The 56,382-nt window shown below is 61.6% G+C and carries 54 protein-coding genes, 1 tRNA gene and 1 pseudogene (1 of these 56 only partly in view); 23 read left to right on the top strand and 33 right to left on the bottom strand.

Features of this window, described 5'->3' with window-relative positions:
* From CYR32_RS17285 to CYR32_RS17235, 11 genes are all read right to left on the bottom strand, one after another.
* Nucleotides 1–582, bottom strand: partial view of a nickel/cobalt transporter gene (locus CYR32_RS17285; RefSeq protein ID WP_241523854.1) — the 5' portion only. Its footprint begins 270 nt before the window's first position; 582 of the gene's 852 nt are visible here — the first part of the coding sequence; the start codon lies at nt 580–582; the stop codon falls past the left edge of the window.
* Between the two features lie 14 nt (nt 583–596).
* Nucleotides 597–2,372, bottom strand: a complete 1,776-nt coding sequence (locus CYR32_RS17280) for an ABC transporter permease subunit (protein WP_101826396.1) — start codon at nt 2,370–2,372, stop codon at nt 597–599.
* A 3-nt stretch (nt 2,373–2,375) separates the two neighbouring features.
* A complete protein-coding gene (locus tag CYR32_RS17275; protein ID WP_241523853.1) occupies nt 2,376–3,854 on the bottom strand; it encodes an ABC transporter substrate-binding protein in 1,479 nt (492 codons plus the stop codon).
* A 69-nt stretch (nt 3,855–3,923) separates the two neighbouring features.
* Nucleotides 3,924–4,694: an ABC transporter ATP-binding protein gene (locus tag CYR32_RS17270; RefSeq protein ID WP_241523852.1), complete on the bottom strand. Its 771-nt coding sequence runs from the start codon at nt 4,692–4,694 to the stop codon at nt 3,924–3,926.
* The gene (locus tag CYR32_RS17265; RefSeq protein ID WP_101826393.1) at nt 4,694–5,515 is read right to left on the bottom strand and encodes an ATP-binding cassette domain-containing protein; all 822 of its coding nucleotides are present in this window, start codon (nt 5,513–5,515) and stop codon (nt 4,694–4,696) included. The genes CYR32_RS17270 and CYR32_RS17265 overlap by 1 nt, the downstream gene beginning before the upstream one ends.
* Before the next feature lie 129 nt (nt 5,516–5,644).
* Complete coding sequence (locus tag CYR32_RS17260) at nt 5,645–6,655, bottom strand: nickel/cobalt transporter (protein WP_101826392.1); 1,011 nt, start codon at nt 6,653–6,655, stop codon at nt 5,645–5,647.
* Nucleotides 6,646–7,272, bottom strand: a complete 627-nt coding sequence (locus CYR32_RS17255) for a DUF1007 family protein (protein WP_101826391.1) — start codon at nt 7,270–7,272, stop codon at nt 6,646–6,648. The genes CYR32_RS17260 and CYR32_RS17255 overlap by 10 nt, the downstream gene beginning before the upstream one ends.
* 361 nt (nt 7,273–7,633) lie before the next feature.
* Nucleotides 7,634–8,113: an Hcp family type VI secretion system effector gene (locus tag CYR32_RS17250; RefSeq protein ID WP_101826390.1), complete on the bottom strand. Its 480-nt coding sequence runs from the start codon at nt 8,111–8,113 to the stop codon at nt 7,634–7,636.
* A 228-nt stretch (nt 8,114–8,341) separates the two neighbouring features.
* Nucleotides 8,342–9,034: a hypothetical protein gene (locus tag CYR32_RS17245; RefSeq protein WP_101826389.1), complete on the bottom strand. Its 693-nt coding sequence runs from the start codon at nt 9,032–9,034 to the stop codon at nt 8,342–8,344.
* Nucleotides 9,035–9,547: 513 nt separating this feature from the next.
* A complete protein-coding gene (locus CYR32_RS17240; RefSeq protein ID WP_165698269.1) occupies nt 9,548–10,423 on the bottom strand; it encodes a glyoxalase in 876 nt (291 codons plus the stop codon).
* Nucleotides 10,424–10,534: 111 nt separating this feature from the next.
* Nucleotides 10,535–11,356 (bottom strand): alpha/beta fold hydrolase, encoded by an 822-nt coding sequence (locus CYR32_RS17235; RefSeq protein WP_101826388.1) that lies wholly within the window; start codon nt 11,354–11,356, stop codon nt 10,535–10,537.
* A 250-nt stretch (nt 11,357–11,606) separates the two neighbouring features.
* Between CYR32_RS17235 and CYR32_RS17230 the strand changes: the two genes are divergently transcribed.
* Together CYR32_RS17230 and CYR32_RS17225 are read left to right on the top strand one after the other, a co-directional pair.
* A complete protein-coding gene (locus CYR32_RS17230) occupies nt 11,607–11,987 on the top strand; it encodes a response regulator transcription factor (RefSeq protein ID WP_101826387.1) in 381 nt (126 codons plus the stop codon).
* A gap of 43 nt (nt 11,988–12,030) precedes the next feature.
* The gene (locus CYR32_RS17225; protein WP_101826386.1) at nt 12,031–17,595 is read left to right on the top strand and encodes a trifunctional serine/threonine-protein kinase/ATP-binding protein/sensor histidine kinase; all 5,565 of its coding nucleotides are present in this window, start codon (nt 12,031–12,033) and stop codon (nt 17,593–17,595) included.
* 36 nt (nt 17,596–17,631) lie between these two features.
* On the opposite strand, the gene CYR32_RS17220 is transcribed toward CYR32_RS17225, so the two are convergent.
* The 3 genes from CYR32_RS17220 to CYR32_RS17210 form a co-directional block, all read right to left on the bottom strand.
* Nucleotides 17,632–18,039 carry a hypothetical protein gene (locus CYR32_RS17220; protein ID WP_101826385.1) on the bottom strand — a complete coding sequence of 136 codons (408 nt, stop codon included), beginning with the start codon at nt 18,037–18,039 and terminating at the stop codon, nt 17,632–17,634.
* Nucleotides 18,040–18,077: 38 nt separating this feature from the next.
* Entirely contained in the window at nt 18,078–18,698 is a 621-nt protein-coding gene (locus tag CYR32_RS17215; protein ID WP_101826384.1) for a response regulator transcription factor, read from the bottom strand.
* 182 nt (nt 18,699–18,880) lie between these two features.
* Entirely contained in the window at nt 18,881–19,765 is an 885-nt protein-coding gene (locus CYR32_RS17210; RefSeq protein ID WP_101826399.1) for a LysR family transcriptional regulator, read from the bottom strand.
* A gap of 122 nt (nt 19,766–19,887) precedes the next feature.
* On the opposite strand from CYR32_RS17210, the gene CYR32_RS17205 reads away from it, so the two are divergent.
* On the top strand, nt 19,888–20,607 hold the full coding sequence (locus CYR32_RS17205) for a pirin family protein (protein WP_101826383.1): 720 nt from the start codon (nt 19,888–19,890) through the stop codon (nt 20,605–20,607).
* Nucleotides 20,608–20,665: 58 nt separating this feature from the next.
* Here CYR32_RS17205 and CYR32_RS17200 read toward each other — a convergent pair whose 3' ends face one another.
* Complete coding sequence (locus tag CYR32_RS17200; RefSeq protein ID WP_101826382.1) at nt 20,666–21,586, bottom strand: LysR substrate-binding domain-containing protein; 921 nt, start codon at nt 21,584–21,586, stop codon at nt 20,666–20,668.
* 289 nt (nt 21,587–21,875) lie between these two features.
* On the opposite strand from CYR32_RS17200, the gene CYR32_RS17195 reads away from it, so the two are divergent.
* The 9 genes from CYR32_RS17195 to CYR32_RS17155 all read left to right on the top strand — a co-directional run bounded on the left by CYR32_RS17195 (nt 21,876) and on the right by CYR32_RS17155 (nt 29,697).
* A complete protein-coding gene (locus CYR32_RS17195; RefSeq protein WP_101826381.1) occupies nt 21,876–23,207 on the top strand; it encodes an MFS transporter in 1,332 nt (443 codons plus the stop codon).
* Nucleotides 23,208–23,238: 31 nt separating this feature from the next.
* A complete protein-coding gene (locus tag CYR32_RS17190; RefSeq protein WP_101826380.1) occupies nt 23,239–23,988 on the top strand; it encodes an SDR family NAD(P)-dependent oxidoreductase in 750 nt (249 codons plus the stop codon).
* Between the two features lie 13 nt (nt 23,989–24,001).
* Nucleotides 24,002–24,871: a transketolase gene (locus CYR32_RS17185; RefSeq protein WP_101826379.1), complete on the top strand. Its 870-nt coding sequence runs from the start codon at nt 24,002–24,004 to the stop codon at nt 24,869–24,871.
* Entirely contained in the window at nt 24,868–25,869 is a 1,002-nt protein-coding gene (locus tag CYR32_RS17180) for a transketolase family protein (protein WP_101826378.1), read from the top strand. Before CYR32_RS17185 ends, CYR32_RS17180 begins: the two co-directional genes overlap by 4 nt.
* 163 nt (nt 25,870–26,032) lie before the next feature.
* Entirely contained in the window at nt 26,033–26,263 is a 231-nt protein-coding gene (gene vapB, locus CYR32_RS17175) for a type II toxin-antitoxin system VapB family antitoxin (protein ID WP_101826377.1), read from the top strand.
* Nucleotides 26,260–26,679, top strand: a complete 420-nt coding sequence (locus CYR32_RS17170) for a type II toxin-antitoxin system VapC family toxin (protein WP_101826376.1) — start codon at nt 26,260–26,262, stop codon at nt 26,677–26,679. The genes vapB and CYR32_RS17170 overlap by 4 nt, the downstream gene beginning before the upstream one ends.
* A 143-nt stretch (nt 26,680–26,822) precedes the next feature.
* Nucleotides 26,823–28,211 carry an aldehyde dehydrogenase family protein gene (locus CYR32_RS17165; protein ID WP_101826375.1) on the top strand — a complete coding sequence of 463 codons (1,389 nt, stop codon included), beginning with the start codon at nt 26,823–26,825 and terminating at the stop codon, nt 28,209–28,211.
* Between the two features lie 105 nt (nt 28,212–28,316).
* The gene (locus tag CYR32_RS17160; protein ID WP_101826374.1) at nt 28,317–28,544 is read left to right on the top strand and encodes a tautomerase family protein; all 228 of its coding nucleotides are present in this window, start codon (nt 28,317–28,319) and stop codon (nt 28,542–28,544) included.
* 106 nt (nt 28,545–28,650) lie between these two features.
* The gene (locus CYR32_RS17155; protein ID WP_101826373.1) at nt 28,651–29,697 is read left to right on the top strand and encodes an NAD(P)-dependent alcohol dehydrogenase; all 1,047 of its coding nucleotides are present in this window, start codon (nt 28,651–28,653) and stop codon (nt 29,695–29,697) included.
* 45 nt (nt 29,698–29,742) lie between these two features.
* Here the strand turns inward: CYR32_RS17155 and CYR32_RS17150 are convergent, their stop codons facing one another.
* Together CYR32_RS17150 and CYR32_RS17145 are read right to left on the bottom strand one after the other, a co-directional pair.
* Nucleotides 29,743–31,140, bottom strand: a complete 1,398-nt coding sequence (locus CYR32_RS17150) for a sugar porter family MFS transporter (RefSeq protein ID WP_165698268.1) — start codon at nt 31,138–31,140, stop codon at nt 29,743–29,745.
* A gap of 73 nt (nt 31,141–31,213) precedes the next feature.
* Nucleotides 31,214–32,146, bottom strand: a complete 933-nt coding sequence (locus CYR32_RS17145; RefSeq protein ID WP_101826371.1) for an ROK family protein — start codon at nt 32,144–32,146, stop codon at nt 31,214–31,216.
* 352 nt (nt 32,147–32,498) lie between these two features.
* On the opposite strand from CYR32_RS17145, the gene CYR32_RS17140 reads away from it, so the two are divergent.
* Nucleotides 32,499–32,822, top strand: coding sequence for a hypothetical protein (locus tag CYR32_RS17140; RefSeq protein WP_101826370.1), 324 nt, complete (start codon nt 32,499–32,501; stop codon nt 32,820–32,822).
* A gap of 47 nt (nt 32,823–32,869) precedes the next feature.
* Here CYR32_RS17140 and CYR32_RS17135 read toward each other — a convergent pair whose 3' ends face one another.
* Nucleotides 32,870–33,604 (bottom strand): GntR family transcriptional regulator, encoded by a 735-nt coding sequence (locus tag CYR32_RS17135; protein WP_101826369.1) that lies wholly within the window; start codon nt 33,602–33,604, stop codon nt 32,870–32,872.
* 219 nt (nt 33,605–33,823) lie between these two features.
* Between CYR32_RS17135 and CYR32_RS17130 the strand changes: the two genes are divergently transcribed.
* Nucleotides 33,824–35,440 (top strand): alpha-glucoside-specific PTS transporter subunit IIBC, encoded by a 1,617-nt coding sequence (locus CYR32_RS17130; protein ID WP_165698267.1) that lies wholly within the window; start codon nt 33,824–33,826, stop codon nt 35,438–35,440.
* On the top strand, nt 35,437–36,759 hold the full coding sequence (locus tag CYR32_RS17125; protein WP_101826367.1) for a 6-phospho-alpha-glucosidase: 1,323 nt from the start codon (nt 35,437–35,439) through the stop codon (nt 36,757–36,759). The genes CYR32_RS17130 and CYR32_RS17125 overlap by 4 nt, the downstream gene beginning before the upstream one ends.
* 175 nt (nt 36,760–36,934) lie before the next feature.
* Here the strand turns inward: CYR32_RS17125 and tehB are convergent, their stop codons facing one another.
* The 6 genes from tehB to CYR32_RS17090 form a co-directional block, all read right to left on the bottom strand.
* Nucleotides 36,935–37,807 (bottom strand): SAM-dependent methyltransferase TehB, encoded by an 873-nt coding sequence (gene tehB / locus CYR32_RS17120; RefSeq protein WP_101826366.1) that lies wholly within the window; start codon nt 37,805–37,807, stop codon nt 36,935–36,937.
* A gap of 413 nt (nt 37,808–38,220) precedes the next feature.
* Nucleotides 38,221–38,301, bottom strand: a tRNA-Glu gene (locus CYR32_RS17110).
* 127 nt (nt 38,302–38,428) lie between these two features.
* Nucleotides 38,429–38,641 carry a transcription antiterminator/RNA stability regulator CspE gene (gene cspE / locus CYR32_RS17105; protein ID WP_101826364.1) on the bottom strand — a complete coding sequence of 71 codons (213 nt, stop codon included), beginning with the start codon at nt 38,639–38,641 and terminating at the stop codon, nt 38,429–38,431.
* 522 nt (nt 38,642–39,163) lie between these two features.
* The gene (gene lysM, locus CYR32_RS17100) at nt 39,164–39,604 is read right to left on the bottom strand and encodes a peptidoglycan-binding protein LysM (protein ID WP_101826363.1); all 441 of its coding nucleotides are present in this window, start codon (nt 39,602–39,604) and stop codon (nt 39,164–39,166) included.
* A 114-nt stretch (nt 39,605–39,718) separates the two neighbouring features.
* A complete protein-coding gene (locus tag CYR32_RS17095; protein ID WP_101826362.1) occupies nt 39,719–41,035 on the bottom strand; it encodes a CitMHS family transporter in 1,317 nt (438 codons plus the stop codon).
* 346 nt (nt 41,036–41,381) lie between these two features.
* Nucleotides 41,382–42,134, bottom strand: a complete 753-nt coding sequence (locus CYR32_RS17090) for an SDR family NAD(P)-dependent oxidoreductase (protein WP_101826361.1) — start codon at nt 42,132–42,134, stop codon at nt 41,382–41,384.
* Between the two features lie 124 nt (nt 42,135–42,258).
* Between CYR32_RS17090 and CYR32_RS17085 the strand changes: the two genes are divergently transcribed.
* Together CYR32_RS17085 and CYR32_RS17080 are read left to right on the top strand one after the other, a co-directional pair.
* The gene (locus CYR32_RS17085; protein ID WP_101826360.1) at nt 42,259–43,164 is read left to right on the top strand and encodes a LysR family transcriptional regulator; all 906 of its coding nucleotides are present in this window, start codon (nt 42,259–42,261) and stop codon (nt 43,162–43,164) included.
* Nucleotides 43,165–43,264: 100 nt separating this feature from the next.
* Nucleotides 43,265–43,969 (top strand): DJ-1/PfpI family protein, encoded by a 705-nt coding sequence (locus CYR32_RS17080; RefSeq protein WP_101826359.1) that lies wholly within the window; start codon nt 43,265–43,267, stop codon nt 43,967–43,969.
* A 16-nt stretch (nt 43,970–43,985) separates the two neighbouring features.
* Here the strand turns inward: CYR32_RS17080 and CYR32_RS17075 are convergent, their stop codons facing one another.
* From CYR32_RS17075 to CYR32_RS17065, 3 genes are all read right to left on the bottom strand, one after another.
* Nucleotides 43,986–44,279: an AzlD family protein gene (locus tag CYR32_RS17075; protein ID WP_101826358.1), complete on the bottom strand. Its 294-nt coding sequence runs from the start codon at nt 44,277–44,279 to the stop codon at nt 43,986–43,988.
* On the bottom strand, nt 44,276–45,013 hold the full coding sequence (locus tag CYR32_RS17070; protein WP_101826357.1) for an AzlC family ABC transporter permease: 738 nt from the start codon (nt 45,011–45,013) through the stop codon (nt 44,276–44,278). Before CYR32_RS17070 ends, CYR32_RS17075 begins: the two co-directional genes overlap by 4 nt.
* Nucleotides 45,014–45,223: 210 nt before the next feature.
* Nucleotides 45,224–45,964: an NADPH-dependent oxidoreductase gene (locus CYR32_RS17065; protein WP_101826356.1), complete on the bottom strand. Its 741-nt coding sequence runs from the start codon at nt 45,962–45,964 to the stop codon at nt 45,224–45,226.
* Between the two features lie 164 nt (nt 45,965–46,128).
* Between CYR32_RS17065 and CYR32_RS17060 the strand changes: the two genes are divergently transcribed.
* Nucleotides 46,129–46,656 (top strand): GNAT family N-acetyltransferase, encoded by a 528-nt coding sequence (locus CYR32_RS17060; RefSeq protein WP_101826355.1) that lies wholly within the window; start codon nt 46,129–46,131, stop codon nt 46,654–46,656.
* 32 nt (nt 46,657–46,688) lie between these two features.
* Here CYR32_RS17060 and CYR32_RS17055 read toward each other — a convergent pair whose 3' ends face one another.
* From CYR32_RS17055 to CYR32_RS17045, 3 genes are read right to left on the bottom strand one after another with little or no spacing between them, the layout of a single operon-like run.
* The gene (locus CYR32_RS17055) at nt 46,689–48,014 is read right to left on the bottom strand and encodes a c-type cytochrome (protein WP_101826354.1); all 1,326 of its coding nucleotides are present in this window, start codon (nt 48,012–48,014) and stop codon (nt 46,689–46,691) included.
* Between the two features lies 1 nt (nt 48,015).
* Entirely contained in the window at nt 48,016–49,788 is a 1,773-nt protein-coding gene (locus tag CYR32_RS17050; RefSeq protein WP_101826353.1) for a GMC family oxidoreductase, read from the bottom strand.
* 36 nt (nt 49,789–49,824) lie between these two features.
* The gene (locus CYR32_RS17045) at nt 49,825–50,541 is read right to left on the bottom strand and encodes a gluconate 2-dehydrogenase subunit 3 family protein (RefSeq protein ID WP_101826352.1); all 717 of its coding nucleotides are present in this window, start codon (nt 50,539–50,541) and stop codon (nt 49,825–49,827) included.
* A gap of 436 nt (nt 50,542–50,977) precedes the next feature.
* Between CYR32_RS17045 and CYR32_RS17040 the strand changes: the two genes are divergently transcribed.
* Both CYR32_RS17040 and CYR32_RS17035 read left to right on the top strand, forming a co-directional pair.
* On the top strand, nt 50,978–52,027 hold the full coding sequence (locus tag CYR32_RS17040) for a Gfo/Idh/MocA family protein (protein ID WP_101826351.1): 1,050 nt from the start codon (nt 50,978–50,980) through the stop codon (nt 52,025–52,027).
* Between the two features lie 105 nt (nt 52,028–52,132).
* Nucleotides 52,133–53,152, top strand: a complete 1,020-nt coding sequence (locus CYR32_RS17035; protein ID WP_101826350.1) for a LacI family DNA-binding transcriptional regulator — start codon at nt 52,133–52,135, stop codon at nt 53,150–53,152.
* A 98-nt stretch (nt 53,153–53,250) separates the two neighbouring features.
* On the opposite strand, the gene CYR32_RS17030 is transcribed toward CYR32_RS17035, so the two are convergent.
* Entirely contained in the window at nt 53,251–53,463 is a 213-nt protein-coding gene (locus tag CYR32_RS17030; protein WP_101826349.1) for a hypothetical protein, read from the bottom strand.
* Entirely contained in the window at nt 53,460–53,753 is a 294-nt protein-coding gene (locus CYR32_RS17025) for a hypothetical protein (protein WP_101826348.1), read from the bottom strand. Before CYR32_RS17025 ends, CYR32_RS17030 begins: the two co-directional genes overlap by 4 nt.
* A gap of 240 nt (nt 53,754–53,993) precedes the next feature.
* Between CYR32_RS17025 and fos the strand changes: the two genes are divergently transcribed.
* Nucleotides 53,994–54,413 carry a fosfomycin resistance glutathione transferase gene (fos, locus tag CYR32_RS17020; protein WP_101826347.1) on the top strand — a complete coding sequence of 140 codons (420 nt, stop codon included), beginning with the start codon at nt 53,994–53,996 and terminating at the stop codon, nt 54,411–54,413.
* A gap of 66 nt (nt 54,414–54,479) precedes the next feature.
* On the opposite strand, the gene CYR32_RS17015 is transcribed toward fos, so the two are convergent.
* Nucleotides 54,480–55,064: an NUDIX hydrolase gene (locus CYR32_RS17015; RefSeq protein ID WP_101826398.1), complete on the bottom strand. Its 585-nt coding sequence runs from the start codon at nt 55,062–55,064 to the stop codon at nt 54,480–54,482.
* Nucleotides 55,065–55,148: 84 nt separating this feature from the next.
* On the opposite strand from CYR32_RS17015, the gene CYR32_RS17010 reads away from it, so the two are divergent.
* Both CYR32_RS17010 and CYR32_RS17005 read left to right on the top strand, forming a co-directional pair.
* Nucleotides 55,149–55,904: a DeoR/GlpR family DNA-binding transcription regulator gene (locus CYR32_RS17010; RefSeq protein WP_101826346.1), complete on the top strand. Its 756-nt coding sequence runs from the start codon at nt 55,149–55,151 to the stop codon at nt 55,902–55,904.
* 294 nt (nt 55,905–56,198) lie between these two features.
* Nucleotides 56,199–56,382, top strand: a pseudogene (locus CYR32_RS17005) (type VI secretion system tip protein VgrG); the annotation flags it as partial.

Below are 56,382 nucleotides of genomic sequence, written 5' to 3'. Positions count from 1 at the left end.
GCACGGCCGGAACCCTATCGCGGCGATCACCCACAGGGCGTGTTGCCCGCCCGGCGGGTGGGCGTGGCCGCAGCCGCACGCCCGATCCGGCCGGCCACGCAGGGTCACCCCCGCCGCCCGCAGCATCAGCACCAGCCCGAAAGCGCCAATCAGCAGCGCGCTGATCTTCTCCACCCAGTAGCGGCTGCGGCTGAGGTCACCCATCGAAAAATTAAACAGCACCGCCAGCACCACCACAAACAGGATGGCGACCACGCCCTGCATCAGGCTGCCGAGCAGGGTAATGACCCGGCTGCGGTTCAGCTGCTGCCGGTGGGTCGCCAGATAGGTGGTGATGACGAATTTGCCGTGGCCCGGCCCCACCGAATGCAGCACGCCGTAGAGAAAGCTGCACAGCACCAGCATCAGCCCCCCGCCGGCCTGATGGTTATGCTGCTGCAACAGATAGAGCACCAGATAGCGGTGCAGGTAGATCTGCACATTGATGCAGGCCTGCACGAAGTCCGCCCAGTAGTGGCTGAACAGCGCCAGGATAAGGCCCCCGGCCGCGAGCAGGCCGAACGCGGCAGGCGGGGTTTTCATTAACAGACTTTTCATCAGGCAGTCCCGGTAACCGTTGACCTGTTGACTATAGCTGCCCGCGCCCGCTTGCGCCGCCCTGCCAGCCCGGCAGTGGTGACCGCCAGCACCGAAAACAGGATCAGCGCGCCGCCGGGCGCAAGCACCGCCCAGGGGGCGCGTTCGAGGTAGGGCATCCCCTCGGCCAGCACCCGCCCCCACTCCGGCGCGGGCGGCGGCGCGCCCAGCCCCAGAAAGCCCAGCGCCGCCAGCGCCAGCACTGTCCCCGGCAGCCGCAACATCGCATGGCGCAGCAGCGGCCCGCTCAGGGCAGGCAACAGATAGCGCAGGGTACGTCGCCACGGGCCGACGCCCAGCACCGGCAGGATGCGGATATGCGGCTGGGCGTTGATCTCGCTGACCAGCGCTGCCGTATGCGCCGCCAGCGGTGCCCAGCTGGTGGCCAGCACTGCCAGCGCCGCGCCCCCGGCGGTCGGGCCGTTGATCGCCGCCACCACCAGCCCGGCGATCACCGGCGGCATGGCGTTGGCGGCCTCCACCGGGCCGCTGCTCAGGCGCGGGAACAGCCCGGCCAGCATGCCGAGCAGCAGGCTGGCCAGGGTCACCCCCAGCGCCAGTGCACAGGTGTGCAGCGCGCCGTGCGCCACCCGCGCCAGCAGATCGCGCCCGGTGGCATCCGCGCCGAACGGCAGATCCCAGCCCGGGGCTTGCAGGCGCATAAACATCGGCGTGACAGGGTCACGCGACAGTCCGGTGATAACCATCAGCAGCAGCAGCGCCGCGCACGCCAGCGGCACGGCCCACGCCCCGCGCGGCCCTGCAGTTTCCGGGGCAGCCACCGGCAGCGCCCCAGCATGCAGCGCCGGGCCGAGCAACACGCGCCGCATCAGGTTGGCCGCCACGCCCGCCGCGCACGCCAGCAGCAACAGCATCAGCAGGCCGGTCTGCAGCGCCGGGAGATCCTGCGCGGCCACCGCACCAAGGGTGGCGCGCCCCAGCCCCGGAATGGCGAATACCTTCTCCACCGCCATCGCCCCGCCGGTCAGGCCGATCACCACCAGCCCGACCTGCGGCAGCAGGCCCGGCAGACTACGCAGGAAAACCGCCCGGGCGATCCGCCCGCGGGATACCCCGGCCATCTGCCAGGTCAGCAGCCAGGTTTCATGGAAAGTGGCGGCGAACGCATCGGAAAAGAGCCGCCCAAGCAGCCCCCCGGCCGGGATGCCCAGTGCCAGCGCCGGCAGCAGCGCATGGTGCAGGCTCTGCCAGCCAAAAGGCGGAAAGAGACGCAGCCAGACCGCGCCCACCAGCAGCAGCAGGGACGCCAGCAGAAACTCCGGCAGGGCGGTCAGCATGGCGGGCAAGGCACCGGCAGGCCGCCGCCCCCGCCCCGCCAGCCCGGCGAGGAACGGCCGCAGGCAGATTGCCCCGGCCACCAGCGTCGCCACCAGCAGGGCGAAAGCCATCAGCGTCAGGGAGACGCCCGCCGCCTGGAGCATGCCCGGCCCGACCGGCCGGCCGGAGACCCAGGAGTTACCGGCGTCCCCGTGCAGCAGACCGAGCAGCCACTGCTGCAACAGTGCCAGCGGCCCCTGATCCAGCCCCAGCGCGTCGCGGATGGCGTTGAGCGTCTCGGGTGTCGCCTCCTGATCGCCCGACCGCGCCCGCAGCAGTGCCAGCGCCGGGTCATGGCCGGAGAGCCACGGCAACATGCCGACCAGCGCCACCATCGCGCCCAGCGTAACGGTGCGGGAGAGCAGCGGCAGCAGGGTATCTGTATGGAAAAGCCGCATCTCTTAGTCTGCCGCCTGCGTCGTGCCAGCTGTCATCAGCGTGGTCTCTGCGGTGACCAGCATCCGCTCACGCGGGTCGCGCGCCGCATCGCGCACATTGGCCGCCTCCCCCTGAATCACCCGCTCATGCAGCAGCGGCAGGGCGGCGTCCGAGGCGAGGATCAGCCGCTCAGCGGCCATGATCGCCTGCCGCCGCTCAGCCCCGGCCGGGATGGCCGCCGCCTGCTCCAGCGCCTGGTCGATCCGGGCATCACAGAGCTGCGCAATGTTGAACGACCCTTTGCAGGCGAAGTCGCTGTAGAGGTACGCGACCGGGTCGCCCGAGTCCAGCACCGTGGCACGCGACAGGATAAAGGCATCAAACTTGCCCGCCAGCGCATCCGCCTCAATGTGCGCGTACTCCCGCACCACCTGCTTCACGGTGAACCCGGCGGCGCTGAGCTGCTGGGCGAGGTAGGTCGCCACTTCCGGCAGTTCGGCGCGGTCGCTGAAGGTCGCCAGGGTGATCGTCGCCCCGTTGGGCGCAGCGGCCGCGGTGGGAGCCGCTACCGATTGGCGCAGTGCGGCCGCCCAGGGCAGCGCCGGGCCAAGCAGCCCCTCAGCCCGGTCGGCGCGCCGTTCGTAAACGTTATCGATCAGCGGTTGCCGGTCAAGCGCCTCACGCGCCGCCGCCCGCAGTGCCGCATCGCGGAACGGGCCGGTGCGGGTGTTGAGGTAGAGGGTATTGGTGCGCGGCATCGGCACCTCATGCACCAGTGCCGGGTCGAGCAGCGCCACCTGTGACACCGGCACCGCTTCAACGATGTCCGCGCTGTGGGTACGCAGGGCGGCGGCGCGCGCCGTGCCGTCCGGCACAAAGGCGACGTCGATACCCGCTGCGCGCGCTTTCTCCCCCCAGTAGCCCTCAAACCGCTCAAGGCGGGCGCTGCTGGTGCCGGTCACGCTGGTCAGCACAAACGGCCCGGTACCGGCCTTCACCGGGTTGACCACGCCGTTTTTGCCGTAGGCAGCGGGCGCGAGGATGGCGAGCTGCGGGCTGGAGAGCCGCTGCGGGATCAGCGGGTCGGGCCGGGCAGTGGTGATGATGACGCTGTGGCCGCCGTCAGCCACGGCCTCCAGGGTCACGCCATCCAGAATGCGCGGTTTCGGGGCGGCATGGGCGGCGGTGGTCAGCGCATTCACCACGCTGGCCGCCGTCAGGGCGCTGCCGTCATGGAACTGCACGCCTTCGCGCAGGGTAAAGCGCCAGCGCTGCGCATCGAGTTGTTGCCAGTGGGTCGCCAGCGCCGGTTGTGCCTCGCCCAGCGCATCCAGCGTCACCAGCGTTTCCGCGGTGCGCCAGCGGGAGAGCTTGAACGCGTCATCGCTCAGCGGCGTCAGCCCGGAACGGGGCGGCTGGAGCATCGCCAGCCGGATCCGCGGCCCATCCTCCTCCTGTGTTTCCGGGGGTGGCTCATTGAAACAGCCTGACAGCAGCAGCATACCGGCCAGTAACCCGGCTCTGGGCAGGGTAAAAAACGGGGTATTCACAGGGGTTATCCTTTTCATTTTTCAGGAGGCGCGGCGTGACGCCGTCAGCCGGGGAACCGCCGCCAGCAGGGCGCGGGTAACGGGGTGGGCCGGGTCGGCCAGGAGCTGCGCGGTGGGGCGATCTTCCACAATCTCCCCCTGCTCCAGCACCACCATCCGGGGGCAGAGCGCCGCCACGCAGCGGATGTCATGGGAGACCATCAGCATCCCCATGCCGGTTTCGGCTGCCAGTTGGGCGAACAGCGCCGTGATCTGCTCACGCAGCGGCAGATCCAGGCTGCTGACCGGCTCATCGGCCAGCAGAAATTGCGGCCGCAGGATCAGCGCCCGGGCGATCGCCACCCGCTGCGCCTGGCCGCCCGAGAGCTGCCCGGCGAGCTGGTGCGCGGTGTGGCTGCTCAGCCCGACCTGGTCCAGCACGTCGGCGATGCGCCGTTGCGGGTCACGCTCATCGCCCAACCGGCGCAACGGCTCATGCAGCAGCTCGCTGACGCGCATCTGCGGGTGCAGGCTGGTGGCCGGGTTCTGCGGGATGTACTGCACGCGGCGGCGATAGTCGCGCAGCGCCCTGACCGGGCCGGGGCGCACCGGCTGCTGTAAGCAGTCAATCTCCCCCTGAGTGGCCGGTATCAGCGCCAGCAGCAGGTTCAGCAACGTTGATTTGCCGCTGCCGGAGCGCCCCACCAGCCCGATGCGCTCCCCCGCCTGCATATGCAGCGTGACGTCATGCAGCAGCGGCCGCGCGCTGTGCGGCAGGCGGTAGCTCACCTTGTCCATGGTCAGGAAGGGCATCATCCCAGCGCCCTCACCGGGGCGGCCGCCGGGGGCGGCGGTGTGATCGCCTCACCGGCGCGCCGGGCCGCCTCCACCAGCTCACGGGTGTAGGGGTGTTGGGGGTAGCGGGTGAGCTGCTCAAAGGCGCCCTGCTCGACGATCCGGCCCTGCACCATCACCAGCGCGCGTTGGCACAGGTGGGCCGCCAGCGCGATGTCATGGGTGATAAACAGCAGCGCGGGCGGTGACGGCTGGGCGCTCAGGCGCGAAAGCGCCTCCACCACATGCTGTTGGGTGGCGAGATCCAGTGCGGTGGTGGGTTCATCCGCCACCACCAGCCGGTGGCGGCAGGCCAGCGCCAGGGCGATGCAGACCCGCTGGCGCTGGCCGCCGGAGAGCTGTGCCGGGTAGCGCGGCAGGATGGCGGCGGGGTCGTCAAACCCCACGTCGCGCAACAGCAACGCCGCCCGGGCGGCGGCATCGCCCGGCAGATCAGCGGGCACCATCATCAGCTGTTTGCCGACGGTGACCAGCGGGTTCAGCGCGGAGGCGGAGTCCTGAAAAATCGCAGCCGCCCGCTGCGGGGCGTGCCGCCTGGCCGGGTGGAGACCGGCGACCTCATGCCCGTTAAGGCGCAGGCTGCCGTGCCACTGGGCACCCGCCGGCAACAGGCCGATCAGCGCGCCTGCCGTCAGGGATTTCCCGCAGCCGGACGCGCCAATCAGCGCGACCCGCTCTCCCGCCCGGAGGGTGAAGGAGAGGTGCGCGAGCTTTTCCTCCCCTGCAATTGCCAGTGAAAAATCGGAGACAACCAGTACCTCTGCGTGTCCGTCCGCCAAAACGTCTGCCCTTATTTATGACCTGATATGTAATAACATAACAATTTGTCATCAGATAATGCAACTGTTGTACAGGAGGAAGGCAGGCGCGGGGCGTAAAAAAGGGAGGCTGAGCCTCCCTGAAGGTGATTAGCGTAACAGCGGGTTACCGCTGCCGGTCAGCCCGGGCTGGGCGCTGAACCAGAGGAACAGCCCGGCGGCCAGCAGCAGCAGCCCCCCGGCCAGCGTCAGGGTGGCGCGGCCGACCTTGCGCCAGGCGGGGGCCGGGCCGCTGCGTGCGCTGCGCATCAGCAGCCGCTGGATGCTGTGCACCCCCAGCGCCAGCAGCGAGATGGTGAGCGAAGTGCCGAACGCCATCACAAACGCCGCCACCACGCCCCAGAGGTAGGCGCCGATCACCTTGGCGAACAGCAGCATCATGATCGCCCCGGAGCAGGGCCGCAGCCCCATCGACAGCACCAGCGCGGCGCGGGTGCGCCAGTCTCCCGCCGCCGCCAGCGCCTCATCGGACGGCAGATGGCGGTGGCCGCAGCCGCACTGTTCGTCATGCACGTGCGGCTCGGGATGCAAAGGCCGCAGCGCCCGGAACGGCTGGCGCAGGCTCTGCCATTGGCGGTGCAGCGCCCGTGCCGCCCGCACCACCAGCATGATGCCCAGCCCCATCACCAGCAGGTAGCTGCCGCGCTCCAGCCAGAAACTGCTCTGGTGCAACTGGCGTGAGGAGAGTTCGAACACACCGAGCAGCAGCGTAACCAGCCCGACCGCCACGCTGCCCTGCAAGAGTGACGCGGCAAAGGTGAGGCGCAGGCTGCTTTTCAGCCGTGACGGGTGGGTCGCCAGATAGGTGGTGAGCACCAGCTTGCCGTGCCCCGGCCCGGCGGCGTGGAGGATGCCGTACAGCAGGCTGAACAGCACCAGGATGCCCCCGGCGCGCTGCGGCTCCGCCCTGACCTGCTGCATCAGCGCGGCGATCTGGCCGTTCAGGCTGCGCTGCCACTGGGTGCCCTGCCACAACAGCGAGGGCCAGAGGTGCATCAGCCACAACCCGCCCAGCAGCAGCACCCCGGCCAGTAACAGCAGCGGCCAGATCTGAAGCCAGCGGTGGCGGCGCAACACCGGGGTCTGGGAGATTATTGGCATGTCAGGGTGACCTTCTGGGCAAACTGGCGGCCGAGATCCATGTCTTCCGGCGGGGCGTCGGCTTTATCCAGCGACAGCGCATAGTTCTGTAGCGAGGCGTCAGGCGTGGGAGTATCCAGCGTGAGGGTGCAGGCTGCCATCTCCGGCGGCAGGTGCAGGCTGGTGGCATTGTCGTAATGCATATCGACAAAATAGGTCGGGTCAAATGTCGAGAACGTATAGGTCTGCCCCTTCAGCGGCTGCGGCGCGGCCAGCGGCAACACATACTCCAGCACCGCCTTGTGCCCGTCGCGCAACAGGCGGTAAGCGGGCGGCAGGTTATGGAACCTGACCCGCTGTCCGTCGTGATAGAACTCGGTGAAATAGTGCTGGCCCAGCACGTTGGCCATCACCTCGGCAGCGAGCTTTTTCCACACCTCCGAGTCAGGCGGCGCGTCCCCGGCGTCATACAGCAGATCGGCTGAGGTGATCTCATCCATTGTCCAGCGCATACGCACGCCGGTGAGCTGCGCATCCTGCTCAAGGAGCGTCGCCTGCATGGTGATAAAACTGTGCGGGTGCGCCCAGGCCAGCGGCGCACAGGCCGACAGCAGCAGGGGCAGGTAAGTGAGTCGCATCGTGTCACGGCGTCCTTGTTGTTAACCACAAGGGCGGACAATATAGGCTCCGGGCAAAGGTGGCAAGCGCGGGCGATAAGACTACGTACTGTCCCAAATGCGGCGAGCCGGGCACTATTGTTTCCGGCGAACGCCGCACTCGCTTTCATGGTGTGGCCGCTGCAATTGACAGCGCCAGTGTGTTGGGTGGTTGCCCTGCTCGCCGCCCGGCAGGCGGAACGGGAAGCCGAAGCGCAACAGCAGTGAAGAATGTCATCATTTTACGAGAGACTTTCATGCATGATCCCTTATCAGCGTGCATAGCAAAAGCGCCCTCTGCAGGGCGCGTTGTTGAAGTTAGCTGGGGTATCTGGGAAGGGTATCAGGCAATAGCGAGATTATTCCAGGAGTCACGATAGATGATGTTTCCTTCTGTGCATTTCCAGGTGATGGCCTCATAACGCAATTCGAGCGTTTCTAAATGTGTACTGCTTAAACCATTGGGGGAAAGATACGGTGAAATAGTCGTGATTTTAACGTTTTCCAGGATGATGTTGAAATATTCAGACTCAATGCCTGAATCCAGAATCCGGTACATCTTAAACAGCGCTTTTTTTAAGGTACGTCCTTCACAGGGCGCGCGATAGAGAATAGGCGTAGTGTGGTCGAATTCTTTAACAACGACGATATTTTGGTGAACGCGGGTACCTGTCAGTTTTCCCCAGGATTTATCTACCGGGATAGTTATTCCGTGGGAAAATGATTTTAATTCGATGGAGCCTGAGCGCTGCGGCATTATGCAGCCACCAACGATAGGTGAACCATGTTCATCTTCAAGCCATAAATGTGCTGGAGTAGACATCTACTTTCCTTATATATGGGCGGGCTGTTTTCACGGTTAATTACCGGCTATACCGGGCAACTACAACAACCATAAATATGGCAAATACGTCTGTTGGCCATATTGGGCTTTCAGGAAAAAGCCACCGCTGAATTAATGCAAATGCAATGACTGCAAATAATGGGCCATACAGCCAGAATAAAAACTTACATTGCGATAGTAGTAGTTTCTTTAGGAATTCCATAATATCTACCGGATCATTCGGCTGATGATATTCACGACATCTGAATCTGATGCGCCTTGTGCGTGAAGAGCACCAGAACGTTCAAGCAACGGTTCAATGAGGAAATACATCATTTCCAATTCTTGCGCATATAAGGCTGCATAATAGGCGGGAAATGTAACGTGCAATCGACGGGCGCTATCTGCCGCGTTCTGGATGATGCCATAGGATGTAACCGCAGCGGCGGAAAATCCAGCAGCGCGCCCTGTGGCGGCGCTTATTTCGAGGCTTAAATTCATCCCAACACAAACGGTAGTCGCCACAGCCAGAGAAAACCCCGCCCCGGTCAGGTTGCTGGCGGCAATATGAACGCTTGCAGCCAAAAGCATCTCTTTTATATGTTCAAGTTGTTGCGATGATTTGTATTTAAATATCTCATCGAAATATATTTTTAGCATCTCCTTAACAACATCAGTGTTTTGCAAAAGCTTAACAACCGCATTCCCGAATCTTATATCCTCTGTCTTTTGCTTTTTGCAGACATCCTGGTACTCATCAGTAAAACACGATGTGTAATAAATTAACCGGGTGGCGCCTTTTTCTAATAAGAGGAGTTGTTCACCTGCCTTTCCTCTGACCGCAGCCAAAGCATGATCAAGCTTTAACGCGAGTATTTTATTACTTTGCAGATAACGCGTAACTTCATTGTTAAAATACATCACCACTCCTTGTTAATATTCACATTACCCATTCAAATATAAAGTCTACGCCTGTTATTTTGAGAGCATTGTGACTTGCTTCACTGCTTTATTAAGGCGTGTATAGACTGAGCTTTTAAAAGCCCGTCGATACACCGGGCAAAAGGGGGGTTACCTGATACGCTGGCGCTCGGGCGGGTGGTAGCGGGTCGTGGCTTTAGATGCCGGCGCGCTGAATACAGGGTTTACAGCCTCTGTCACGCAGCCGGCTGAAAGGTTCATCCATTCAATGATCTGTCGGGTAGCCCCGCAACTTTTATCAAATCTGAGAAATGCAAAGGAATCGCCTGAGCGGCTTGCTTACCATCGAGTATAGATTGGCAGATATTGGGCATACCGCGCTTAACAGGCTTCGCTATAGAGGTAATTACATCCTGATCCCGCCGGTATATGTTTATGAGCGCAGGCATCGGGGCGTCCCCCCTTTACCCCTCGCGCACGTCACTGCGTAAGGGGTGTCATGCCCTTACCCCTTTACCCCTTCACCTGATGAATCTCTGCAATATACCCGCCGGGGAACTCAACCATTGCGAACGGGTCGCTCTTTTCAGGGGCGCGCCAGAGGATTTTGGCGTGGCTGGCCAGCGCCTTGTCCAGGGTTTGCTGGAGATCGGTGACACCGTAACCGGTGCGTTCATGGCCGAACGGGTACGGCAGGTGGCCGTCGGTGACGAAAATCCTGACCTTGCCGAAGGTGGAGGAGAGATCCACTTCGCGGACGGTGCCGCGGGTTCCGCCAATCACTGCGGCGCTGACCTGTTGGTCGCGGTCAACCTTGCCCTGTGAAAACTGCTGGTAGCTGCGGATGAAATCCTCCACGCGGTAGCGTGACAGGTAGACGCGGTTCTCCGGCACGCTGCTCAGCGGGGCGTAGCTGGGCGCGGTGGTGTGCCAGTAGAGCTGCATATTGACGCCGCCCGGCCACTGCACCACCGCGTCGCGGCCGATCGGGTCGGGGAACGGCTCCACCAGCACGTCGGCCCCGGCCGCTTTGGCCTGCGCCACCGCCGCATCCATATCACGCACCAGAAAGCCGTTGCGCTCATCGCCGAACGGGTAAGGCGCGGGGGTCTTGAAATCGAAAACGGAGAAACTGCCGACCGGCGTCAACACCAGTTGGGAGAGCGTCTCGCTGGGCGTCGGCGTGACATCCGCCGTGATGCGTTTGGTCGCTTTGCCGCCAAAGGTATGCAGCAGGCTGTTGACGAAATCGTCCATTTTGCCGGGCTGCACGTAAACATGGGTGGTGTCATACTGCGCGCCCACCGCCAGGCTCTCAGCGGCCCAGGCGGCCGGGCTGGCCAGCACGGCGAGCGTCAGGGAAAGGGCACCAAATCGGGTTCTGTGCATTATCGTCTTCCTGTTTTTCGCGCCCTTCCCGGCGCGGGCAGGCCGGGCGCAGGGCGCCATCGGTAGGCAGAAAAAAACAGGGGGAGCCGGGCGGCCCCCCTTCAGGCTGGATCAGCGGGATTGCAGGAACGCCAGCAGGTCTTCGTTAAGCTGGTCCTGATGGGTTGCGGCAAAGCCGTGCGGGCCGTTGTCGTAGACTTTCAGCTCGGCACCGGGGATCAGTTCTGCAGAGAGCTTACCGGTGGCTTCAAACGGCACGATCTGGTCATTGCTGCCGTGGATCACCAGCGCCGGCACGTCGACTTTTTTGATGTCGTCACGGAAGTCAGTCTTTGCAAAGGCGGTCACGCAGTCGAGGGTGCCTTTCAGCGACGCCAGCAGTGCAATGTTCAGCGTCTGGGTCAGCACGCCTTCAGAGACTTTCTGGCCGGCATTCAGGCCGTAGAACGGGGTGGCGAAATCGCTGATAAACTGCGCGCGGTCTTTGCGCAGGCCATCTATGATGCCGTCGAACACGCTCTGATCCACGCCCTGCGGGTGATCGCCGGTTTTGCCGAAAATCGGCGTGACCGCCCCCAGCAGCGCCAGCCCCGCCACGCGGTCGCTGCCGTAACGGCCGATGTAGCGCGTCACATCCCCGCCGCCCATCGAGAAGCCCACCAGCGTCACCTCGTTGAGATCAAGCGCGGTGATCAGGTCGTTGATGTCGGAGGCGAAGGTGTCGTAGTCATACCCTTCCCACGGCTGGTCTGAACGGCCGAAGCCGCGGCGGTCAAACGCGATGGCGCGGTAGCCGCGCTCGGCCAGGAAGTTCATCTGGCTGTCCCACATGTCGGCATCCAGCGGCCAGCCATGGCTGAACAGCACCGGCTTGCCGGTGCCCCAGTCTTTGTAATAAATCTGCGTGCCGTCTTGGGTGGTGATGGTGCTCATGGGAATCTCCTGAAAGTGTTGAGTAACGGTTTGGATAACACAGCCTGAATAACACGTCGGGGGCATGAAACGCCTGTGCCCGGATTATGGTCAGCACGGTTGCGCAGCGTCTAGTTATACGTAGGGATAGGTATACCTAGAGATAATGGTGCACCCATCACGCGCGCCGTATTATGCAGGCTGACAGGCAGACAGGGTTCCGGCCCGCCCCGCCCCGTCGTGTTGACGTTGCATGTAAGAGGACGCCGGAATGACCCCGCCGTGTATTGCCGTGATTGATGATGAACCCGCCGTCCGCAGCGGGCTGAGTAACTTACTCCGGTCGGAAGGCTATGCGGTGGAGGGGTTCGCGTCGGCGGAGGCGTTTCTGCAGGCCCGCGCCGTGCCGGCGGTGGTACTGGCGATCATCGATGTGAAGCTCACCGGGATGGACGGGTTTGCGCTGTTTGCGCACCTGTTACGCTGCCCGGCCCCGCCGCCGGTGATTTTTATCTCCGGCCATGGTGATGAAACGATGCAAAACGCGGCCCTTGCTCTCGGGGCCGTTGCTTTTTTACGTAAACCCATCAATATTGATACACTTTTGGAACATATTCAGCGCGTGCTCTCCCGCGGGAAGCCCGGCGGTTGACGGCTTGCCGCCCCGCAGGGCGCGGTGCCCCCGGAGGAGTCCGATGAGTAATAACGCGCCCCAGGCCGCCTGGCCTGCCGTTGATGACCAGGCCGGTGTCCAGGCGTTTGCCCTGGATGAGAGCGTGGTTTACATGCCGCTGGCGCAGGAGGGCTGCCTCGCCTGGTTCTGGTGCCGCCACCTGGTCACCGGGCGCGAATGCATCCTCGCCACCGCCGCCGGTGAAGAGGCGGAGCCGCAGGCAACGCTGCTGCTGAAAAATGAGTTTGCCCTGCGCGGCCGGCTCGGCAGCGGCTGGGCGGTGGCCCCGGTCGCCAGCACCCTCTATCACGGGCGCTATGCGCTGCTCTACCTGCCCTTCCCGTTCGACACCCTGACGCGGGTCACCGGCGCCCCGGCGGCGGCTATCCCCGCGTTTCTGGATCTGGCGCTGAGCCTCTGCGAGCCGCTGTTGCAGATGCACCGGCACGGCCTCGTCCACGGGGACATCAAGCCCGCCAACCTGTTTATCAACAATGACGGCAGTTGCCGCCTGGGCGGCTTCGGGCTGGCGTCCGGCACGCCCGGCACCGGCGCGCCCACCACGGTTGCAGCCGCGGGCGGGACGCTGGCCTATATGTCACCGGAACATGCCGCCCGCACCCGGCGCGCCGTGGACGCGCGCAGCGATCTCTACAGCCTCGGCATCGTGCTGTATGAGCTGCTTACCGGCAGTTTGCCGTTTGACCTCAGCGAAGGCGGGCAGGCGGAGTGGGTCCATCACCATATCGCCTCGGAGCCGCGGCTGCCGCACCGGGTGCGCCCCGGCATTCCGGGCATTCTCTCTGCCCTTATTCTGCGGCTGCTGGCGAAGTCGCCGGAGAGCCGTTACCAGACGGCCGAAGGGCTGATGGCTGACCTGCGCCGCTGCCGCGCCACCGTGACCGTGACCGGCGAGCTCGCCCCCTTTACGCTGGGGTTGCAGGATCGCGCCGGGGCGCTGCACCTCTCCGACACCCTGTTCACCGGCCACCCGCAGAGCCGGGCGCTGCTCGCGGCTTTTGATGAGGTGAGCCACAGCGGCACCCACGCGCTGGTGGTGATCAGCGGCCCTGCCGGGAGCGGGAAATCCTCCCTGATCGCCTCGGCGCTGGCGGGGTTGCAGCATCACCCCGCCTTGCTGGCGGTGGGCAAAGCCGACCCGTACCACCCGTCGCTGCCCTATGCCGTGCTGACGTCAGCATTCCAGTCTCTGGCGCTGCATATCCTTGGGCTGCCGTCAGCGGAGATCGCCCGCTGGAAAACGCGGCTCAGCCAGGCGCTCGGCAGTTATGCCGGGCTGGCGGTAAACCTGGTGCCGGAGCTGGGCCTGCTGCTGGCGCACACCTCATGGATACCGGCGGATACGCTCTCCATCGACGCCCGCGCACGCTTTAACCATATGATGCTCTGCCTGATCAAGGCGTTCGCCGCGCCCTGCTGCCCGCTGGTGCTACTGATTGATGACGTCCATTGGGTGGATGCAGCCAGCCTGCAACTGCTGGAGCATGTGATGGGCAACAGCGCCGCCCTGCCGCTGCTGCTGGTGGTGGCCTGTCGCGACGAGGCCGGCACCGCGCCGCCGGCCGGGCTGCGGGCCGTGGCCGCCCGGGTCACCGAAATCCGCCCCGAGCCGCTGACGGTGAAAGGGGTCACGCGCTGGCTGGCGGACGCCTTCCAGACCCGCGCCGCCGGTATCGCCCCGCTGGCGGCGCTGATCCATGAAAAAACCGGCGGCAACCCGCTGTTCGTGAAGCAGTTTGTGACATGCATCGTGGAAGATGGGCTGGTGTCGCACCATGCGCAGCATAAGAAGTGGCATTACGATCTTTCCGCCATCCGCGCCCGCCACTACACCGAGAATGTCGCCGGGAGGGTACTGGCAAAGCTGGCGCAGATGCCGCCCGACACCCGGACACTGCTCGGCAGCCTGGCCTGCCTGGGTGGCGCGGGCAACCTGGCGCTGCTTAACCGCGTGCTCGGCACCGAGCCTGCCGAGACGCACCGGATGCTGCACCCGGCGGTGGCCGCGCAGCTGATTACGCTGTCAGTGAATGAGTACGCTTTTACCCACAGCCGGGTGCAGGAGGCGGCCTTTGCCCTGCTCGGCCCGGCGGAGAAGAGCCACCTGCACCTTACCGCTGCCCGCCTGCTGGCGGAGATGTCGCAACAGGCGGGCGGCAACGACACACTGTTCCGGGCCGTGCACCATGTGGCCTCGGCGCTGGATGCCGTCGGCCCGCCGCAGCGCCGGATGTTCCGCGAGCTGAGCCTGCTGGCGGCGCAGCGGGCGAAACGCACCGGGGATTCGGTCTCCGCGCTGGGCTACCTGCGCACCGCCCGGGCGCTGGCCAGCCCCGCGGAGCCGGACGATCACCGCCTGACCTTCACGCTGGATCTGGAGGAGGCGGAGTGCGAATTCCTGCTCGGCAACCTCGCCACCGCCGCCCGGCTCTGCACCCGCCTGGCCGGTCAGCCCGGCGGGCTGGCGGAGAAGGCGGTGGCCGCCTGCCTGCTGGCAGAGATCCATATGCGGCAGTCGCACCGGCGGCAGGCGCTGGAGACGGCGCTGGCCTGGCTGGAGGTGTTCGGCATCACGCTCAGCCGCCACCCGGATGCCGCCCAGTGTGATGCCGCCCGTGACGCGCTGCTGGCGCGGGTCGGCAGCGATCCGGCCGGGTGCTTTAACGCCCTGCCCCTGATGCAAGACCCTGATACCGAAGCGGTGATGAACCTGCTGGCCAGTGCCGGGATTTTCGCCGGGTTCTGCTGCCCGCGCCTGCATTTCCTGATCCTCTGCCGGATGCTGCACCTGACGCTCGACCACGGCATGACCGGGGCCGGGGCCACTGCGCTGGCCTGGTTTGGGGTGCTGATCGGCCAGCGGTATGAGGATTATCAGGGCGGTTTCCGCTATGGCCTGCTGGCGCGGGATCTGGTGAGCCGCCACCGCTACCTCAGCGCCGAGGCCAGGATCCTGTTGCCGCTCGACCAGCTCAGCGTCTGGACGCAGCCCCTGGCCTTTACCGTGGAGTGCGCCAAAGCCTGCTTTACCGCGGGTGTAGCCCACGGCGACCTCACCTCCGCCTGCTTCGCCACCTGCCACCAGGTGATTAACTTCCTGACGCGCGGCGACCATCTGGACGGCGTGCTGACCAGCATCGACCGCGGGCTGGCGTTTGTGCGCAAGGCGCATTTCCAGGATGTCGAGACCATTTTGCTGATCCAGCGGCATCTGGTTGAGCACCTGCGCGACCCCGGCACCGCCCCCTACACCGCCGACGGCTTCCTGCCGGAGACGCTGTTGCCGCCCACGCGCGACCCGATGCCGACGCTGATGTTCTGGTTCTGGCTCTACAAGGCGCTGGCGCACGTCGCCACCGGGGAGTTCCCGCAGGCGGAAGCGTGCCTGGATCGCGCCGGCACCCTGAGCTGGTCAGCGCCCGGCCACATCCACCTGCTCGACTACCACCTCTACAGCATCCTTGCGCTGACCCAGCAGCTCACGCCGGAGAGCATCACCACCGCGCACCGCCGCCGGCTGCACCCGCATTACCGCAAACTGGCGCTCTGGGCGCGCACCAACCCCGGCACCTTCGCCGACAAAGAGGCGCTGGTCTATGCCGAGCTGGCGCGGCTCGACGGCCAGAACAGCCTGGCGATGAAACTGTATGAGAAAGCGATCCGGCTCTCGCGCGAAGCGGCCTTTGACCACATTAACGGGCTGGCGCACGAGCTTTCCGGCCGTTTTGTGCAGGGGCGCGGTTACCCCACCGCCGCCGATGCCCATTTCCGCGGGGCGATGGCCGCCTGGGGGCGCTGCGGCGCGCAGGCCAGGGTGCGGCGGCTGGAGCGGCTCTACCCGCATCTGGTGGTGCCGCGCCACACGTCACCCTATGACACCATCGCCTTCGCCCAGAATGAGGAGATCCGCGACCTGCAAAGCGTGATCAACGCGGCCCGCGCGCTCTCTGAAGAGATTAACCTCGACCGGCTGATCCAGATCCTGATGACCATGCTGCTGGAACGCGCCGGGGCGCAGCGCGGCATCCTGATCCGCGTGGCGGAGAACCACCTGCCGGAGATTGAGGCCTGTGCCGATACCACCTCCGGCGGCGTGCAGGTGCGGCTGGTCAAAGCTGCCCCCCACGCCACCGATCTGCCGCTGTCGGTGCTGTCAGCGGTGATGCGCACCGGGCAGGAGATCCGCACCGGCAAGCCGGGCGCGTTCAGCCCGTTCAGCCAGGACCCCTATCTGGTGACCTCCGGCGCGGCGGTGATGTGCGTGCCGATGTTCAAACAGGCGCGGCTGGTGGGCGTGCTCTATCTGGAGAACCGGCTGATGCCGGAGGTCTTCACCGAAGAGCACTCCAAAATCATCGGCATTCTGGCGTCCCAGGCGGCGGTCTCCCTGGAGACCGCCCGGCTCTACGCGGAGCTGCTGGAGGAGAACGTCCAGCGCCGCCGGGTGGAGAAGGAGCTGCGCGCCAGCCAGACCTCCCTGATGCTGGGCGAGCAGATCAGCCACACCGGCACCTGGCGCTGGGAGGTGCAGCAGGATCTGATGGCGATTTCCGACGAGTACGGGCGCATCCTTGGGCTGCCGCCCAGCCAGAAAACGATCTCAATGGCCGATTTCCTGACGCGGGTACACGCGGACGACCACCCGCGCATCAGTGCGCTGGTGACCGAGAGCGTGCGTGACCGTGTCACCATGCGCGCCGAGTTCCGCATTATCCGCCAGGATGGCGCGGTGCGTTACCTGCTGGGGATTGGCGACCCGGTGCAGGCCGGGGCGGAGGTGAATGAGTATTTCGGCACCATCACCGACATCACCCCCCACCGGCAGGCGGAGGATGCCGCGCGCGTGGCGCAGGCCGATCTGGCGCGGGTGGCGCGCGCTACCACCGTGGGCCAGCTTACCGCCTCTATCGCCCATGAGATCAACCAGCCGCTGATGTCGATTGTCGCCAATGCCGGGGCCAGCCTGCGCTGGCTGAGCCGCGATCCGGCGCAGCTGGACAACGCGCGCGCCGGGCTGGAGGAGATCATCACCGAGGGCCAGCGCGCCGGTGAGATCATCCGCAGCCTGCAATCCCTGACCCGCAACCAGGCCCCGGCCTTCGCCCAGGTCGACATGCACCAGATTGCCCACCACATCGTGATGCTGTCACGCAGTGAGCTGGAGCGGCGGCGGGTGGTGGTGGAGTATGGGTTACAGGCGGCGCAGCCCTTTGTCTGGGGTGACAGCGTGCAGATCCAGCAGGTGTTGCTGAACCTGGTCGCCAACGCCATCGACGCGATGAGCGACATCACCGACCGACCGCGCCTGCTGACGCTCTGCTCCAGCAACCCGGCACCGGGTTATCTGCGCTTCAGCATCCGGGACACCGGCACCGGCCTCGACCCGGCGGTGATGGCGCGGGTGTTCGACTCGTTCTACACCACCAAAAAACAGGGCATGGGCATGGGCCTGACCATCAGCCATGCGATTATCGAACGCCACCGCGGCAAACTCACCGCCCACGCCCGTGAGCCGCACGGCAGCTGCTTTACCTTTGTGTTGCCGGCAGAGGGGGAAGAGGCGTGAAGCATAAGAACGCCGCCTCACCGCGGCGTAAGGGCATCAGGCACCCGGCAGGGCGGCGAGCTGGCGGCGCAGTTCACCGTGGGCCATCGCCACAGTGGGGGAGTCTTGCAGGGCGCTGAGGTACTTCTGCTGGAACTCGGTCTGCGCTTCCGGATCGGGCGTCAGTTGCCGCTCAATCAGCGTTTTGTAGGCCTGCACGGCGGCGGCGTCTGCGGGCTGCTCTTTGTCATCCAGCCGCTCATCTATCTCCACCAGGATCTCTGAAATCTGGCGCAGCCAGGCAAATTGCGGGTGGCTGGTCAGCAGCTGCAGCTGGTCAAAGGCGCTGCCCGCCGGGCCAAAGTGGGCCATTTCATTCTCTACCAGCGTTTTATGCAGCCGGCGCAGCACGGCGGAGAGCGCCCTCAATTGGGCGCGCGGGTCGGACGGGGTCTGGGTGTTCAACAGCTTCTCCTCGGCAAGGGACGCCTTGCAGTTACGGGTTAACGGCTCTGGGATTTCAAAATGTGCAGCCGCTCCGCCGCCCTGACCAGATCGGCCAGCGAGCGCGCCTGCATTTTTTCCATAACACGGCGCTTATGCACTTTGGCGGTGATCTCACTCACCCCCAGCGCGTTGGCGATCTGTTTGTTCAACAGGCCGCCGATCGCCAGCTCCAGCACCTCACACTCACGCGGCGTCAGGGACTGGTGCCGCTGCCGCAGCGCCTGCTGCTCCTGGGCCTGCGTTAAATTTTTCTCCGCCAGCTGTAACCCTTCCGCCACGGCGTGCAGCAGCTGGTCGGCCATCACCGGCTTGGTCAGAAACTCATGCGCCCCGGCTTTCATCGCTTTGACAGACATCGGGATCGTGCCGAAGCCGGTCAGGAAAATAATCGGCAGGGTGTAGCCGTTATTGTGCAGCGTCTCGGCCACTTCAAACCCATCAGCGACCGGCATGTTCATATCGAGGATCAGGCAACTGGGCTGTGGGCTGAGCGGGTGCGCGAGAAACTCGCGGGCAGAGGCGAAATCAACGACCTGGTACGCTTCAGACTCCAGCAGGCTCACCAGCGAGCGCCTGACAGAGGCATCATCATCGACCACATACACTATCTGATCCATCGTTAAGTCCTGTTTTTGCTGTAAGGGTTACCTACAGGCCACCCAGCCAGAATTACCGAGATCATGAACCGGTACCACCAGATTGATTTAGTAGAATATTATGACTTTACATTAATTAATATGGACATAATTAGCGAATGATTTATTTCGTGAATAATTGAGCAAAATGCCAGGGTCAGCCTTCACTCCCCCGCCTTGAGCCGCTCCTCCAGGAAAGAGAGGAAAACGCGGGTGACTTCGCTGCGCTGGCGGTGCTGGGAGTAGAGCGCGTTCAGGCTCAGCGGTGCGGGGTGGAAGGGGGCCAGCACCGGCAGCAGCTCACCCCGCGCCAGCGCCGGGCCGACAATGAATTCGGGCAGCAGCACCAGCCCCAGCCCGGCGATGGCGGCGTCCCGCAGCACCTCCCCGTTGTTGCTGATGATCGGCCCCTGCACATCCAGCATTTTGCGTTTTCCCTCCTGCAACAGCTCCCAGCCTGTCTGCCCTTCCCGGCCGTAGCGCAGGCAGGCGTGCGCCAGCAGATCCTCCGGGGTGCGCGGTTCCCCGGCGCGCTTCAGGTAGGCGGGGCTGGCGCAGATCACCCGGCTGAGCCGGCCAAGGCGGCGGGCGATCAGCGTGGAGTCCGCCAGCGTGCCGATGCGGATCGCGATGTCAAACCCCTCGCCGATCAGGTCAACCTGCCTGTCCCCCAGCTCAACCTGGAACCGCACCGCCGGGTGCAGGCTCAGGAACTCCGCAATCAGCGGCGAAAGGTGGCTCATGCCGAAGGACATCGGCATGCTGATGCGGAAGGTGCCCTGCAACGCCCGGCGGCGCTCGCTCACCGCCTGCTCCGCCTCGTGAATGTCCTCCAGAATGCGCTGCGCGTGCTGGCCGAATACCTGCCCGGCCTCCGTCACCGAGAGTTTGCGGGTGTTGCGGATCAGCAGCCGCGCGCCCAGTGACGCCTCCAGCGCCGCCATCCGGCGGCTGACATACTGTTTCGACAGCAACAGCTGCTCCGCCGCCGCCGTGAAGCTGCCCGCCCGGATCACCGTGATAAAAATACGAAGGTCTTCTATCTGCACATTGTCCACCTGATTGTGACAGTGATTGTCATTCCAGCCGATTGTTGGGCAAAACAGTTTACGTATACTTGTTCCCCATAGGAAGGGCAACCGCCTTTCACCCCATCCCTAAGGAGAGCACCATGATCGAGCAAAGACTGTCTGAACAACGTGGCCAGGGTAATCACGGCTGGCTGAACTCGTACCACACCTTTTCGTTCGCCGGTTACTGGGACCCGAAACAGACCGGTTTCTCCGACCTGCTGGTGATTAATGATGACCGGGTTGCGCCGTCCCGCGGCTTCGGTGCCCATGCCCACAACAACATGGAGATCATCTCCTATGTGCTGGAAGGGGCGCTGGCGCACAAAGACTCGATGGGCACCGGCTCGGTGATTGTCCCTGGGGATGTGCAGCTGATGAGCGCCGGGTCAGGCGTGACGCACAGCGAGTTCAACCACTCCAGCAGCGAGGGCGTGCACTTCCTGCAAATCTGGATCGTGCCGGATGAGAAGAACACCACGCCGGGCTACCAGCAGGTCACGGTGCCGGAAAGTGACAAACGCGGGCAGCTGCGCCTGATCATCTCGCCGGACGGTGACAACGGCGCGCTGCGGGTACGCCAGGATGTGAAAATCTATGCCGGGCTGTTTGACGGCGACGAGCAGCAGACCTTCGCGCTCGGGCAGAACCGCTACGCCTACATCCATGTGGCGAGCGGCAGTGTGAACATCAACGGCATTACCTTCAACGCCGGTGACGGCGCGCGCGTCCGGGAGGAAGAATCCCTGACCTTCAGCAGCGGCGACCAGGCAGAAGTGCTGCTGTTTGACCTGCGCCCGCTGGAAGTGAATCACCCGTAAGCATTGAGCTGTACCCGGCCACCCGCTGAAAAGCGGGTGGCTTTTTTATGCCCGGCGTTCAGAGCCGGAACCCGCCCTCCTGCAACTCCGCTTCTACCCAGTCGATAAACGTTCTGACCTTGGCGCTGCGCTCGTTGCTGTGCGGCATCACCAGATGGTGCGCGTTTACCGGCAGGCTGAAATCCTGGCCGAACACCGGCACCAGCAGGCCGTCCCGCACGTAGCCCTGGCTCAGCATCGCGCTCTCCAGAATCACGCCCAGCCCCATCTTCGCCGCCTCAAAACTCATGTATGACCGGTCAAAGCTCAGCCCATAGGGCAGCGCATAACGCGGAATATTGTGGTACTCGAACCATTTGTCCCAGTTCAGCAGGGTGCTGGTGGAGTGGATCAGCTCGCAGCCCAGCAGATCGTGCGGGGTGGCGAGGGGGTGCTGGCGCAGGTAGTCCGGCGAGGCGAGCACCGTCACCCGGTCATTTTTGATGGTCATCACCCGGTAGGCGTCCCAGTCGGGGATGCCGTGCCGGATGTCGATGTCGATGTTGTCGCGCGAAAATTGCAGGTTCTCATAGGAGCAGGAGAGGTTAATGGTGATTTCCGGGTGCTGTTCGCGGAACGCCCCCAGCCGCTTCATCAGCCAGATCAGCCCGAATGAGGGTGACGAATGCACCCGTAACGTCTCCTGGTTAATATCATTAATCACCTGATCGGTGGCGCGGCCGATAATACTCATCGCCCCCGACACCTCTTTTAAATATTTCTCCGCAGTTTTGGTGAGTATTACCCCTTTCCCACTGCGGATAAAAAGTTTTTTCCCGATGAATTTTTCCAGGCTGGCGATCTGGTGGCTCACGGCCGAGGGGGTAATATTCAGGTGCTCCGCCGCCGCATTGATACTCAGCGCATTGGCCACCTCCAGAAAGGACTGAATATTCCGCAACGAAGGGAGCGGAAGGTTTTTTTTGTCATTGGCCGGCATGGTCTGCTCCGTTCTCTGGCACGCACTGTGTAAAAAGGCTGGCAGGCATTGTGATTGTTTTTATGGGAAAAAGTCGCCTGCTGTCCACCAGAGTGTGAACTGGTGCACAAATCAGCCGCTTACTTGCTTTTGATCTGTTTTTATGACGCCGGTCATGCCTCAAATTTTTCTCAGCTATAAATGAGATTCCTTAACTTCTGTTTTGCCGCAATGCCGTTATATTCAAACCCAAGCCAATTATCCGCACCCGATAATCATAAAAATTGTTGTTCTTATTAAGAGGTAAATCATGTCTCGCATAGAACAAGCCGCTGCCTACATCCCTATTAAAAAAAGCAATTACCGCTTTGTTGTGCTGTCGCTGATTTTTATCGTCTACGCCATTAATTACGCTGACCGCACCAATATCGGAGCCGTGCTGCCTTTTATTATTGATGAGTTCCATATCAATAATTTCGAGGCGGGGGCCATCGCCAGTATGTTTTTCCTGGGCTATTCGCTAAGCCAGATCCCGGCCGGTTTTTTTATTGCCAAAAAGGGCATCCGCGGGCTGGTGGCGCTGTCGGTGCTGGGCTTCTCCGCCTTCACCTGGCTGATGGGCACTGCCGGCTCCGTGCTGGGGCTGAAGTGTATCCGCCTCGGGCTGGGGCTGACGGAAGGCCCCTGCCCGGTGGGGCTGACTTCCACCATCAATAACTGGTTCCCGGCCAAAGAGAAGGCCACCGCCACCGGCGTCTTTATTGCGGCCACCATGTTCGCGCCGATCATTGTGCCGCCGCTGGCGGTGTGGATCGCCGTGACCTGGGGCTGGCGCTGGGTCTTTTTCTCCTTCGCCATCCCGGGGCTGATTGCGGCCGCGCTGTGGTACCTGCTGGTGAGAACCCGCCCCTCGGAGAGCCGCTTTGTGTCGGAGGCGGAGCAGGAATTTATCAATGCTGATAAGGCGAAAAGCAGCACCTCGCGCCAGAACATCGTGCTCGCGCCCCGCTTCGCCCTGCTGGACAAATTGATCCGCGTCCGGGCGCTGGCCCCGGTGGCCACCGTCAAAGGGCTGTTTACCTCGCGCAATATTCTGGGGGACTGCCTGGCCTACTTCATGATGGTGAGTGTGCTTTACGGCCTGCTGACCTGGATCCCGCTCTACCTGGTGAAAGAGAAAGGCTTCACCTTTATCAGCATGGGGCTGGTGGCAAGTATGCCGTGCATCGGCGGCTTCGCCGGGGCGATCACCGGCGGCTTTATCTCAGACAAGCTGCTCGGCCGCCGCAGGAAACCCACCATGATTTTCACCGCCGTGACCACCGTGGTGATGATGCTGATCATGCTCAACATCCCCGGCGATACGTTCGCCGTCTGCACCGGGCTGTTCTTCGTCGGCTTCTGCCTGAATATCGGCTGGCCCGCCTTCACCGCCTACGGCATGGCCGTGGCGGACAGCAAAACCTACCCCATCGCCGCCTCGATCATTAACAGCGGCGGTAACCTCGGCGGCTTTGTCTCCCCGATGGTTGCCGGTTTCCTGCTGGACTATACCGGCGGCTTCAACGCGGTCTTTATCTACTTCGGCATCTGCGCCGCGATAGGGCTGCTGATTATTTTCACCCTCGACGAACCGAAATAACCCGTTCTCTCTTTTTATCCGGAGCGTAATTATGTTGTTGAAAGATAAAGTCGCCGTGATCACCGGCGCGGCCTCCCCACGCGGCCTGGGTTTTGCCACCGCCACCCTTTTTGCACAGCAGGGTGCCAGCGTGGTGATTATCGACCTGGACGCCGAAGCCAGCCGGAGCGCCGCCGCCGCGCTGGGCGACCAGCACCTGGGGCTGATGGCGAACGTCGCAGATGAAGGCCAGGTGAATGCCGCCATTGAGCAGGTGCTGGGCCGCTACGGCCGCATCGATATTCTGGTGAACAACGCCGGGATCACCCAGCCGATCAAAACCCTCGACATCAAGCGCGGCAACTACGACGCGGTGCTGGACGTCAGTTTGCGCGGCACCCTGCTGATGTCCCAGGCGGTGCTCCCGGCGATGCGCGAGCAGCAGTCCGGCAGCATTGTCTGCATCTCGTCCGTCTCAGCCCAGCGCGGCGGCGGCATTTTCGGCGGCCCGCACTACAGCGCGGCCAAGGCCGGGGTGCTGGGGCTGGCACGGGCGATGGCGCGTGAGTTCGGCCCTGATCACATCCGGGTGAACTGCATCGCGCCGGGGCTGATCCAGACAGACATCACCGCCGGCAAACTCTCCGATGAAATGAAGCAGTCGATCCTGGCGGGCATCCCGCTTAACCGCCTGGGCGACGCGCAGGATGTGGCGCGCGCGGCGCTGTTCCTTGGCAGCGATCTCTCCTCTTACTCCACCGGGATCACGCTGGACGTGAACGGCGGCATGTTAATCCACTAAGTGAGGCTGACCCATGTCCCAGATTGACACCGAACACCCCGTGACCGACATCGAGCGCGTGGCGGCCTCCGCCTGGCGCATCCGCCGTTACGCCCTGCGGATGGGGGAAGTCCAGGGCCAGGGCTACATCGGCCAGGCGCTGGGGTACGCGGATGTGCTGGCGGCGGCGTTCTGCCACGCCATGACCTGCCGCCCGGAAGAGCCGGAGTGGGAGGGGCGCGACCGTTTCCTGCTCTCCCACGGCCATTACGCCATCGCCTGTTATGCCGCGCTGATTGAGGCGGGCATCATCCCTGAAGCGGAGCTGGAGACCTACGGCTTTGACGACAGCCGCCTGCCGATGTCCGGCATGGCGACCTACACCCCCGGCATGGAGATCTCCGGCGGCTCACTCGGCCAGGGGCTGACCATTGCCGTCGGCATGGCGCTGGGGCTGCGCCAGAAGCGCAGCGCCTCCTGGGTGATTAACTCCATGTCAGACGGCGAGCTGGATGAGGGCGCGGTCTGGGAAGCGGCGCTCTCGGCCGCGCACTACGGGCTGGGCAACCTGATCAACGTGGTGGACATCAACCGCCAGCAGGCGGACGGCGATTCGCGCAAGATCCTGGGCTTTGAACCGCTGGAGGAGAAGTGGGCCTCGTTCGGCTGGTATGTGCAGCGCGTCAACGGTAATGACCTGCCCGCGGTGATGCAGGCGTTTGATAACGCCAAACAGTACCCGGAGAAGCAGCCGCGGGTGATCCTGTGCGACACCCTGATGGGCAAAGGGGTGCCGTTCCTCGAGACCCGTGACAAGAACCACTTTATCCGCGTTGATGCCGACGAATGGCAAAAAGCCCTCGCGGTGCTGGATGCCACCCCCCCGACAGGAGCGCACTCATGAGCCAGACCACCCAGACCAAACCCCGCCTGACCACCTCGGCGATGATCGCCTCGATTGCCGAGGAGGGGCAGGAGACGCGCGCCGCGCCGTTCGGCCATGCGCTGGTGCAGCTGGCGAAGCAGCACCCGGAGATTGTCGGCATGACAGCGGATCTGTCGAAATACACCGATCTGCACATTTTCGCCCAGGCCTTCCCGGAACGGTTTTTCCAGATGGGGATGGCGGAGCAGCTGCTGATGGGGGCGGCGGGCGGCATGGCCAAAGAGGGCTTTGTGCCGTTCGTGACCACCTACGCCGTGTTCGCCACGCGCCGCGCCTATGACTTTATCCATCAGGTGATTGCGGAAGAGAACCTGAATGTGAAAATCTGCGCCGCGCTGCCCGGCCTGACCACCGGGTACGGCCCCAGCCACCAGGCCACCGAGGATCTGGCGATCATGCGCGGCGTGCCGGGCATGACAATTATCGACCCCTGCGACGCGCTGGAGATCGAACAGGCGGTGCCGGCGATCGCCGCCCACCCGGGGCCGGTCTATATGCGCCTGCTGCGCGGCAAAGTGCCGGTGGTGCTGAACAAGTACGACTACCGGTTTGAGATCGGCAAAGCACGGCTGCTGGAGGAGGGCAACGATGTGCTGATTATCGCCTCCGGCATCATGACCATGCGCGCGCTGGACGCGGCGGAGACGCTGCGCAAAGATAACGTCAGCGTGGCGGTGCTGCATGTGCCGACCATCAAACCGCTGGATGAGAAAACGATCCTTGAGCAGGCCGCCAAACCGGGGCGGCTGGTGCTGACGGCCGAGAACCACACCCAGGTCGGCGGGCTGGGCGAGGCGGTGGCCGCCTTGCTGATGCGCAACAAAGTCTGGGCGGATTTCGACACCCTCGCCCTACCCGATGCGTTCCTCGATGCCGGCGCCCTGCCCACCCTGCACGACCGCTACGGCCTCTCCACCGCCCGCATGGTCGCGAGAATCAAACAGCGGCTGGGTTAATTTTTATTTTTAATCAAGGCCATGCGCTGAAAAGCGCGTGGCCTTTTGTATTCGGGGGAGAACAGCCACACGGCACCTGCAGACTATAGGCAAGGGTTATTTTTGAGCATATACTAGACATATGCCTGTGCATACCGTGCAGGGTTGTAAATCAGGAGAGAATATGAGGACCGTTTCTGTGTTTAAAAATGGCAGTAACCGGGCTATCCGCCTTCCCCGCGATATGGATTTCGAAGGCATCAATGAACTTGAAATCATCCGAGAGGGTGACACGATCATTCTGCGGCCACTCCGGCCAAGTTGGGGATCGTTTGCCCAGGAACAGCGCGCTGACGCAGATTTTATGACAGAGCGCGAGGATGTGATCAGCGATGAGGGCCGTGTTGAGCTATGAGCCGGATTTACATGCTCGATACCAATATCTGTTCTTTTATTATGCGTGAGCAGCCGGCAACCCTCCTGAACCATCTCGAACAGGCTGCGCATCGCCGTCACCGCATCGTGGTGTCAGCCATCACCTATGCCGAAATGCGCTTTGGGGCTGCAGGTAAAAAAGCCTCGCCACGCCATGCGCAATTGGTTAATGCGTTCTGCGCCCGACTGGACGATGTACTGGCCTGGGATCGCGCAGCGGTCGATGCGACGACAGCAATAAAAGTCGCGTTGGCTGCAGCGGGGACACCTATCGGCCCGAATGATACCGCGATTGCGGGCCATGCCATCGCGGCGGGTGCCATTCTGGTGACAAACAATACGCGTGAATTTGCACGTGTATCCGGGCTGATGCTGGAGGACTGGAGCAACGAGTAAAAAACCGGCATGAGATCGCCTTTGCCTTTCGCTCTGCTCCGGGCATTCCCCACCAGAGAACAACCCGTTCACTATTATTCACTACAAAAGAACAACAATCAGATCTACAGTAGGTTCATCTCATAACCGGAGCGAGCCGAATCATGCAAATGTCTTCTGATACCCACGCATTTTCTGTTAACCCTGCGAACGGCGAGCGGATTGCCGCTTACCCTTTTGCCACCGATGCGCAGATCGATCAGGCGGTTGAGGCGAACTACCTCGCTTACCAGCAGTGGCGCACCCTGCCGGTGGCCGCGCGTGCGCAAAAGCTGCGTGACCTGGCCGCGAGCCTGCGCGCCCATGCGGAGCCGATGGCGCTGATGATCACCGATGAGATGGGCAAGCCGGTGAAACAGGCACGCGCGGAAGTGGAGAAATCTGCCGCGCTCTGCGACTGGTATGCGGAACACGGCCCGGCAATGCTGGCGACCGAGCCGACCGCAGTGGAAAACCAGAACGCGGTGATTGAATACCGCCCGCTCGGCCCGCTGCTGGCGGTGATGCCGTGGAACTTCCCGCTGTGGCAGGTGCTGCGCGGTGCGGTGCCGAGCCTGCTGGCGGGTAACAGCTATGTGCTGAAACATGCGCCGAACGTGCTGGGCAGTGCGCAACTGATTGAGAACATCTTCCTGCATGCCGGTTTCCCGGCGCACCTGTTTACCCAGCTTAACGCCACCAATGCGGGCGTCAGCCGTATCATCAACCACCCGCGCATCGCGGCGGTGATGGTCACCGGCAGCGGCCGCGCCGGCAGCGCGATTGCGGCCCAGGCGGGCGCGGCGCTGAAAAAATGCGTGCTGGAGCTGGGCGGTTCCGATCCCTTTATCGTGCTGAACGATGCCGATCTGGAGGAAGCGGTGAAAGCCGCCGTGGCCGGGCGTTACCAGAACAGCGGCCAGGTCTGTGCGGCGGCCAAGCGCTTTATCGTCGAAGCCGGGATTGCCGATCGCTTCACGGAAAAATTTGTTGAGGCGGTGCGCGCCATTGCTATGGGCAGCCCGCGCGAGGCGGAGAACTACGTCGGGCCGATGGCGCGTTATGACCTGCGCGACGAGCTGCATAACCAGGTGCAGGACTCCCTGGCGCAGGGTGCGACGCTGCTGCTCGGCGGTGACAAACTGTCCGGGGCAGGCAACTACTACCTGCCGACCGTGCTGGGCGACGTCACCCCGGCGATGACCGCCTTCCGCCAGGAGCTGTTCGGCCCGGTGGCCGCCATCAGCGTGGCGCGGGACGCTGACCACGCGCTGGCGCTGGCCAATGACAGCGACTATGGCCTGATGGCGACGATCTACACGCAGGATGTGGCGCGCGCGGAACAGATGGCGGCCGCGCTGGAGTGCGGCGGCGTGTTCATCAACGGCTACAGCGCCAGTGACCCGCGCGTGGCGTTCGGCGGCGTGAAGAAGAGCGGTTTCGGCCGCGAACTCTCCCACTTCGGCCTGCATGAGTTCTGCAACATCCAGACCGTGTGGAAAAACCGCCGCTGAACCGCATAAATGAATAATCCTCATCACGGCATTCTGTTTAGGCTGCGTAGCGGTATCCCCGCGATTGCCTATACTTGGCAAAGCCTGTGTTAAAGGAGAGAAAAAATGCCCCATGTACTGGTTAAACTGGTGCCCGGTAAAACCGAAGAGCAGAAACGCGCCCTGACGGACGCCATCTCCCAGAGCGTCCAGCAGCATCTCGGCTCCACCGAAGACGAAGTCTCTGTGGCATTTGAAGAGGTACCGATGGAGCAGTGGGCGGAGACGGTCTACCGCCCTGAAATCATCGGCTGCCCGGACAAGATCTATAAAAAACCGGGCTACACCCTGTGATGCCTGCCTGCCCGATGGGCAGGCATAAACCCGATCTTTACATTACGCTGTATACGGGCGCCGCGACGGTGTCCGTTTTCTTTTTTACATCAAGAGGTGGTAAACAATGAAAACCCAGGGCTATGCCGCACTGAAAGCGGGCGCACCGCTGGTTCCTTTCTCCTTCGAGCGTCGCGCACTGCGTGACAACGACGTGGCAATGGAAATTCTGTTCTGTGGCGTCTGCCACTCTGACCTGCACCAGGCCCGTAACGACTGGGGCATGGGGATGTACCCGATGGTGCCGGGCCATGAGATTGTCGGCCGTGTGACCGACGTCGGCGCAGGCGTGACGCGCTATAAAACCGGTGACCTGGTCGCCGTGGGCTGTATGGTGGACTCCTGCCAGACCTGTGACCAGTGCCGCCAGGGCGAAGAGCAGTTCTGCCGCGAAGGCATGACCCCGACCTACGCCGGTCATGACCGCATCACCCAGGAAGTGACCCAGGGCGGTTACTCCAAGCACCTGGTGGTACGTGAAGAGTTCGTGCTCTCCGTGCCGGAGACGCTGGAGCTTTCCAAAGTGGCCCCGCTGCTGTGCGCCGGTATCACCACCTACTCCCCGCTGCGCACTTGGGGCGTCGGCCCGGGCAGCCGTGTGGCCGTGGTCGGCCTGGGTGGCCTTGGCCACATGGCGGTAAAACTGGCCGCCGGTATGGGCGCGACCGTGACCGTGATTGGCCGCAGTGCAGCCAAAGCGGACGACGCACGCGCGCTGGGTGCCGATCACTACCTGATCTCCACCGATGAGCAGGCGATGCAGCAGGCGCAAAACAGCTTTGATGTGATCATCGACAGCATCCCGGTGCGCCATGACGTTTCCCTGTACATGCCGCTGCTGGATGTGGACGGTACCATGGTGATGGTCGGCCAGATTGGCCCGATCGACGAGCAGAACACCTTCCCGATGGTGTTTGGCCGCCGTCGCCTGGCCGGGTCGCTGATTGGCGGCATCAAAGAAACCCAGGAGATGCTGGATTTCTGCGGCCGTAAAAACATCCTGCCGGAGTGTGAAATTATCAATATCGACCAGATCAACGAAGCCTTCGAGCGTATGGAGCGTTCTGACGTGCGTTACCGTTTCGTGATCGACATGGCGTCCCTCTCCGCCTGATCCCCCACGCTGCGCCCCAGGGCGCAGCGTTCTTTTTTACGGCGGTTATAACGCCCTTCCTGCCCGCAGCGTCCGCTGCTTCTGGTCATACCGTTCACGGAAATAGCGCTCTACCTCTTCCAGACTCTTGCCTTTGGTTTCCGGCACAAACGCACTGAACACCACAAACCCGGCGCAAATTGCCGTGAAGATCCAGAACGTCACCGCGGCCCCCAGCTCTGCCAGCATCGGCAGGGAGACCAGCGCAATCACCAGATTGGTGGCGAAAATGATAAAGATCGACAGGCTGGTGACCTTGGCCCGCGCGCGGAGCGGTGAGATCTCCGAAATAATCAGGAACCCCAGAATCCCCGGGCTGACGGCATACATCACGATGTAAAACACCAGGGAGAAGAAGGCCAGCCAGTGGCTGTACGGGAACGGCGGCACCGAGAAGAGCACCGCCAGCACCAGCATACTCAGCGTCAGCCCCACGGCCCCGGCGAGCAGCAGCGGGCGGCGGCCGAGCCTGTCCACCAGCAGCATACCCACCACCGTAAACAGCACGTTCACTACCCCAAGGCCGATGGTCGCCAGCCAGGCGGCGGCGCTGTCAAACCCGCTGAGCTGCAAAATCTGCGGGGCGAAGTAGATCACCAGATTGATGCCGCAGGCGTTGGAGAAAAAGGCGATCAACATGCCGATGATCAGCATCGGGCGCACCGGCCCGGCCAGCAGTTCGCGCCAGCCCACGACTTCCCGTTCTGAGGCGTCCAGCGCCGCGATGTCACGCAGCTCATGGCCGACCTCTTCCACGCCGCGCAGCCTCTGCAACGCGCGGCGCGCCGCGGCTTCCCGGCGCATGGCGATCAGCCAGCGCGGGGATTCAGCCACAAACAGCACGCCCACCGCCAGCATCAGGCCAAACAGCGCGGCGATGGTCAGTGGGATGCGCCACTCCGCCAGCGGCTCAGCCAACGAGTTCACCCCATAGGCCAGCAGGATGCCCACCGTGATTAACAGCTGGTAAGAGGTGACCAGCGCGCCGCGGATGCGCGCCGGGGCCAGTTCCGCAATATAGACCGGGATCAGCACCGAGGAGGCCCCTACCCCGCTGCCCAGCAGGATCCGGGCACCAATCAGAATGCTGACATCCGAGGTCAGGGCGGAGGCCAGCGCGCCCGCGGCAAAGAACAGCCCGGAGAGGCAGAGAATCCCTCTCCGGCCGTAGCGGTCCGCCAGCGGCCCGGCGGCCAGCGCCCCCAGCATGCCGCCCAGCAATGAGGCGCTGACGATCACCCCCTGCATCACGCTGCTGATGGCAAACTGCTGACCGATAAAAGTGACCGCGCCACCGATAATGCCGGTGTCATAGCCAAAAATAATGCCGCCGATGGCGGAGATCATAATGGAAAGGTAGATCGCGGCCGTGAGGCGGTGGCCGGTGTGGTAGGAGGTTTTCATCGTATTCCCCGATAACATTCGCGTTTTCCAATCACGGTATATTTTCCGGATACAGGGTTCAGGAAGGGGCCGATCACGCTGCCCGTTCCAGCCGGTATAACAGTGCGGCACCCAATGCCCCGGCGGAATCCCCCAGCTGGGAGGGCAGAATCTGTTTATTGACGGCATACCCGGCAGCGCGGCTCAGGGCGGAGGCCATGCCCGGCTGGAACAGCGGGTAGAAGTGGGCGGCGCTCCCGCTCAACAGGGTGATGTCGGGGCCGTATAGCGTCAGCAGGCTGTTCAGGCCGCGCCCGACATGGCGGCCATAGCGCGCAAAAATCCCGGCGACGTCCGGGTCAGCCTCACACCGCTGCTGATAGTACGGCAGGGCCAGATCGTCATAGGGCTCGTCCCGCCAGGTGGCGTGCAGCGCTTTTTGCAGCCAGCTGCGCGCCGCCAGGCTTTCCCAGCACCCCTCCAGCCCGCAATAACAGGGCGGCGAATCCCCGCCAACCGGGATGTGCCCCGCTTCCGGGTGCGCCCCCGATGCCGTGCGCCAGGGTTTGCCGTTGTCCAGCAGCGCGACGCCGACCCCGGTGCCGAGCGTCACCATCAGCAGACGCTGGCTGCCCCGGCCCGCCCCCAGGTAATATTCCCCGAGGGCGGCGGCCACGGCGTCATTATCAATATTTACCGGCACGCCGAGATGCTGTTGCATCTGCTCCACCAGCGGGAAATAGGAAAAAGCGGCCAGCGTGTCATTATTTTCGATAATACCGGTCTGGTTATTTACCGGGCCGCTGGCCCCGATGCCGAGGCTGATAAGCCGCTTACCGGCCGGGAGTAATTCACGGACTTTTTGGGCCAGCCGCCCGCTGCGCATTGCGTCCGGCACGCTGTCAAACAGCGCGGTGGGCATAGCGGCCACCGCAATCTGCTGCTGATTTTCCATGATGACGATGCGGGTGCCGGTGCCGCCCAGATCAATCCCGGCGCGCACCCCGCCCTCTTTTTCTGTAACCATATTTTCCCCAGTCGCCTACAGGCAGGTATTAAGAATAATCGCAAGCGGCCTGCCCTTATTTCCCGGTGTAACCGGGTCAGGCAGTGCCGATATAACCTCTATTGTTATCCCCGCTATTTAGCCTGAAATTTATCCCTATAAAAAGTGAAATCAGAAAAACGGGCAGCGTAAATAAAACCCGTAAAAATAAGGCGCAATGATTAATTAACAGCGCTTATCAGTCAGCGGGGGAATTACGCAGAAAAGGCCATGCTGCCGGGTAAAACGCAGGCGCGGCAGCGGCCAGGCCCGCATTAACCCCGGCCTTTTCCTCAGGGTTGCTACACTTAACCCTTTAACCAAGGAGTTGCCGATGAAATCTGTACGTCTGATTGAGACCCTGCTGATCGGGGAAGATGAACACCCTACCCACAAATATGAGATTTACGGGTCAGATAACCAGACCCCGGAGTATGCGCTGCTGTTTGAGCGGCAAAGCACCGGCAGCGGCTGGGTAGAGAGCGAGGAGCGCATCAGCCTGGCCGCTGAGCAGGAGAAGCAGGAGGCAAGCTCCGTGATGGATTACGGCTACAGCGACAGCGCCGCCGCGCTGCGTGACCTGGTGAGCGACGCCATTACCCGCTGCGAGGCGCACTGGCAGGAGAGCCAACACCCGGGGGAGAGTGAGCGCCACTAGGCTGAATCGCCCTATCCCCACATGCCGGAAAAGCGCATGGGAAGCGCTCATTCCGGGGAATGGGTGAGCAATGCCTCCGGGCGGATGCGGTGCAGGTGGTAATCCACCTGATAATCGCGGGTATTACGGAACATCACGGAATAATTAAGAAACACGCCGCTGTCGCTATAGGAAAGTGAGGTGATCCGCAGCAGCGGCGTGTTTTCAGGCACATTGATAAAGCCGGCGAGCTGTTTATCCGCCAGGATCGGCGTCAGGCTTTCATAGTTGCCGCTGATGGTAATCCCGCACTCCTTCTCAATATAATCAAATTTTGACCCCTCGAGATGCACCAGCGACAGGTTCCGGAACAGTTTCACCGGCATATAACTGTCCTCCAGCATCAGCGGTTTGCCGTCCACAAAGCGTATGCGCCGCGAAAAGTAGATCCGCTCGTTAACCTGGATGCGCAGCTGGCTGGCGATGGCGGGCGGCGCGGGCATCAGTTCAAACACCAGCACCTTGCTGGAAACGTTTTTCCCTTGCTGGCGCATCACCTCCACAAAGCCGGTAAGGTTGGTGGTTTCGTGATGGACATCCTTACGCGCCACAAAGGTTCCGCTGCCATGGCGGCGCACCACCAATCCCCAGCCTACCAGCAAATCCACCGCCTTACGGATGGTCATCCGCGCCACGCCAAACTCCTGCGCCAGGGTTTTCTCGCCGGGCAGCGGGCTGCCAATGTTGTAATCCGACGAGTTCAGCCGCAGGCGTAACCGTTCTGCAATGGATTTATAGATCATCTGTAGATCTCTCTGTGCCTGTGAACAGGGATAATGCCGCTGAACATGTCCAGCTTATTTAAGAAAAGTAGACCTGAGTGCGCAAAATAAAACCATGAATGCGATCACGGTTCGCAGCGGCGCGCCATGTTGCCGGAAGCCCGGCTCTCTATTCTCCCTTCAGCAGTATTACTAAAAAAACCCTTCACCCTACATGTGTTGTTTTATGAGGATGTAAAAATGCTCAGTCAAATACAACGTTTTGGGGGCGCGATGTTTACCCCTGTTTTGCTGTTTCCGTTTGCCGGTATGGTCGTGGGTATTGCCATTATGCTGCAAAACCCCCTGTTTATTGGCGGGTCGCTGACGCGCCCCGACAGCCTGTTTTTTCAGATCGTCAAGATTATTGAAGAAGGCGGCTGGGCGGTCTTTCGTAATATGCCGCTTATTTTCGCCGTGGGCCTGCCGCTGGGTCTGGCTAAACAGGCGCATGGCCGGGCCTGCCTCGCCGTCTTAATTTCCTTTCTTACCTGGAACTATTTTATCGGCGCGATGGGCATGGTCTGGGGGGATTTTTTCCACGTTAATTTTAACAGCGAACCGGTAGCAGGGAGCGGCCTGGCGATGATCGCCGGGATTAAAACGCTGGATACCAGCATTATTGGTGCCATTGTTATTTCCGGCCTCGTAACGGCCCTCCATAACCGTTTTTATGATAAGCCCCTGCCGGTTTTCCTCGGCATTTTCCAGGGCACCTCTTTTGTGGTGATCGTTGCCTTTTTCGTTATGCTGCCTTGCGCATGGCTGACGCTCCTGGGCTGGCCGAAGGTGCAGGTGGCGATTGGGTCGCTGCAATCGTTCTTAAGCGGCGCGGGGGCGCTGGGCGTCTGGATCTATACGCTGCTTGAGCGGCTGTTAATTCCCACAGGTTTGCACCATTTCGTTTATGGCCCCTTTATTTTTGGCCCGGCGGTGATTGAAGGCGGATTACAGCCCTACTGGGTTCAGCATATCAATGAATTTAGCCAGAGCACGCAGCCATTAAAAGATCTCTTCCCGGCGGGCGGTTTTGCGATGCACGGTAATTCCAAAGTCTTTGGCGCACCGGGAATTGCGCTGGCGATCTATTACACAGCCGCGCCGCAAAACCGGGTGAAAGTCGCCGGGTTATTAATCCCGGCTACCCTGACCGCTATTCTGGTCGGCATTACTGAACCGCTGGAGTTCACCTTCTTATTTATCGCACCGTTTCTGTTTGTTATTCACGCCCTGTTAGCGGCCACCATGACCGCCATCATGTATATGGCAGGCGTCGTCGGTATGTTCGGCGGCGGGTTGCTGAATGAGTTTTTACCCCTCAACTGGATGCCCCTGTTCCATCACCACGCGTCGGTGATGTTTATTCAGCTCGGCATCGGCCTCTCTTTCACCGCGATATGGTTTGTGGTTTTCCGCACGTTAATCCTGCGCTTCAACCTGAAAACCCCCGGCCGTGAAGAGAGCGACATCAAACTCTACAGCAAAGCCGATTACAAAGCGTCGCAGGGCCGGACGCCTGCCGCCGCAGAGGCCAAAACAGGGCAGGCCGCCGGTTTCCTGCATGCGCTGGGCGGCGCGGCGAATATTGAAAGCGTCAATAACTGCGCCACGCGGCTGCGTATCACGCTGGCCGATATGGCGAAAACCCAAAGCGACGATGTGTTTAAAGCCCTGGGCGCGCATGGCGTCGTGCGGCGCGGCAATGCCATTCAGGTAATTGTCGGCCTGCACGTTCCCCTGGTGCGCGATCAGCTGGAAAACCTGATGAAAGCCCCTTTATCACACCAACCCTCCCCCATGACAGAGGTCATATCATGAAAAAATTCTCAGTTGTTATTGCCGGCGGCGGCAGCACCTTTACACCCGGCATCGTGTTGATGTTACTCGCCAATCAGGATCGCCTGCCGTTACGGGCACTGAAGTTTTATGACAACGACGGCGCGCGCCAGGAGACGATTGCCGAAGCCTGTAAAATCATCCTGCGTGAACAGGCACCGGACATCGATTTTTGTTACACCACCGACCCGCAAACCGCGTTCAGCGATGTCGATTTTGTGATGGCGCATATTCGCGTGGGCAAATACCCGATGCGCGAAAAAGACGAGAAGATCCCGCTGCGGCACGGCGTGGTCGGCCAGGAAACCTGTGGGCCGGGCGGTATCGCCTACGGGATGCGATCCATCGGCGGCGTGCTGGAACTGGTGGATTATATGCAGACCTGGTCGCCGGATGCCTGGATGCTGAACTACTCCAACCCGGCGGCGATTGTCGCGGAAGCGACGCGGCGGCTGCGCCCGACGGCTAAAATCCTCAATATCTGCGATATGCCGATTGGCATTGAAGGGCGCATGGCCCAGATCCTCGGCCTGCAAGACCGCAAACAGATGATCACCCGCTATTACGGGCTGAACCACTTTGGCTGGTGGCATTCGGTAGAGGACAGGGAAGGCAACGATTTGATGCCCGCGCTGCGCCGGTATGTGTCTGAACACGGGTATATTCCCCCGTCAAATGACGCCCATACGGAAGCGAGCTGGAACGACACCTTCGCCAAAGCGAAGGATGTGCAGGCGCTGGACCCGGCGACGTTGCCCAATACCTATCTGAAATATTACCTTTTCCCGGATTATGTCGTCGCGCACGCCAATCCTGAGCGCACGCGGGCAAACGAGGTGATGGATCACCGGGAGAAGCACGTGTTCAGTGCTTGCCGTGCCATTATCGAGGCGGGGCATTCCGCCGCCGGGGAGCTGGAAATCGATGAGCACGCCTCGTATATCGTCGACCTGGCCGCCGCCATCGCCTTCAACACGCAACAGCGCATGCTGCTGATCGTGCCGAACAACGGCGCTATCGCCAATTTCGATGCCGACGCGATGGTGGAGATCCCCTGTCTGGTGGGGAAAAACGGCCCGGAGCCGCTGACGGTAGGCACTATCCCGCATTTCCAGAAAGGGCTGATGAGCCAGCAGGTGGCGGTGGAAAAACTGGTGGTTGATGCCTGGGAGCAGGGGTCATACCTGAAACTGTGGCAGGCCATCACCCTGTCGAAAACGGTGCCGAGCGCCTCTGTCGCAAAAGCGCTCCTTGATGACTTAATTGAGGCCAATAAAGAGTACTGGCCGCAACTAGGGTAAGTCTGCGGGCCGGCATCGTTCTGATGCCGGCCTGTTGTTCACCCCGTGTTTTGTATAAGTCGCCGCGCCCATCAAACCGGTGATTTTCAACCTTTCCACGCCGCGAGAAATAGCGTTAAGTTAAGGAATACCGCTCAGGCCGCTTTTTGTCGTTTCGCTTTCGTTTGCCTTACCTTTACCCGCGCCCCTTGCGCGCCAGCAGCGTGGCGAAGCGCAGTTTTATCCGTTCCCCCCGCTCATCAGTTTTATGCAGCGCGCCGGGGTTCTCATTGTATTTCAGGATCTCCCAGCCTGCGTAGGCATCACGCAGCTCCCCGGCCCGGAAGGTGAACGGGAATGGCATTACGCAGGGGTAGTCTTCGCTGTCCATCGCCGCCACGATCAGGTTAACCCCGCCCGGCGCGGTGGCCTGCTGCATCTGCTGTAACAGCGGCGCAATGCTTGCCGGTTGCAGGAACATCATCACCACCGTCGACAAGATAAAATCGTACTGCCCCTGAATGCTGACGTCGTTCAGGTCATGCTGCGCCAGCGTGATACCTGCCAGGTTCTCAGCCGTTACGATCTTTTGCAGGTTTGCCAGGCTGTCGGCGTGCCTGTCCCACCCTTCAACGGTAAACCCCCGCTGTTGCAGGTAGAGCACGTTGCGGCCGTTGCCGCAGCCCAGATCCAGCGCCCGCCCCGGTGGAACGCGCCCGGCCGCGTTAATCACCTCGGAGTGGGGCAGCGTCAGCTGATATTTTTTATGGAAGTAAGCCGCCGGTTCACAGTAGAACGCCAATTGGCAGGCAATATCCGGGCTGAATGACACAATGCGGTGCCACTGCTGCGGCGCGATGCGCGGCGGCGGGTGGTCCCGGTCAACGGTGAACTGCGCCGTCACCTCGCCCTGCCCGGTGAGCAGGGCAAACTCCAGCGTGCCCTTCAGGATGGTCAGCTGCGCCCAGGTGCCCGGCTGTGTATTGTGCTGCTGCTGAAACGCGGCAGGCAGCGTGTCATGGTGCCAGACCGGCAGGGTTTTATAGCAAATCAACGCGTTGTCGTTCATGAATGCCTCATGGAATCTGGTAACGGGTCAGGCAACAGAGAGGCAGCATAACGCTATCTGCCTGTTATTTCGCTTCAACACCGGGGGGGTGAAGCCTGCCGCCTGTGACAGGATGATATTACTGCCATCACTGTTAACTATTCCTATTATCACGCCCCTGGATACCAAAAACCTTGACCTCACCCTGCCCAAAGCCTTTACGGCACCGATGGCTGAATAGGCTGGTCGCGGCCGCATGTGCGCAAATAGCCCGATCGCTTTTTTATTTCTGATTACGCATAAAAAAAACACCCCGCGGCCAAAGGCTCACGGGGTGTTTTTTATTTCCGGCAGCAAAACGTGCGCATGAATAAAAGGAAATAAACAGGCTTTGCTGTGGGTCAATAATGATAAACAGGAAATAACAGAAAATGTGGACCGTCATCGAGGGTTCGAACCCCGGACTGCCAACCTGTGAAATAGGGTTGCCGCTCTTCCAACTGAGCTAATGACGTATTTTCTTCACCCCGGCACCGTGTGGTAAATAACAGGCCGGGGTGAATAAGGCAAGGCGGGGAAACGTGGCTGCTCCGGGAAACCCATCATCGCGATTGCACGTTAATTGTGCCCTGCTTTTTTGGCTTACAGCGCGACGACGTTCACGGCTGAAGGGCCTTTCGCACCCTGTTCGATGCTGAATTCAACACGCTGGTTCTCTTCCAGGGTTTTGAAATCATTGCTCTGGATGGCAGAGAAGTGCACGAACACATCTTTGCTGCCGTCAGCCGGAGAAATAAAACCAAAACCTTTACCCGCGTCGAACCATTTTACTGAACCCGTCATTTTAGTAGACATAGACATTTCCTTTCTGTTTTTTTAGGCCGCCATAGAGGCGAAGAAGGTCTGTTTTTTTAGTGAGAATTTATGGGGCGCTAAAAGAAGAAATTTCGCTGAAGAAGGGGTATCTGAAGATATCGCTAAGACGGAGAATCACTTGTTTAAAACTGCTTTCAAAAATCTTTACCACAAACCGAGAACGCTATTTACACATAATTAACAGGCATTAGCAAGCGCTATTTATTTTCCCCTTAAATAGCGCGATAAAATGCCAGGGCATGCCGCGCTGTTCATTATTTTGCCCAGGCTAACACCTGCCCTGTCCAGCGCTTTCCGGCGGACGGCGCACCGGGAAGGCGCAAAGTGAAATGTTACATTACCAGGCAAAAATGTGTTCTCCGTGGCTGAAAAAGAAATATTGTTGTGAATTGTTATATGTATGTTGTAACTATTAGGCGGATAAGCAAAAGGTTTGAGCCAAAATTGATAAACCACGGGAAAGGTCAACGCCCCGGCTGGCCGGGGCGCTGACAGGCAGGATCAGGCCGGGATACGCAGCTTCTGGCCCGGGTAAATCTTGTCCGGGCTGGAGAGCATCGGCCGGTTGGCCTCGAAAATCTTGTTGTACTGGTTCGCGTCACCGTACATTTTCTGGGAGATCTTGCTCAGCGTGTCGCCGGAGACCACGTTGTAGAACTGCGACGCCGGCTCGCTGGCGGCGCTGGTCACCTGGTCATCCACTTCGCTGATGCCGTGCACGTTACCCGCCGCCACCAGGATCTTCTCTTTCTGCTCCTGGGTCAGGCCGTCACCGGTTACCACGGCTTTATTGCCGTCGACCTTTACATCCACTTTGTCGCTGCCCGGCAGATTCAGTTTATTGATGTGTTTCTTAAGGGCTTCGCTGGCCTGCGACTCGTTGCCTTTGACCGCATCCCACAGTTTTTCACCCGCATCTTTCACAAAATCAAACAGTCCCATGCCTTGCTCCTTGTTATGACTCGAGTATTAACCGTAGCAAAGATTTTATGTTTTCTCCGGTTGGCGCGGCAAACCCGCGCCGTTTTCCGGAAGATTCTGACCTCTGCCCTGCCCTTACCCGGCATGGTAGAGCGGGAAGGCACCGCACAGCAGGCCGCCGGCCATCAGTGCCAGGCTGACCAGGATGCCCCACTTAATGGCGAAACGCTGATGGTCGCCGATGTCGACTTTTGCCAGCCCCACCAGCAGGTAGACTGACGGTACCAGCGGGCTGAGCAGGTGGAACGGCTGGCCGATGATTGAGGCGCGGGCGATCTCCTCCGGCGTAATGCCGTAGTTGGCCGCCGTCTGCGCAATCACCGGCAGGATGCCGAAGTAAAATGCATCATTGGACATAAAGAAGGTGAACGGCAGGCTGACGATGGCAGTAAACACTGCCAGATAGGGGCCGAAGCTGTGGGGAATGATCGCCAGCAGGCTTTTCGCCATCGCGTCCACCATGCCGGTGCCGGAGAGGATACCGGTAAAGACCCCGGCGGCGAAAATCAGCGAGGTCACCGCCAGCACGTTACCGGCATGGGCGCTGATGCGCGCTTTCTGCTGCTCCAGGGACGGGTAGTTAAGCATCACCGCAATCGCGAACGCCAGCATAAACAGGATCTGGATCGGCAGCAGCCCGACGACCAGCAGCACCAGCAGCACCGTAGTGAGGATAAAGTTAGGCCAGAACATGCGCGGGCGGCGGTTGGCCTCATTCTCTTCGGCATCCCCAAAGCCGAGGTCGATCGTCCCGAAATGCGCGTTGTCGAAGCGCATCACCCCCAGCCGTTTGCGCTCGCGCAGGCCGAACAGCATCGCCAGCCCCACCAGCGTGACGCAGCCGAGGAAAATCGCCGGCAGCATCGGGATGAAAATATCCAGCGCATCGATGTTCAGCGCCGCTGCCGCGCGGGCGGTCGGCCCGCCCCAGGGGGAGAGGTTCATGATGCCGCTGGCGAGGTTAATCAGGCAGGTCATCGCCAGCACATTCATGCCGAGCTTGCGGTAGAGCGGCAGGAATGCCGCCACGGCAATCATATAAGTCGTGGAGCTGTCACCGTCGAGGGAGACCAGCAGAGTCAGCACGGCGGTGCCCACCAGCACTTTCAGCGGGTCACCGTGCACGATCCGCAAAATAGCGCGCACCAGCGGGTCAAACAGCCCGGCATCGATCATCAACCCAAAATAGAGGATGGAGAAGGTCAGCATCACGCCGGTAGGGGCCAGTGCCTTGACGCCGTTTAACATCATCTCGCCCAGTCCGTGGTAAAAACCGCCTGCCAACGCGAACAGGGTCGGCACAATGATCAGCGCAATCAGCGCTGACATCCGTTTCGTCATGATGAGATACATAAAGCAGGTCACCATTGAAAAACCAAGTATCGTCAGCAAAGTCAGTCCCTCTTATCAGTGGTGAAAGCGCGCTGCGAAACGGGGCACAGCTGCTCTGTTATGAAAATGTATGTAAATAATCTTGAGATTATTGTCACCGCAGGCATGTATCGGAAGGTTAACCCCTTGTTTTAAATTGACATATCTTTTAAGCATCGTATGCAATAACTGGAGACTTAATATTTTTTTAACAAAAAAAGGTGAGCCGGATCATACACAGCGGCAGCGCAGACGAGGGAATGTGACGGGGATCAAAAGTCAGTAACAGCGGAGCGTACCCAGGCCGGCGGGGTGCCGGCCTGCTGCAAACCAGGGGGATAAAAGACGGGGGGCCGCCCCCGGTTTGTTAAATCTGTACCTGGCCGCCATCCACGAACAGCTCGACGCCGTTGATGTAGCTTGCCGCGTCCGAGGCCAGGAACAGTACCGCATTCGCGATCTCTTCGGGCTGGCCGACCCGCCCGGCCGGGATGCTCTCCGCCAGCCAGGCTTTGGTGCCTGCGGCCTGCTCGCCGCCGCCGAACAGCGTGTCCAGCCCGCTGGTTTCGGTGACGCCGGGGCTGATGGCATTCACCCGGATGCGGCGCGGTTTGAGATCCAGTATCCAGGTGCGGGCGAAGCTGCGCACCGCCGCCTTGGTCGCGGAGTAGACGCTCAGCGCCGGGGTGCCGGAAATGCTGGTGGTGGACGAGGTCAACACCACCGCGCCGCCGTCACGCAGCAGCGGCAACGCTTTCTGCACCGTGAACAGCACCCCCTTGACGTTGGTATCAAAGGTCTGCTGGTAGTGCGCCTCTGTGATCGCGCCCAGCTCCGCAAATTCACCGCCACCGGCGTTGGCGACCACCACATCGATATGGTTGTGCTTCTGCTGCACCGCGTCATACAGGCGGTCAAGGTCAGCGAGCCGGCTGACATCCCCCTGTACGCCGGTCACATCACCGCCGATCGCTTTCACGGCGGCAGCCAGCGTCTCTTCACGGCGGCCGGTGATAAACACCGCCGCCCCCTGATCGGCGAAGGCTTTCGCCGTTGCCAGGCCAATACCACTGGTTGCGCCGGTCACTACCACGACTTTCTGGGAAAATGTTGCGTTCATTGTGTTTCTCCGTGATTTCAGGGGTTATCGGGTTGTTGAGAAACAGCCTATCACCGGAACGATAGTGCAAAAAGTCAGCAAAAATGGTACCTATCGTTCTATAAAGTGAACGATGGAGAGCCCAATGCGTATTGACCTGAATGACTACCGCTACTTTGCTGAAGTGGTCACCCACGGCGGGTTTGCCGCTGCCGGGCGCGCGCTGCATGAACCGAAATCCAAACTCAGCCGCCGCATTGCCGGGCTGGAGGCGCGCCTCGGGGTGCGGCTGATTGAGCGCACCAGCCGCCGTTTCCGGGTGACGGAGGTAGGGCAGGCGTTCTACCTGCGCTGCCGGGCGATGCTGCTGGAGGCGGAACAGGCGGAAGCGGCCGTGGCGGAGGCGCAGGACGCACCGCACGGCCTGGTGCGGTTCAGCTGCCCGACCGGCATGGTGGAGGTGGTGTCGGACATCATCACCGGCTTTCTCAGCCGTTACCCTAAGGTCAGGCTGCAACTGATTGCGCTCGATCGCGCGGTGGATTTGATTGAAGAGCGGATTGATGTGGCGCTGCGGGTACGCACGGCACTGACCAGCGATGCGGAGCTGATTATGCGGTCGATCGGCCAGTCGCGGCGCATTCTGGTGGCCGGGCCGCAGTGGGCGGCGCAACAGCAAGAGGCGATCAGCGCGCTCTCCGCCCTGCCGACGCTCGGCACCCAGGACGAGCCGGGCGAGATCCTCTGGGAGCTGGAATCAACGGGTGGCGAAACCTATGCCCTGCACCACGCGCCGCGCATGACCTGCAGCGATTTCTCTGCCGTGCGCAAGGCGGCGATCCAGGGTCTGGGCATCGCTTTCCTGCCCGACCACAGCTGCCGCGAGGCACTGGCGCAGGGGTCACTGATCCACCTCTGGCCCGACTGGCACAGCCGGACGGGGCGGGTGCACCTGGTATTCACCACCCGGCGCGGCCTGCCCCCGGCCGTGAGGGCATTGATCGACTGCCTCGCCACGGCATTTCCGGCCGAGGCGCTGAGTGGGAAATAGCGCCAAGCCCTGCCCCGGCGATCGACTCAACCAACCAGGGCTTGCAACCTGCCGGAAAGTTGCGCAAGGTAAGTCACCGCTTCTTAACAAGGATGACCCTATGTCGCGCCCCCTTACCGTGGGTTTTTTGCTGTTCCCCAACCTGACCCAGCTTGACCTGACCGGGCCGTATGAGGTGTTTGTGCGTGCGCCCTATACCGATGTTCACCTGATCTGGAAAACCCTCGATCCGGTGAAGGCTGACCGCGGCCTTGGCCTGCTGCCCACCGCCACCTTTGCCGACTGCCCGGATCTGGATGTGATCTGCGTGCCTGGCGGGCCGGGGCAGATTGCCCTGATGGAAGATGAGGAGACGCTGGCGTTCCTGCGCCAGCAGGCGCAAAAGGTGCGGCTGGTGACCTCGGTCTGCACCGGCTCGCTGGTGCTCGGGGCGGCCGGGCTGCTGCAGGGTTATCGCGCCACCAGCCACTGGGCGTCGCTGGACCAGCTCGCCCTGCTGGGGGCCACGCCGGTTGCCGAGCGTGTGGTGCATGACCGCAACCGCATCACCGGTGCCGGGGTGACGTCCGGCATCGATTTTGCGCTGCATGTGGTCTCGGAGATCTACGGGGAAGAGGCGGCGCAGCTGATCCAGCTGCATATGGAGTATGACCCGGCACCGCCCTTCTTTGCCGGTTCGCCGCAGAGCGCCTCCCCGGCCTTGCTGCAGGCTGCCCTCGCTCAGAGCGCTGCCTTTGTGGCGAAGCGCCGCGCCGTGACTGAACGCGCGGCCGCTGCCCTGCACCGCTCAGACAAGCAGCCGTAAAGCGCGGTTTTACCCTCTACATGAAATGGCGCAGCAACCCGGTGGCGGCCACGCTGATCACCACCACCGGCAGCAGCGAAAACCGCATCGCGGCCAGCAGGGTGATCGCCAGTGCCAGGATCTCGGCAGGCTGGCGGGTGACGAAATGCGGGGCAATGACCGTGATCAGCACGCAGCCCGGCGCGGCTTCCATTACGGCACGGGTGCGCGGGCCGAGCTGGCGGTCACGCAGCAGCAGGTAGCCGCCGACCCGCGTCAGGTAGGTGGTGGCGGCCATCAGCAGGATGGTCAGGATCGTGGTGGTGCTCATGCTTTTTTCCCCAGCAGCAGAATGGCGGCGATACCGCAGAGCGCCCCCACCGGCACGTAATAGGCGGTGCCGGGAAAGAGGTGCCAGGCCGCCCCGGCACTCACCAGGCTCACCAGCCACGGCAGCGCTGCCCGGGTGCCGCGCCACATGCCTTTGAGCAGCACCAGAAATACCGCCGGGAAGGCCATATCAAACCCGAAACGGGTAATGTCACCCAGCATCGGGCCGACCAGCACCCCGGCTCCGGTGGAGAATACCCAGAGCAGCCAGAGCGCACCCGCCACCCCGGCATAGAAGCCCATGCTCAGCGCCGGGGCCAGCCCGCGGGCGCGGCGCTCCAGGGCGTCCGCCATGCCCATCGCCCAGCACTCGTCGCACATGAAAAACAGCGCCGGCAGCGCTTTCCTGGCCGGGAGATGGTGCAGGTAGGGGGCGAGCGACGCCCCCATCAGCAGGTGGCGGCTGTTCACCAGCAGGCTCACCAGCACGATGGTCAGCAGCGGCGGCGGGGAAGTCCAGAGCGCGATGGCCGCAAACTCCGATCCCCCGGCGAAGTTCAGCCCGGTCAGCAGTGACAGCCCGCCCGCCGTGAACCCTTTCTGGGCGGCCTGCGCCCCCAGCAGCAGCCCGAACGGCAAAATGCCGATCATCACCGGCAGCGCCGCCAGCACCCCGCGGAACACTTCACCCGACAAGGTCGTCTCCGTGGACACCTTGCTTACTGAATCTGACATCGCTCCCTCCTGACATGATCCCTGAACCGGCGCAGGCGACAGCCTGGCCTACCGGCGACGCAGTATAGCGTAGGGGCAACATTTTTTTAACACTCAGGAGGAGGTAGACGCCGGGGAATACCGGAACAAAAAAGCAGGGGAAACGGCAAAAGGCAGGGGGAAACGCGCGGAGAAAACAGCGGCGAAAGGTCTCCCTTTCGCCGCCAGAGATTATTTCCCGGTGCCGAAGCCTTGCTTGATAATGGCCGGCAGGACTTTCGGGAAATAGATATTTTTATAATAACCGCCGACGCTTTCACTCCAGCTGTCGCCGTCGGTGCGGCCGATGGTTTCCCAATGCTGCTGAATCTCGCGGTTATAGTCGGCGATCATCTCCGGCAGGCCGTCCTTGTTATAGGTCTCGGTATGGCGGAAGGTGGCCAGCGGCAGGCGCGGTTTCTGGTGCGCCGGCTGGTCCACGTAGCCGATCGCCAGGCCCACCACCGGGAAGGTCAGGGACGGCAGTTCCAGCAGGTCGATCATCTCGTCCGGGCTGCGGCGGATGCCACCAATCGGTACCACACCCAAACCGGCGGAGCGCGCCGCGGCCATGGCGGAGGCCAGCGCGATGCCGATGTCGGTGCAGCCGGAGACCAGGCTCTCGATGCTCTCGTGGGCGATCTGGGTTTCGCCGTTCAGCGCAATCGCCTGCTCGCTTTTATGCATATCCAGCACAAAAGTCAGGAACACCGGGGCCTGCGCGATCCACGGCTGCCCACCGGCAATCGCGGCAATCTGGCTGCGGCGCGCGCTGTCGCGCGTCACAATCACTGACACCTGCTGCGAGTTGACCGAGGTCGGCGCACGGTAAGCCGACGCGATAATCGCCTCCAGCGTGTCATCTGAAATAGCGGTATCGAGAAAACTTCTTTCACTGCGATGGCTGGTCAGGGTATCAATAACGGAATTCATGTTGCTCTCCAGGTAGTCTTGCCTGTCACCCTACTATTATTCCTAACGCGATAATTGTTTCGTTGTGCGGTGAAAAAACGGGTAAAAAGGCTGCATAAAACCGGTGTGCCGCGCCGCCAAAGCGGTTAGGGTTACCCTTCCCCCTATCACATGGAGCACGGCGGATGGAGCCTTTACTTACCCCCCGTTTTACCCTGACCCGGCTGGCTGAACATGACTGGCCCTTTTTCCTTCAGTTGCGCCAGGATGCCGGCATCATGCGTTATATGTCGGAGATTGCCCCTGCCGAAGCGATCCGGGCGCAATTTGAACATCGTCTGCAACCCTGGGTGCCGGGCGCGGCACATCCGTTGGACTTTATTATCCGGGCGCATGGCGATGACACGCCGCTGGGCCATATCGGGTTACGTCACGGTGAGCAGGGGCCGGATGTCGCGGAGGTTGGGTATACGGTCGCGGTGGCGGCGCAGGGGCGCGGCGTTGCCGGAGAGGCGCTGCGGGCGCTCTGTGAGTTTGCGTTCCGGCATACGCCGATCCAATTGTTGAAAGCGGTGATTGTGGCAGAAAATAGCGCCTCCGGCCGGGTACTGGAGAAAAACGGCTTCCGGCGAACGGCGGTGATTAAGGAGAGTTATCCCCTTCATGGCCGGGTTTATGATGACTGGGTGTACCAGCTGGCGCGCGAGGGATAATTCCCGGCCACAGGGCGTGGCCGGGGAGAGGGTTACCGGGAGGCTGCGCTCTGGGCGGGCATCTGTGGCGGTAACTTCAGTACCTCACGTTTGCCTGCCACCTCGCTTGCCTTGACCGGGGAGGCGGCGTTGCCCCAGGCGTTGCGGATGTAGGTGGTCACCGCCGCCACCTGCTCGTCGGTGAACTTCCAGGCGAAGCTCGGCATCGCCCCGCTGGTGGGGTTGCCGTGGGTCACCGCCCCGCGCCCGCCCTGCAACACCGTCGAGATCAGCGAGGAGGCGTCCGGCCCGATGATGGCCGGGTTATCCGCCAGGCTGGCCGCCAGATGCGGGATGCCGGTGCCGTCGCTGCTGTGGCAGGCGGTACAGTTCACCTCATACAGGTTGGCCCCCATCTTCATCTGCGGGTCGCCGGCCGGCAGCGCCTGCGGTTTGCGGCGGTCGGAGCCGGGCTGCGACTTCAGGTAGGTGGCGATCGCATAGAGGTCGGCGTCGGTGAGGTACTGGGTGGAGTTGGTCACCGCTTCCGCCATCGGGCCGGAGGCCACCGCCACATGGTTGCTGCCCAGCTTCAGGTACTGCACCACCTGGTCGCGGCTCCAGTTCCCGATGCCGGTCACCTTGTTGCTGGTGATCTCCGGTGCATACCACTCGCTGAGGTTACTGCCCTGCAAATAGGCACTGGTGTCGCCGCCGATCAGGTTTTTCGCCGTGTGGCAGGCGGCGCAGTGCTCCAGCCCCTCCACCAGGTAGGCCCCCCGGTTCCATTCGGCGCTTTTGGTCAGGTCAGGTTTGAACGGGGCGTTTTTGAAGAACAGCAGGTTCCAGCCCATCATCGCCAGGCGGATGTTGTACGGGAACGGCAGGTTGGTCTCCGGCACCGCGTTGTGTACCGGCTTCACCGAGCGCATGTACATCCAGAGGTCGTGCATGTCCTGATCGCTGACTTTCACGTAGGCGTTATAGGGCATTGCCGGGTAGAGGTTCTCCCCCTCTTTGCCTTTGCCGTGGCGCACGGCGCGGAAGAAGTCGCGCTCCGTCCACGCGCCGATGCCGGTTTCCGCATCCGGGGTGATGTTGCTGGCGAAAATGCCGCCGAACGGCGTACTGATGGCGTAGCCGCCGGAGTAAGCCTGTTTGCTCTCCGGCGCGGTATGGCAGGCGACGCAGTCCCCCGCCAGCGCCACATAGTGGCCGCGCGCCACGGCGGCTGCATCGGCGTCGGTCAGCGGCGCATCGGTGCGCGTATGGTCACCGGCCACCTCATCGGCGGCGGTGGAGCCGTTCATCCAGAGCATCACGCCCGCCGCCACGGCGGCCGCTACCACGATGCCGCCGGCTAATCTGAATTTTTTCATGTTACACCTTCACCAGCGGGCCAGGGTTTTTGAGGTACTGTTCAATAATGGCTTTCGCCGTCCAGAGGCTCAGCGCGCCGATGGTCCCGGTCGGGTTGTACCCGGCGTTATTCGGGAAGGAGGAGGCCCCCAGCACAAACAGGTTGTGCATGTCCCAGCTCTGCTGGTAGCGGTTAAGCACGCTGGTCTCCGGGTCGGTGCCCATTACCGCGCCGCCGATGGTGTGGTCACTGGCGAAGTTATAGGGCGAATAGTGCCCTGAGGCGGAGTTGGTGCCGATCACGGTTTTCGCGCCCATGGCCTTGCCCAGCTCCACACTCTTCTCTTCGATGAATTTTGCCGAGCGGCGATCGTTCTCGTTGTAGTCGAAGGTGACGCGCAGCAGCGCGTTGCCGTTGTCGTCCACATATTCCGGGTCGAGGTCGAGGTAGTAATCTTCGTGGGAGAAGCTGGTGCCCTGCCCGAAGATAAAGGTCGCGTTCTGGAAGGCGTGGGTGTAGGCCTCTTTCCAGCCTTTGCCCCAGCGCGGTGAGCCGGGCGGGAGGGCATCGGCATTGCCGATAGGCCGCGCACCGCGCGCCACCACCAGAATGCCTGCGCCGCCGATAAAGCCCATGCCGGTGTGGTCGAAGTTGTCGCCGTTGAAGTCATCCACCTGCTGGGAGAGCGCCCCCGCGCCGATGAACTGGTTAAGGTTCTCATCCTCAAAGAACAGGCTGGCCCCGGAGACGGTCTGGAAGCTGTAGGCGCGCCCCACCACCCCTTTTTTGGTGACCGGATCGTACGGGCGGCCGATTTTCGACAGCAGCAGCAAACGCACGTTCTGCATCTGGAACGCCGAGAGGATCACAATGCCGGCCGGCTGCTCCCACTCCTGCTTATTGCGGTCGATGTAGGTGACGCCGGTGGCGGTTTTGCCGTCTTCAGCTTTGTTGACGCGCACCACGGCGGAGTCGGTCAGCACGGTGAAATTGCCGCGCTGCATCAGCGCCGGGATCACGCAGGCGTTCGGGCTGGACTTGGAGAAGTTACCGCAGCCGTAGTAGAGGCAGTAGCCGCAATAGGTGCATGGCCCCATGCGCACGCCAAGCGGGTTGACGTAGGCGCGGGAGGCCTGCCCGGCCGGTACCATAAACGGGTGCTGGCCCAGGGACTTGGCGGCATCGCGGAAGAGGTCGGTAAGGCGCATCCCCTCCAGCGGCGGCAGCGGGTATTCGCTGCTGCGGTTGCCCTCAAAGGGGTTGCCGTCCTCGATGGTTTTGCCGTTCAGCTTCCCGGCCTTGCCGGAGACCCCGGCGATTTTCTCGAAGCGATCGTAGAACGGCTCCAGCTCGTCATAGGTCACCCCCCAGTCCTGGAGGATCAGGCCGTCGGCGATCTGTTTTTTGCCGTAGCGCGCCACGGTCTGGCTGTAGGGCTCGAAGTCAAACGGCGTAAAGCGCCACGCCATCCCGGCCCAGTGGGTGCCGGAACCGCCGACGTTGTAACCCAGCTCATTCAGGTTCCAGTCACGGGTCGGCAGCGCTTTCTGCTGGAGGGTGTTGCGGAACGTGGTGGTCTCCACGGCGGGCGGCAGCAACATGCTGCGGCGGGTGTCCCAGCGCAGCTCGTCGGTGTCGATAGAGGGCGGGAAATCGGTGGCGGTCTCAAACCAGGGGCCGCGCTCAATGGCCACCACATTCAACCCGGCGCGGGTCAGCTCCTCAGCAATCAGGGAGCCGCACCACCCCAGGCCGACAATCACAACATCAGCTTTTGGACGAACATTTTTCATTATTTCAGATACCGTACGACGTAAAAAAGAGCCCACTCACAGGGTGTTATCAATCAGGCTGGTCGGGATGATGTTCAGCTTCTGCCCTTTTTTGCCCAGCAGATCGCGGAAGTCATAGCGCGCGCCGGGGAACCCGATCATCTTCCAGCTGGTCATCCCCTTGTTGCCGCCGTAAATCGGGTCGGCCAGGAACCCCTCCCGGACGTTTTGCAGCAGCAGTTCAAAGAAGACTTTGGTTTCCACCTCCGCGCCCAGGTCGAGCTTGTCCGCTTCCATTGCGTGCAGCAGCTGATCCTGCTGGTCGCCGGTTAACCCGACGAACGGCTTGCCGAACCGCGCCTGGGTGGCGGCGTCCAGCGCGGCCAGCCCCTGGCGGTAGCGCTGGGCAGGTGTCAGCGGGGACTGGTTGCCCTGCTCCGGCGTGCCTTTGACAAAGCGGCCCAGGCGGTAGATCGCCACGGCGTTGCCGTAATCCCCGGCCAGCTGGCGGTCGATAAACACCGCGCAGCCCGCCTCTTTGCCGCTCAGGCTCATCTCATCCGCCGGGATAAAGCGCTCGGCAATCGCGCCGACGGTGTCGAACTCGTGGGCGGTCAAAAACTGCAACCCACCGGTGCGGGGCGGTGGGGGCGGGGTATTGATCTTCCCGGTCTCCCAGGGCTGCCCGCCGCTGATCTCTTCGGCCCGGGCGCCGGGCAACGACGTGGCCAGCCCGACGGCGGCCAGTGAGGTGAGAAACTCTCTGCGTTTCATACTTTTCCCTGCTACTAAAAAAATTGCTCAACATGTTCACAGCGCCTGTTACCGGCGCGCACGGTTTCACGGGCAGCCTTCAGCCGCCGTGGGTGAATCGGTTTACTTTGTCGCCATAAAAAACGCGGCCGGGAAGGTGGGCGGCGAGAGTGCCTGCGCCCGGCCACGTGAAATCGGCACGGCTCCCTCTGCTTCATCAGGTGGGAAGCAGAAGGGGGCCGCGGATATAAGGTGTTGGTTTTACATCTGAATCATTTTTTTAATAAAACTATAACATTGCCGGTATCATAAAATTTTCCGCCGATCCTGGGTACGTTTGCGTTGATGGTTTTCCATCAACGGTGAAGTACCCCTGCCGCGCCTCTCCTTTCTATAGTGTCGGTAGACCCTGCGTGACCCGACCTTAATCCAATCATGATTCTCACAAGGAGTGACGATGTTAACGACCTCTCTGCCCCGCCCCCGCCCGGTTGCCCCCGGCCCGCTGCCCACCCTGCGCTGGGGGATCATCGGCCCCGGCTGGATCGCCGAACGCTTCACCGAGGCGCTGTGCCGCCACACCCAACAGAACGTGGTGGCGGTGGCCGGCCGCACCAAAGAGAAAGCCGCCCGCTTCGCCGAAAAATGGGCGATCCCGAAGGTGTGTGATGACATCGCCGCGCTGCTGGCGCTGAAAGAGGTGGACGCGGTCTACATCGCCACGCCGCATAACCACCACTTCCCCGATGGCCTGCACGCCCTGCGGGCGGGCAAGCATGTGCTGATTGAAAAGCCGCTGGCGCTGAACGCGCAGGAGGGCCGGGCCTTGCAGGCCGAGGCGCAGGTGCAGAAGCGGTTCTGCATGGAGGCGATGTGGTGCGACTTCACCCCCAAATATGATGTGCTGACCCAACTGCTGGAGCAGGGCGAACTGGGCGAGCTGCATACGCTGATTGCCGACCACGGGGAGTTTTTCACGCCCGATCACCGGATTTTCAACCCCGATCTGGCGGGCGGGCCGATGCTCGACCTCGGCAGCTATCTGGTGGCATTCAGCGTCAAGGTCGGCAACGGCGCGCCTGACACAATCTGCGCCCGCGGGCAGGCAGCGCCAGGCGGCGTCAATGGGCAGGCGTCGATGCTGTTTACCCATGCCAAGGGGCTGCATTCGGTGCTGAACACCACGCTGTTCAGCAGCACGCCGGGCACGGCAGTGATTGCGGGGCGCAAGGCGCGGCTGGTGCTGGACGGGCATTTCTACGCCCCCGGCAACTTCACCCTGACGGCCAACCAGGGCGGGAACACGCTGCACTGGCAGGACGAGGGCCACCACTACGCCCAGCTCCGCTACGAGGCGGAACATGTCGCCTGGTGCGTGGGGCAAGGGCTGACGGAGTCGCCGATCCGGCCGCTGGCCACCACTCTCACTACCCTGACGGTGATGGATGAAGTGCGCCGCCAGCTCGGCATTGTGTTTAATGAAGAGCGTGAGCCGCGAATCGTTTAGCAACAATTCGCTTCTTGCAGGTAACATTTTCACCCGCATAATATTCGATAATATTTTACATACCGGCCCGTCACAGGGCCGGTTTTTTATGGTTATGGAAAACGCATGAAAAAGCTCACCCTCGAAATGCTCGCCAAAATGGCGGACGTCGGTGTGGCAACCGTTGACCGGGTGCTTAATGAACGGGGCGGCGTTTCTCCAGCAACAGCCAGAAAAGTGTTACAGGCGGCCCGGCAGAGCGGGCTGAAACGGGTGCTGCCGGAAGCCTATAACCACCCGTGGCAGATTGAGGTGATCCTCAGCGCCAACGGCTCCTTTTTCTTCAGGCAACTCGCCGCCGACTTCAGCCACATTGCCGACGGGCTGGGCTACCGCCGCCTGACCCTGCACCGCACTTTTATCCCTGAGTCCCAGCCGGAGACGCTGGCGCGGCACCTTGAGGCGTGCAGCCGTACCCGCGACGGCATTATGGTGTTCGCGCAGGATTACCCGGCGATCCATGAGGCGCTGGCACTCTGCAAGGCGCGCGGCGTGCCGGTGATCACCCTGGTGACCGATCTGCCGGACGCGCCGCGGCTCTGCCACGTCGGCATTAACCAGCTTCAGGCGGGGCGCACTGCCGGGTTGATGATGGGGAAAATGCTGGCGACACCGGGTGAGGTGATCATGGTCAGCGGGCGGTTTGACTACCGGGCGCACCGGCAACGCATTGAGGGGTTCCGCCAGGTGATGCAGCAGCGGTTCCCGCATCTGCGCCTGCGTGAGGCACTGGCCGGGCAGGATGACCGGGCGCTGATCAGCGGGCTGCTGGAGCGGCACCTGGCCGGGGCGGAGAATGTGGTGGGGCTGTATAACACCGGAATGGGTAATACCGAAGTGAGCCGGGCGCTGGCGCGGCACCAGCTGGCGGGTGCCTGCCTCTACATCACCCACGAACTCTACTCCCTGACCCGCACGCTGCTGACGCAGGATGTGCTCTCCCTGACCATTGACCAGAACGCCCGCCAGCACGCCCAGCTCGCCACGGATATTCTGCTGCGTTACCTGGAGAGCGGCGATGCCCCGGACACCTACGTCACGGGCAACGTTGATTTCCGGCTGGTGACGCCCGAAAACCAGCACTGAGCCGTTAAATAAACAGGGGCAGAGACGCCGTTGCCCGCGACCTGCCCCACCGACAGAAGCGCTGTCTCCGCTGCCTGACCATTGCAGGCGGGTGCGGCCTACGCCTCTTCTGCCACGATCACGAACGCCCCGGTATCCTGCTTCACTTCTGCCCCTGCGTCAGCGCAGGCGGAGGCGAGCCGGAAAAACTCATCACTGCCAATATTCCAATCGAGCCTGATATAACGGTGTTGCCCGGAATGCAGCATCTCAAGTGCCTCACTGACACCCTCGGCCGATGCGCTGTTCCGTAATGTTTCTGATGCTGTCATTTCTTTTTCCTGAGCAATTTTCTCAGCCCCCGCAGTTCTTTGGCCGTCAGCGGCGGCTCAGAGGAGGCGCTATTGTCCGCGGCACTGTCGGCTTCAATGCTCTCTTCCAGATCATCCTGGTATTCGGTGCGGTCCACATCGGCGGCACCTGGCGCAGTGCCGGCGAGCACTTCGTCCAGCAGGGCGGCGGTCAGCTGGCTCAGGCTGAGGCTCTTCTCTTCTGCCTCGGCTTTCAGCTTCTCTTTTAATTCGGTGGGGATTTTAACGGTCAGACTGGTTATTTCATTCATGCACAACTCCGTAACATTAAATTAAATGACAGAAACAATGATGAAAACAAACCGGCAACGTGCCGCTAACAGTGTACCCGATTCCCGCAAACGTTAACGTCGATAAGAAGAAAATCAGAGTGATCCGCTGTACGGGCGAAGAAAATGAACGCGCCGGGGACACAAGGTGTGCAGCCAGTTGCTCGTCTGTTACTCTTCGCTGCTTAACATCAGGCCAAATTTATTGTGCAAGGGGGGTTCATGCTTCAAGGGCTTAATCATCTTACTCTGGCGGTATCTGATATGGCAGCCAGCCTGGATTTCTACCATGGCTTATTGCAGATGGACCTTCAGGCACATTGGGAAAGCGGAGCCTACTTGAGTTGCGGCCCGCTCTGGTTATGCCTGTCATTAGATGCAGCCCGCCGCTTTACGTCTTCAGAAGACAGCGATTACACACATTACGCCTTCACGATTGATTCACAGGATTTCTCCTCTTTCACCCACCGTTTATGTCTGGCCGGGGTAACCATTTGGAAACAGAACCGCAGTGAAGGTGAATCATTCTATTTTCTCGACCCAGACGGCCATAAATTAGAAATTCATGTCGGCACCCTCGCCCAGCGGCTTTCAGCCTGCCGCAAGGTGCCTTACCAGGGCATGGTGTTTAAGAAGAATTGAACTGGCTGTCCGGTTACCTTTCCAGCCCTGCGATCAATATCATCTTTATTTTCAACGGGTTACTCTTTATAGAATGTGGTGTACAGCCAGGTAGTGAAGCAGCATGATGGTTTTGGCATCCATGATTTCGCCGGTAGTGATGGCCGCCAGGGCGCGCTCAAACGGCCACTCCAGCACCTCAATATCCTCGCCCTCTTCCACGATGCCCCCGCCCTCCCCGCGGCGATGGTGTGCGGTATATTCCCCGATGAAAAAGTAGAGTTTCTCCGTCACGGAGCCGGGGCTCATATAGGCCTCAAACACCTTCTGCACCTGGGCGATCTTAAAGCCGGTCTCCTCCTCCGCTTCCGCCATGACCCGCGCTTCCGGTGAGGCGTTATCCAGCAGCCCGGCCGCCGCTTCGATTAAAAAGCCGGAGTGGCCGTTGATATAGAGCGGAAAACGGAACTGCCGGGTTAATACCACGGTGCGCCGGGCTTTATTGAACAGCAGGATCACCGCGCCGTTTCCCCGGTCATACGCCTCCCTGCTCTGCGCCTGCCAGGTGCCGTCACGGCGTAAAAATTCGAAGGTATATTTCTTCAGGGTGTACCAGTTGTCTGATAACAGGGTTTCCCTGATATGCCGCACGCGTTGCCGATCTTTTTCCACGGTTAAGGCCTCATTAAGGGTGACAAAAAACACGCTATCATGCACAATCGTGCAATATCAAGAAAATTCGTGAAGAGAGAGATCATGCTGGCGAGCCAACGGAAACAACAGATTTTGCAGATTCTGGCCGAGGAGAAACAGGTGCTCTCCTCAGAACTGAGCCAGCGCTTCGGGCTTTCTGAAGACTCTATCCGCCGGGATCTCCGGGAGCTGGCGGCCGAGGGGTTATTACAACGGGTACATGGCGGCGCGCTGCCGGTTTCTGCCGCCCTCGCCCCATTCGATATACGCAAAAACGTGCAGATTCGTTCAAAACAGGCGATTGCCCAAAAGGCGGTCAGCCTTATTCAACCGGGCCAGGTCGTGCTGATGGATGGCGGGACGACCACGGAGGAGATGATCACGTTCCTGCCGCCGGATCTGCCGATTACGGTGGTGACCCATAGCCCCAGCATTGCCGTGGGGCTGGTTGCGCACCCCTCTGTTGAGGTGATCCTTATCGGCGGGAAACTCTTTAAACACTCGGTGGTGACCATGGGGGCCTCGGTGATCGAGGCCATCAGTCGGGTAAATGCGGATCTGTTCTTTATGGGCGTCACCGGCGTGCATAAAACTGCCGGGTTCACCACCGGGAATTATGAAGAAGCGGGCATAAAAAGGGCGTTGTCCGCCCGGGCGGCGGAAACGGTAGTGATGGCCTCGCAGGAGAAAATCAACGCCGCCTCCCCCTTCGCCATCGGCGATCTGTCGCTGGCCGGCACGTTAATTGTGGATACTGATCTGGCCCCGGAGATGGTCGCGGCGTTAACCCGGCAGCAGGTGGCGGTCATCCGCGCGTAATTGGTGGTGTTAGGCGACGAGCGGCCTATTGGGGCGATTATTATCTCTACTATGCCAGCCGCCGTAAGCCTTCGTCTATGACGTAGAAAATGCGAAGGCTTATAAATGACATGTAGTTTTTCTACCGCCCCTTTTAAAATATCACCCCGCTAAATACCCCACCTTCAACCCATAATATCTTTGTATTTCATATGCTTATTTTTCTATGCTATGTTGCTCAGCGTTGTTTTTTTCTCCACCTTCTACAACGCGTTGACGCCGGATGATGTTGCCCCGGCGTGCACAGGGAGCCTTATGAAAAAATCCACCCCGCCGATATCTTTTGACCACCGCCACCATTTACTCCGCGTGCGCGGCTGCACCGCTGAGCTGGACATCCTGGGCCTGAGCAGCGAGGAGGCGCTGAGCCTGCCCTTCTGTTACCGCCTGACCTTTACCAGCCCCGATAAGGCCCTTGACCCCGCTGCGTTCCTGATGC

Source organism: Chimaeribacter coloradensis (genome assembly GCF_002858715.1).
Taxonomy (GTDB): domain Bacteria; phylum Pseudomonadota; class Gammaproteobacteria; order Enterobacterales; family Enterobacteriaceae; genus Chimaeribacter; species Chimaeribacter coloradensis.
The sequence above is the reverse complement of the archived record's forward strand: the minus strand, read 5'-3'. Positions and strand labels throughout refer to the sequence as shown.

Coding starts and splice junctions, on each gene's coding strand:
- CYR32_RS17280 (WP_101826396.1), bottom strand. CDS start 2,372: ATGCGGCTTTTCCATACAGATACCCTGCTGCCGCTGCTCTCCCGCACC.
- CYR32_RS17275 (WP_241523853.1), bottom strand. CDS start 3,854: ATGCTGCTGCTGTCAGGCTGTTTCAATGAGCCACCCCCGGAAACACAG.
- CYR32_RS17270 (WP_241523852.1), bottom strand. CDS start 4,694: ATGCCCTTCCTGACCATGGACAAGGTGAGCTACCGCCTGCCGCACAGC.
- CYR32_RS17260 (WP_101826392.1), bottom strand. CDS start 6,655: ATGCCAATAATCTCCCAGACCCCGGTGTTGCGCCGCCACCGCTGGCTT.
- CYR32_RS17255 (WP_101826391.1), bottom strand. CDS start 7,272: ATGCGACTCACTTACCTGCCCCTGCTGCTGTCGGCCTGTGCGCCGCTG.
- CYR32_RS17250 (WP_101826390.1), bottom strand. CDS start 8,113: ATGTCTACTCCAGCACATTTATGGCTTGAAGATGAACATGGTTCACCT.
- CYR32_RS17245 (WP_101826389.1), bottom strand. CDS start 9,034: ATGTATTTTAACAATGAAGTTACGCGTTATCTGCAAAGTAATAAAATA.
- CYR32_RS17240 (WP_165698269.1), bottom strand. CDS start 10,423: ATGCACAGAACCCGATTTGGTGCCCTTTCCCTGACGCTCGCCGTGCTG.
- CYR32_RS17235 (WP_101826388.1), bottom strand. CDS start 11,356: ATGAGCACCATCACCACCCAAGACGGCACGCAGATTTATTACAAAGAC.
- CYR32_RS17230 (WP_101826387.1), top strand. CDS start 11,607: ATGACCCCGCCGTGTATTGCCGTGATTGATGATGAACCCGCCGTCCGC.
- CYR32_RS17225 (WP_101826386.1), top strand. CDS start 12,031: ATGAGTAATAACGCGCCCCAGGCCGCCTGGCCTGCCGTTGATGACCAG.
- CYR32_RS17215 (WP_101826384.1), bottom strand. CDS start 18,698: ATGGATCAGATAGTGTATGTGGTCGATGATGATGCCTCTGTCAGGCGC.
- CYR32_RS17205 (WP_101826383.1), top strand. CDS start 19,888: ATGATCGAGCAAAGACTGTCTGAACAACGTGGCCAGGGTAATCACGGC.
- CYR32_RS17200 (WP_101826382.1), bottom strand. CDS start 21,586: ATGCCGGCCAATGACAAAAAAAACCTTCCGCTCCCTTCGTTGCGGAAT.
- CYR32_RS17195 (WP_101826381.1), top strand. CDS start 21,876: ATGTCTCGCATAGAACAAGCCGCTGCCTACATCCCTATTAAAAAAAGC.
- CYR32_RS17190 (WP_101826380.1), top strand. CDS start 23,239: ATGTTGTTGAAAGATAAAGTCGCCGTGATCACCGGCGCGGCCTCCCCA.
- CYR32_RS17185 (WP_101826379.1), top strand. CDS start 24,002: ATGTCCCAGATTGACACCGAACACCCCGTGACCGACATCGAGCGCGTG.
- CYR32_RS17180 (WP_101826378.1), top strand. CDS start 24,868: ATGAGCCAGACCACCCAGACCAAACCCCGCCTGACCACCTCGGCGATG.
- vapB (WP_101826377.1), top strand. CDS start 26,033: ATGAGGACCGTTTCTGTGTTTAAAAATGGCAGTAACCGGGCTATCCGC.
- CYR32_RS17170 (WP_101826376.1), top strand. CDS start 26,260: ATGAGCCGGATTTACATGCTCGATACCAATATCTGTTCTTTTATTATG.
- CYR32_RS17165 (WP_101826375.1), top strand. CDS start 26,823: ATGCAAATGTCTTCTGATACCCACGCATTTTCTGTTAACCCTGCGAAC.
- CYR32_RS17160 (WP_101826374.1), top strand. CDS start 28,317: ATGCCCCATGTACTGGTTAAACTGGTGCCCGGTAAAACCGAAGAGCAG.
- CYR32_RS17155 (WP_101826373.1), top strand. CDS start 28,651: ATGAAAACCCAGGGCTATGCCGCACTGAAAGCGGGCGCACCGCTGGTT.
- CYR32_RS17150 (WP_165698268.1), bottom strand. CDS start 31,140: ATGAAAACCTCCTACCACACCGGCCACCGCCTCACGGCCGCGATCTAC.
- CYR32_RS17145 (WP_101826371.1), bottom strand. CDS start 32,146: ATGGTTACAGAAAAAGAGGGCGGGGTGCGCGCCGGGATTGATCTGGGC.
- CYR32_RS17140 (WP_101826370.1), top strand. CDS start 32,499: ATGAAATCTGTACGTCTGATTGAGACCCTGCTGATCGGGGAAGATGAA.
- CYR32_RS17135 (WP_101826369.1), bottom strand. CDS start 33,604: ATGATCTATAAATCCATTGCAGAACGGTTACGCCTGCGGCTGAACTCG.
- CYR32_RS17130 (WP_165698267.1), top strand. CDS start 33,824: ATGCTCAGTCAAATACAACGTTTTGGGGGCGCGATGTTTACCCCTGTT.
- CYR32_RS17125 (WP_101826367.1), top strand. CDS start 35,437: ATGAAAAAATTCTCAGTTGTTATTGCCGGCGGCGGCAGCACCTTTACA.
- tehB (WP_101826366.1), bottom strand. CDS start 37,807: ATGAACGACAACGCGTTGATTTGCTATAAAACCCTGCCGGTCTGGCAC.
- cspE (WP_101826364.1), bottom strand. CDS start 38,641: ATGTCTACTAAAATGACGGGTTCAGTAAAATGGTTCGACGCGGGTAAA.
- lysM (WP_101826363.1), bottom strand. CDS start 39,604: ATGGGACTGTTTGATTTTGTGAAAGATGCGGGTGAAAAACTGTGGGAT.
- CYR32_RS17090 (WP_101826361.1), bottom strand. CDS start 42,134: ATGAACGCAACATTTTCCCAGAAAGTCGTGGTAGTGACCGGCGCAACC.
- CYR32_RS17085 (WP_101826360.1), top strand. CDS start 42,259: ATGCGTATTGACCTGAATGACTACCGCTACTTTGCTGAAGTGGTCACC.
- CYR32_RS17080 (WP_101826359.1), top strand. CDS start 43,265: ATGTCGCGCCCCCTTACCGTGGGTTTTTTGCTGTTCCCCAACCTGACC.
- CYR32_RS17075 (WP_101826358.1), bottom strand. CDS start 44,279: ATGAGCACCACCACGATCCTGACCATCCTGCTGATGGCCGCCACCACC.
- CYR32_RS17070 (WP_101826357.1), bottom strand. CDS start 45,013: ATGTCAGATTCAGTAAGCAAGGTGTCCACGGAGACGACCTTGTCGGGT.
- CYR32_RS17065 (WP_101826356.1), bottom strand. CDS start 45,964: ATGAATTCCGTTATTGATACCCTGACCAGCCATCGCAGTGAAAGAAGT.
- CYR32_RS17060 (WP_101826355.1), top strand. CDS start 46,129: ATGGAGCCTTTACTTACCCCCCGTTTTACCCTGACCCGGCTGGCTGAA.
- CYR32_RS17055 (WP_101826354.1), bottom strand. CDS start 48,014: ATGAAAAAATTCAGATTAGCCGGCGGCATCGTGGTAGCGGCCGCCGTG.
- CYR32_RS17050 (WP_101826353.1), bottom strand. CDS start 49,788: ATGAAAAATGTTCGTCCAAAAGCTGATGTTGTGATTGTCGGCCTGGGG.
- CYR32_RS17045 (WP_101826352.1), bottom strand. CDS start 50,541: ATGAAACGCAGAGAGTTTCTCACCTCACTGGCCGCCGTCGGGCTGGCC.
- CYR32_RS17040 (WP_101826351.1), top strand. CDS start 50,978: ATGTTAACGACCTCTCTGCCCCGCCCCCGCCCGGTTGCCCCCGGCCCG.
- CYR32_RS17035 (WP_101826350.1), top strand. CDS start 52,133: ATGAAAAAGCTCACCCTCGAAATGCTCGCCAAAATGGCGGACGTCGGT.
- CYR32_RS17030 (WP_101826349.1), bottom strand. CDS start 53,463: ATGACAGCATCAGAAACATTACGGAACAGCGCATCGGCCGAGGGTGTC.
- CYR32_RS17025 (WP_101826348.1), bottom strand. CDS start 53,753: ATGAATGAAATAACCAGTCTGACCGTTAAAATCCCCACCGAATTAAAA.
- fos (WP_101826347.1), top strand. CDS start 53,994: ATGCTTCAAGGGCTTAATCATCTTACTCTGGCGGTATCTGATATGGCA.
- CYR32_RS17010 (WP_101826346.1), top strand. CDS start 55,149: ATGCTGGCGAGCCAACGGAAACAACAGATTTTGCAGATTCTGGCCGAG.